This window comes from Streptomyces sp. NPDC047081 (assembly GCF_040643775.1).
GTDB lineage: Bacteria > Actinomycetota > Actinomycetes > Streptomycetales > Streptomycetaceae > Streptomyces.
The window spans coordinates 115,007-172,435 of the sequence record NZ_JBEYUY010000018.1 but is presented as its reverse complement, the minus strand read 5'-3'; the positions used below and the strand labels follow the sequence as shown (position 1 = coordinate 172,435).

Sequence of the window (57,429 nt, the reverse complement as noted above, 5' to 3'; positions counted from 1 at the left end):
GACGATCGCGCTGTTCTCGTTCTACTTCGCCGCCGACGGCCCACGGCTGCGCCGCGCGCTCTGCTCCGTGCTGCCGCCCGCGCGGCAGGTCGAGGTGCTGCGCGCTTGGGAGATCGCCGTCAACAAGACCGGTGGTTACATCTACTCGCGCGGCCTGATGGCGCTCATCTCCGGCATAGCCCACTACATCCTGCTGCAGATCCTGGGCGTGCCCTACGCGCCCGTGCTCGGCGTCTGGGTGGGTCTGGTCTCGCAGTTCATCCCGACCATCGGCACGTATCTCGCGGGCGCGCTGCCCATGCTGATCGCGTTCACCGTCGATCCCTGGTACGCGCTGTGGGTGCTGATCTTCGTCGTGGTCTACCAGCAGTTCGAGAACTACATGCTGCAGCCCAAGCTGACCGCGAAGACCGTCGACATCCACCCTGCCGTCGCCTTCGGCTCGGTCATCGCCGGCACCGCGCTCCTGGGCGCCGTCGGCGCCCTGATCGCCATCCCGGCGGTCGCCACGCTGCAGGCGTTCCTGGGGGCGTACGTGAAGCGGTACGCGGTCACCGACGACCCTCGGGTGCACGGACACCGGGAGCGGAGAGCGGGGCCCGGTCTCGCCACGCGCGCGAGACGGCTGTGGGGGCGGCGGCCCGGGGCGACACAGGGCGATGCGGGACCGGTCGATGCGGGCGAGTCCGGGGAGGGCCCCGCGGACAGGGAAGACCCGTCGGGCGGGGAAGGTCCCTCGGGAGGAGGAGGCTCCTCCTGAGGCCTGGCAGCCGGACCTGTTCAGTACGTCAGTACGTGAGCACCGCCCACACCCCGGCGCCGATGACGGCCACCACGTAACAGATGGTCGCCGCTCCCACGATCCGCCTCCGGACCGGTTCGCTCCAGGACGTGCGGGACAGCAGCCAGGCCAGTGCGGGCAGTACCAGGACCGCGTGCAAGCTGACGCCGTGCAGCGGCTTGAGCGGGGCCGTCGAGTGGTACGCCACCTCCTGGTGGCCGGTGCGGGCGAGTACGACACCGCGCGCGATCATCGCGGCGCCCGAGGCGAGCGCGACGAGCAGGATCGCGAACCCGGAGCGCACCGCGAGCGGCATCCCGGCCGGGCCCGTGGGCCGGTGCCGGAACGAGGCCAGCGCGAACACGGTGAGCAGCACCACCAGGACTCCGCCGCCCACCGCCAGCGTCATCGACACCCCGGTGTCGAAGGGCGTCTCCATGTCGAGGTGCGAGGGCACCCGGCGCCACGCCTGAAGGGTGATTCCGCCGACCTCCACCACACAGTCGGCGGCGAACACGGCGAGCAGCACGGTGCGCAGGCGCGGGCCGACGCGCAGATACGACGTCACCCACGTGACGGCGATCAGCGTCGCCCCGAAGGACAGCCCGAATGTCACGGGCTTGCGCCACGACACGGCCCCGTCCCAGGGGCCGCCGTCGACGGCGAACACCACCAGGTGCGCGAGGCCGGACAGGATCAGGAGGAGGCCGGTGGCGTGGCAGAAGCGCTCCACCGGACGCGTCCCGGCCCACCAGGTAGGCAGGACCGGCGCCCCGCTGGTCTCTCGGCCGCTCTTCTCGGTCTGCATGCCCACCAGGCTCGCGGGAGCGCTCGATCAAGTCGTCGTCCGGGCGAAGACACCCGCCGTACGCCACCGGAAGCAGCCCGGCTGTCGGACCGCCGACATAGTCTCGGAAGTGCCGCGTGGTGCGCTTGACACGAAAATCGAACATCCATTCTTATGGAGGCTCCGGTGAGGTTCTTCGCGGGTGATTCGGCACGGTTTTGACGGAGAAGTACCCGAGTTATCCACAGGCCGGACGGGCGTCGGGGCGCATTGTCAGTGGCAGGCGTTAGCGTCTTTGACGTGAAGCGATCGACTCAAGCAAATCGGGTGGAACCCATGGCAGGAACCGACCGCGAGAAGGCCCTTGATGCCGCTCTCGCACAGATTGAACGGCAATTCGGCAAGGGCGCGGTCATGCGCATGGGCGACCGGTCGATGGAGCCCATCGAGGTCATCCCGACCGGGTCGACCGCGCTGGATGTGGCCCTCGGCGTCGGCGGCCTGCCGCGCGGCCGTGTCGTCGAGGTCTACGGGCCGGAGTCGTCCGGCAAGACGACCCTGACCCTGCACGCGGTGGCGAACGCGCAGAAGGCCGGCGGCCAGGTCGCCTTCGTCGACGCGGAGCACGCCCTCGACCCCGAGTACGCGAAGAAGCTCGGCGTCGACATCGACAACCTGATCCTCTCCCAGCCGGACAACGGCGAGCAGGCCCTGGAGATCGTGGACATGCTGGTCCGCTCCGGCGCCCTCGACCTCATCGTCATCGACTCCGTGGCCGCGCTCGTGCCGCGCGCGGAGATCGAGGGCGAGATGGGCGACAGCCACGTCGGTCTGCAGGCCCGTCTGATGAGCCAGGCGCTGCGGAAGATCACCAGCGCGCTCAACCAGTCCAAGACCACGGCGATCTTCATCAACCAGCTCCGCGAGAAGATCGGCGTGATGTTCGGCTCCCCGGAGACCACGACCGGTGGCCGGGCGCTGAAGTTCTACGCCTCGGTGCGTATCGACATCCGCCGCATCGAGACCCTGAAGGACGGCACGGAGGCGGTCGGCAACCGCACCCGTGTGAAGGTCGTCAAGAACAAGGTCGCGCCGCCCTTCAAGCAGGCCGAGTTCGACATCCTCTACGGCCAGGGCATCAGCCGCGAGGGCGGCCTGATCGACATGGGCGTGGAGCACGGCTTCGTCCGCAAGGCCGGCGCCTGGTACACGTACGAGGGCGACCAGCTCGGCCAGGGCAAGGAGAACGCGCGCAACTTCCTGAAGGACAACCCCGATCTGGCCAACGAGATCGAGAAGAAGATCAAGGAGAAGCTGGGCGTGGGCGTGCGGCCCGAGGAGCCGACCGCGGAGCCCGGTGCCGACGCCGCGGCTGTCACCGCTCCCGCGGACGACGCCGCGAAGGTGCCGGCTCCGGCGGCCGCCAAGGCGGCGAAGGCCAAGGCTCCGGCTGCCAAGAGCTGATCCGTGACACGACGAACCGACTGGGCCGAGTACGTCTACCCGGACGCTCCGCGGGAGCGGGGCGGGGTGGGCGACGGGGGATCTGCCGGGTCGGACGGCGATGCGCACGGGGACGCCGGGCACGGCGCGGACGGGGGATACGACCGCGCCGGGGCGTACGGCACGGGAGGCTCGCGCGGTCGGTCGTCCGAAGACGGGGCGGCCGTCGGCGGGGAGTGGCCTGACGGCGAGGCGGGGGGCGACTCCGGTTCGCCGAGGCGTGGTTCGCGTCGGCGTGCCGACGGGGGGCGTGACGGTGGTGTCCGTGGCGCGGGCGGCTCCCGGCGGGGTCGGCAGCGGCGTCGCGGAGAGGCCGCCGACGAAGACGGGGGCTTCTCCTCCTCGTCGAGGGCCGAGCAGGAGGAGACTCCGGGGGACCCGGTCGAGCGGGCGCGGGCGATCTGTCTGCGTCTGCTCACCGGGACCCCGCGGACGCGCAAGCAACTGGCCGACGCCCTGCGCAAGCGGGAGATCCCGGACGACGCCGCGGAGGAGGTGCTGTCCCGGTTCGAGGAGGTCGGGCTGATCAACGACAGCGCCTTCGCGGACGCCTGGGTGGAGTCCCGGCACCACGGCCGGGGGCTCGCCCGGCGGGCGCTCGCGCAGGAGCTGCGCACCAAGGGGGTGGACTCGACGCTGATCGACGCGGCGGTCTCCCAGCTGGACTCCGAGCAGGAGGAGGAGACGGCGCGCGAACTGGTCGCCCGCAAGCTGCGTGCCACGCGGGGCCTCGACCGCGACAAGCGACTGCGCCGCCTCGCGGGGATGCTCGCGCGCAAGGGCTATCCCGAGGGCATGGCTCTGCGGGTGGTTCGGCGGGCGCTGGAGGAGGAGGAGGGGGAGGATACGGAGTTTCTGGGGGACGAAGGGGGCTGAGGCTGGGGGCTCTGGGCACGCTGTGATGATCCGGCGGGGCGTCAGGGCGAGGGGTTCTCGATCGGAGGGCCCGTGAGACGCCGGGCGACGGCCGCCTGAGGTGGTGGGCGTCGCGAGTGAAGGTTCCGAGCTGGTGGGTCATCGGAGTCGGTGCGCGGCGAGTTGGCGCGCCTTCGGGGCGGCTGGTTCAGGAACCGACGGGTTCGCCGAGTCGCTCCGGTGTGCCGACGCTAGAGCCTTCCCTGTCGGTGGAGCCTTCTTCGGCGCGCAGCCTTACCTTGCGTTCCCGGGAGGGTGAGCTCGCTCGGGGCGTGGGTACTGTCTGCTGCCGTCGCGGAGCCGCCCGGCCCACTGCGGGCCCGCGCCGCGCAGCCACGTACAGGTTGCGTTCGTGCTCGTGCCCCGCCGCCCTTCGCCACTCCTGCCCTCGTCCTTCCGCATGCCGAAAGGCTCCCTGCCGTGTCCGACTCCGCCCAACCTCGAAGAACGGCGGCCCGAAGAGCGCCGTCCCGGAAACCACGGTTCGGGAGACCGGCCAATACCCTGGCCACCGCCACCGCCACCGCCACCGCCACCGCCACCGCCACCGCCATGGCCCTGCTGCTGAGCGGCTGTGGGTTGATGTCCGACGGCGACGACAAGGGAGCGACCGTCCAGGGCACCATCACCATCGGGTTCGTCAACGGCGGTACCACCCAGTTCCACAGGTGTCTGCAGAAAGCCGTCGAAGAGGTGGGGCGGAGCAACTTCGCGCGGATTCGTACGGCCGACTCCCGTCAGGACGCCGCGACCGAGCTGGCCAACATCGAGGACATGATCGCGCGCAAGGTCGACGCGCTGATCGTGCAGACGGTTGACTCGGAGGCGTTGAAGGCGGACATCGCCAAGGCTCGCGGCGCGGGCATCCCGATCTTCTTCACCTCTGTCGCACCGGACGACACCTCCCACATCCTGGGGGCGGTCGTCGTCGACCTGAAGAAGGTGGGGCGGCTCGACGCGGGCTGGATCCAGAAGGACGCGGCGGGCAAGCACGTGGAGGTCGGTGTCGTCGCCGGCGCTCCCGGCGCCGCCTCCGACCTCCTGGTCGGCGGATTCACCGACGCGCTGCCCGGCAACGCCCAGGTCGTGGCGAACCAACCCGGCATGTTCGACCCCGCCAAGGCGCGAACCGTCGCCGAGAAAATGATCGCGGCCCACCCCGACCTGGACTACGCCTTCGTCGCCAACGAGGAGATGGCCTTCTCCGTCCGCAAGGCCTTCGACGCGGCCGGCGCCAAGGACGTGAAGATCGTGACCGTCAACGGCACGGACGAGGGGCTGGCCGCCCTCAAGGACGGCCGTTTCTCGGCCACTGTCTCCAACTCGGCCGCGGACACCGGTGAGTTGGCGGTGACGAACGCCATCGATCTGCTGCGCGGCCGTAAGGCGGAGAAGATCGCGAAGACGCCCGCCGAGCTGATCACCAAGGCCAACGCGGACACCGCCCCGCTGTATTGCCAGGCCGACGGCTACTGAGCGGGTTCCGCCGACAGGAGCGGGAGGCCCGCCGCCTTCCACGCCTGAAAGCCGCCGACCAGGTCCGTGGCCCGGTGCAGTCCCAGCCGGTGGAGCGAGGCCGCCGCGAGGCTAGACGCGTAGCCCTCGTTGCAGATCACCACGATCCGCAGGTCATGGCTCGTGGCCTCGGGCGCGCGGTGGCTGCCCTGCGGATCGAGCCGCCACTCCAGCTCATTGCGCTCGACGACGAGGGCGCCGGGGATCAGGCCGTCCCGCTCGCGCAGGGCCGCGTACCGGATGTCGACCAGCAACGCCTCCCCGGCGAGGGCGGCGTCGTAAGCCTCCTTCGGCTCGATGCGCTCGTACCCCGCACGCACCCGCTCCAGCAACTCGTCGATCCCGACGGGCCGTTCACCCACGGCACTCACTTGCCCTCTCCTCCGGTTCCGTCGCTCACTGCCAGTCCTCCGGCCGCTCCACCTGCTCCAGCCGCAGGATCTGTCCCACCCGGCTGTAGCGGCGGATCTGCGGCAGGGGCGGGTAGTACGCGTGGACCGAGATCGCGTGTTCGTCGGTCGACTCGTTCAGGACCTCGTGGACGTGGTGGCGGCCGAAGGCGCGGCCCTTGCCGGTCGGCAGCCGGCGTTCGCGGTCCACGCCGTCCGTGAGTTCGAGGGTCTTCCAGCCGTCGGCGGGCAGCCGGGCGGCGAGCGAGTTCTCCTTCAGCTCACCGGCGGCCGTGATGAACGCGCCGACCGACTCGGCGTGGTCGTGCCACCCGGTGCCCGTGCCGGGCGGCCAGCCGATCAGCCAGGCCTCGCTGCCGCCGGGGCCTTCCAGGCGGACCCAGGTGCGGCCCTCCGGGTCCAGCGGGAGCGAGGCGATGAGTTCGGCGTCGGCGGCGGAACGTCGTACGAAGTCGAGGAGTTCGGCCTGCGTCGGCGGCGCGGCAACCGTCTTGGGCGTGGGGGCAGGAGCAGAGGCAGAGGGGGAGACAGACACGTGGCACCGTCCTGATGAGCGTTCGCGGGGCGCGCGCGGCAGCGTGGAAGGGCGGCGCGCTTGAAAGGGGGATGCGAATTCAGCAGGACGGACGACACACGCAGCCCGCATAGCGGACGAGGTCCATATGGACCCTCCGCCACAGGCGCACACAGGTGTCGGTCACGATCCGGAGTACACCATGGAGGTCGGAACCGGTCAACTCACCGTCACTATGTGGACCACACAGTGACGGTGCGTACGGCGGCCGTTGGTACGACGACCTCGACGCGTCGTTCAAAAACAGCACACTCCGTCACCGCGCCCCCGCCCCGCTCTCCGCCCTCGCCGCCCCGCCCAACGCCGCCTCCGCCGCCGAGTACAGATCCGCCGGCCGCACACCCCCCAGCGCCGCCACCAGGTGGCCGTCGGGGCGGGCCAGGAGGACCGTGTGGGCCGCCGCGCCCGGGTAGCTCTCGGCGACCAGGAGTTCCGCGGGGTGCGGCAGTGCCGCCACCGCGGCCGCCAGACGGGGCATGACGCCCGCCGTCACCCAGTGCTTGCGGTCCCACACGCCCGTGCCCGGGGCGACCAGGACGACGAGCAGCGCGCCTCGGCCCAGGCGGTCGCGCAGTCGTACGAAGGAGCCGTCCTCCGCTGTCACCCGTACGTCGGCGATCGGCGCGCCCGGCGCGGTGTCGACCGGCACCTCGCCCTCGAGGTGCCGGGGCGCGAGCGGCGAGGCGGCGTACGCCGCCGGCGCACCGAGCGCCCCGCGCCCCAAATGACCGTCCGTGAGCAGCGCGTCGTGGCCCCGGGACGCCCCGGGGACGTACGCGCGCAGCCCTCCGCCGCCGCGCAGCAGCGGCAGCACCTGGTCGGCGGCGCGCAGCCGGGCGGAGACCGCGCCGCGCCGCTCCGCCTGGTAGCTGTCGAGCAGCGCCTCGTGCGGCCCGTGGTGCCAGGCCAGCGCCAGCTTCCAGGCGAGGTTGTCGGCGTCCCGCAGCCCCTCGTCCAGCCCCTGCGTACCGAGCGCGCCGAGCAGGTGCGCCGCGTCCCCGGCGAGGAAGACCCGGCCGGACCGCCACCGGCGGGCGAGACGGTGGTGGACCGTGTGGACTCCGGTGTCGAGGAGTTCGTACGACGGTGTGGAGCCCCCGGTCCAGCCGGACAGGGTCTCCCGGATGCGGGCAAGGAGCAGCTCGGGTGTGACCAGGTCCTTGCCCGGCGGCAGCAGCCAGTCGAGGCGCCACACCCCGTCCGGGAGCGGGCGTCCGGTGACCTCCCCGGCCGAAGGTCCGGACGTCCGCCACGGCGGCATCCGATGGAGCAACGCCTGACCGTCCCACGGAAGTTCCGCGCGCAGCGCCGCCACGGCGTGTCGCTCGACCGCGGTACGGCCGGGGAAGCGAATGTCCTGCAGTTTGCGGACCGTGGAGCGCGGACCGTCGCAGCCGGCCAGGTAACTGCCGCGCCACCACGTGCCCTTGGGGCCGCGGGTGTGGGCGGTGACGCCGGAGGGCTCCTGCTCGATGGTGTCGAGGCGGCTGTCGACGACGACCTTGGCGAGCCGCTCGCCGGCCAGCGCCTCGCGCAGGGCGCCGGTCAGGACATGCTGGGCGATGTGCAGCGGGGCGGGGTCGGTGGCGTCCGCGAAGTCGACCTCGCGCATCACCTGCTTGCGCCGCAGCGACCGCCATCCGGCCCAGCGCGTACCGGCCTGCTCCATGTCCAGACCCGTCAGCCGGGCCATCAGATCGGCGGTGTCCTCGCGCAGCACGACCGTGCGCGCGGGGCGCGGTTCGTCCTTGCCGGGGCCCTCGTCGAGCACGACGGAGGGGACCTCCTGACGCGCCAGCGACAGGGCGAGCGTGAGCCCCACGGGCCCCGCTCCGACGATGATCACCGGGTCCACGGCGCGGCGCCCCCTGCCCGCGACGGTGTCCTGACGGACGTATGTGAACAGGAAGTTGGAGCAGGGTGCACGATCACAGAACGTATGCAACCCATTGCCGGTGCTTGCGTCAAGTGACGGAGGCAGTGGCGATCATGCCACTGCCTCCGGGTGCCGGTCGTCTTTTCTGATCTGCCGTCAGCTCGTCTTCTGCAGGTCCTCGTGGTCGCCCGGAGCGGCCAGTTCGGCGGCCGCGTCGGCGCCCAGCACCGCGCCCGTCGACTTCTTGCCGCGGCGCAGCCTGCCCTCCAGCCAGCTCGCGAAGCTGGTGAGCGAGAAGTTGACGGCGATGAAGATCACGGCGACCACCGTGAAGCTCGCGATGGTGTTGCCGTAGTAGCCGATCATCGTGTTCGCCGACGAGAGCAGCTCGGGGTAGGTGAGGACCGCGCCGCCGAGGGCCGTGTCCTTCACGATGACGACGAGCTGGCTGACGATGGCCGGGAGCATCGCGGTGACCGACTGCGGCAGCAGGATCAGGCGCATGACCTGGTTCTTGCGCAGGCCGATCGCCACCGCGGCCTCGGCCTGTCCCTTGGGCAGGGCCAGGATGCCGGCCCGGACGATCTCCGCGAGCACGGCCGCGTTGTAGAGCACGAGGCCGGTGACGACGGCGTACAGCGGGCGGTCGTCCGAGCTGATGTTCGTGTACTTCGCGTACAGGGCGACGCCGAAGATCATCAGGACCAGCACGGGTATGGCCCGGAAGAACTCGACCACGACCGAGGCCGGGACACGGACCCAGCGGTGGTCGGAGAGCCGTGCGATGCCGAGGACCGCGCCGAGCGGCAGCGCGATGACCATGGCCAGCGCCGCCGCCTTTAGAGTGTTCTGCAGGCCCGGCCAGAGGTACGTGGACCAGGCCTCGGTGCCGGCGAAGAACGGCTTCCAGAGGGTCCACTCCAGCTGGCCCTTGTCGTCGAGGCTGGTGTACACCCACCAGACCACCGCGGCGAGGGCGACCACGAAGACGGCCGTGAAGAGGACATTGCGCCGCTTGGCGCGGGGGCCCTGGGCGTCGTAGAGAAGGGAACTCATCGCTTCACCGCCACCTTCTTGCCCACCCAGCCGAGGATCAGGCCGGTCGGCAGCGTCAGGATCACGAAGCCCAGGGCGAAGACCGCGGAGATGGGGATGAGTTGGGCTTCGTTCTCGACCATCGTCTTCATCAGGGTCGCCGCCTCGGCGACACCGATCGCGGCGGCCACCGTGGTGTTCTTGGTGAGGGCGATCAGGACGTTCGTCAGCGGGCCGATCGACGAACGGAACGCCTGCGGCAGGACCACCAGGCGCAGCACCTGGGAGAAGCTGAGGCCGATCGCGCGCGCCGCCTCCGCCTGCCCTACCGGCACGGTGTTGATGCCGGACCGCAGCGCCTCGCAGACGAACGCCGAGGTGTAGGCGACCAGGCCGAGCACGGCGAGCCGGAAGTTGATCGTGTCGATGACCGACGAGCCGAGGCTGATGCCCAGGGTGTTGTTGAGGCCCAGTGACGTGAACAGGATGATCACGGTCAGCGGAATGTTCCGCACGATGTTCACGTAGACCGTTCCGAAACCGCGCATCAGTGGCACCGGGCCGACCCGCATCGCGGCCAGCAGAGTGCCCCAGACCAAGGAGCCGACGGCGGCGAGCAGCGTCAGCTGCACCGTCGTCCAGAAGGCTCCCAGTACGTCGTAACCTTCAAGAAAGTCGAACACGATCTCCCGCGCTTCCGCGTGTAGGGATGCCCCCGGTGCGCCACCCGGGAGGCGGCGCACCGGTCAGGCGTTGCCTCAGCTCTTGATGTCGCCGATCTTCGGCGCGGGCTCGTTCTTGTAGCCGGCCGGACCGAAGTTCTTGTCCACGGCCTTCTGCCAGGAACCGTCGGAGACCATCGCCTCGAGAGCGGTGTTGATCTTCGCCTTGAGGTCGCTGCCCTTCTTGACGCCGATGCCGTAGTTCTCGTTGGTCATCTTGAAGCCGCCGAGCTTGAACTTGCCCTTGTACTGGGACTGCGAGGCGTAGCCGGCGAGGATCGAGTCGTCCGTGGTCAGCGCGTCGATGGCGCCGTTCTGCACACCGGTCAGACACGCCGAGTACGTCGGGTACTGCTGCAGCTGGGCCTTGGGCGCCAGCTTGTCCTTGACGTTCTGCGCCGAGGTCGAACCGGTCACCGAGCACAGCTTCTTGCTGTTGAGGTCCGACGGAGACTTGATGGAGTTGTCGTCCGAGCGGATCAGCACGTCCTGGTGGGCCAGCAGGTACGGGCCGGCGAAGTCGACCTTCTGCTGACGCTCCGGGGTGATCGAGTAGGAGGCAGCGATGAAGTCGACGTCACCGCGCTGCAGCATGGTCTCGCGGTCGGCGCTCTTCGACTCCTTCCACTCGATCTGGTCCGCGCTGTAGCCGAGCTTCTTGGCGACGTACGTGGCGACGTCGACGTCGAAGCCGGAGTAGCCGCTCGGCGTCTTCTGGCCGATGCCGGGCTGGTCGAACTTGATGCCGACGGTGATCTTCTTGCTGCCGCCGGAGGAGGAACCGCTGTCCTTGTCGTTGTCGCTGGACCCGCACGCCGTGGCGGCCACGGCGAGGGCGAGCACGGCGGCCGAGGCGGCGGTGACCTTGCGGAGCTTCATGTTGGACATCCTTTGGCTGGTGAAGAGACGAGGGCCGTCGGTGGTGGGGGCTGGGCGGGCCGTCAGTGGTGGAGGATCTTCGACAGGAAGTCCTTGGCACGGTCGCTGCGCGGGTTGCTGAAGAACTGGTCCGGCGCGGCCTCCTCGACGATCCGGCCGTCCGCCATGAACACCACGCGGTTCGCGGCCGATCGTGCGAAGCCCATCTCATGAGTGACGACGATCATGGTCATGCCGTCCCGGGCGAGCTGCTGCATGACCTCCAGGACCTCGTTGATCATCTCGGGGTCGAGGGCCGACGTCGGTTCGTCGAAGAGCATGACCTTGGGGTCCATGGCCAGGGCACGCGCGATGGCGACGCGCTGCTGCTGGCCTCCGGACAGCTGTGCGGGGTACTTGTCGGCCTGCGTGGCCACGCCGACCCGGTCGAGCAGGGCGCGGGCCTTCTCCTCGGCCTGCTTCTTGTCGGCCTTGCGGACCTTGATCTGCCCCAGCATCACGTTCTCGAGCACGGTCTTGTGCGCGAAGAGGTTGAAGGACTGGAAGACCATCCCGACGTCCGCCCGCAGCCGCGCAAGCGCCTTGCCCTCCTGGGGCAGGGGCCTGCCGTCGATCGCGATCGTGCCGGTGTCGACGGTCTCCAGGCGGTTGATGGTGCGGCACAGGGTGGACTTGCCGGACCCGGAGGGCCCGATGACCACGACGACCTCGCCGCGGGCGATCGTCAGGTCGATGTCCTGGAGTACGTGCAACGCGCCGAAGTGCTTGTTGACACTCTTCAGGACGACCAGTTCTCCGGCCTCGGGTACTGCGTCTTCCTTGGCCACCGATACTTCGGTCATCGCTATCGGGCTCCGTCCTCCTCGGTTTCGGAGGACAGTAGTGAGCGCCCGCGACCAGCGTCATTACATCTGAGCGAGATCTGAGCATCACGATCCGATAGCGATCGGACACGTGTCGTAGCACTTGCGAGCGGGCCGCGTATCGGCCGGGTAACGGAAGCGACGCGGGGCCGGAACCCACTTGACTGCGTCGTCGTCCATCAGCGTGACTGCCATGATGCACACGCGCGCGTGGACGCCTTTTTTACCGATGCCGATCGTACGGCCGATGAACCGAAGGGGGCCCGGATGAGACTGCTGCTCGTCGAGGACGACAACCACGTCGCCGCCGCTCTTTCGGCTGTTCTGGCACGTCATGGCTTCGACGTCACGCACGCGCGCAGTGGCGAGGAGGCCCTCCAGGCGCTCGTCCCCGAGGGTGACGGCTTCGGTGTCGTGCTGCTCGACCTGGGCCTGCCCGACCAGGACGGCTACGAGGTCTGCGGCAAGATCCGCAAGCGCACCAGCACCCCGGTGATCATGGTCACCGCGCGCTCCGACGTCCGCTCCCGCATCCATGGCCTCAACCTCGGCGCCGACGACTACGTGGTGAAGCCGTACGACACGGGGGAGCTGCTCGCCCGGATCCACGCCGTCAGCCGGCGCACCGCCCACGAGGACGCCGCGCACGGCGAGGAGAGCGCGCTGCGGCTCGGCCCCGTGCTCATCGAACTGCCCACCCGGCAGGTCACCGTGGACGGTTCGGTTATCCAACTGACCCGCAAGGAGTTCGATCTGCTCGCCCTGCTCGCGCAGCGGCCCGGGGTCGTCTTCCGCCGGGAGCAGATCATCAGCGAGGTGTGGCGCACCAGCTGGGAGGGGACCGGGCGCACCCTGGAGGTGCATGTCGCGTCCCTGCGCGCCAAGCTGCGCATGCCGGCCCTGATCGAGACCGTACGAGGCGTCGGCTACCGGCTCGTCGCCCCCGCCTCGTAGCGTGCACGGGTGCGTACCCGACTCCTCCCGCTGCTGATCGTCCTGATGGCGGCCGTGCTGCTCGCCCTCGGCATCCCGCTCGCCGTGAGCGTGGCGGCGGCGCAGCAGCAGAAGGTCGTCGTCGACCGGATCGACGACACGGCACGCTTCGCGGCCCTCGCCCAGTTCGTCACCGACGCCTGCAGCTCGACGGCCACGTCCACCGACGAACGTCTGGAGACCCTGAGCACCGAACTCACCAGCTACTACGGCGTCTACGGCATCCGCGCCGGGGTGTTCTGCCGTACCGACATCCCCATGGCCAAGGCGCCGGCGACCTTCTTCCTGCCGGAGTCGGGCGAGGTGCGCGCGGCGTTCAACGAGGCGAGGCTCAGCCGCCGCAGCCACGACCCCAAGCAGGTGTGGCCCTGGCAGCGCAACCGCCTCGTCGTCGCCTCGCCGGTGATCCGGGACGGTGACGTCGTCGCGGTCGTCGTCACCGACTCGCCCACCGGGCCCATGCGTTCACGGATCCTGCACGGCTGGCTGATCATCGGCCTCGGCGAGATCGCCGCGATGCTGCTCGCCGTCGGCGCCGCGCTCCGGCTCACCGGCTGGGTGCTCAGGCCCGTACGGGTCCTGGACGCGACCACGCACGCGATCGCCAGCGGCCGGCTGAAGTCCCGGGTCGCGGCCGCCGGCGGGCCGCCGGAACTCAGACGCCTGGCCCGCGCGTTCAACGAGATGGCGGACAACGTCGAGGACGTGCTGGAGCAGCAGCGCGCCTTCGTCGCCGACGCCTCGCACCAGCTGCGCAACCCCCTGTCGGCGCTGCTGCTGCGCATCGAACTGCTCGCGCTCGAACTGCCGGAGGACAATGAGGAGATCGCATCGGTCCGCACCGAGGGCAAGCGCCTCGCCGAGGTCCTGGACGACCTGCTCGACCTGGCCCTGGCCGAGCACACCGAGGCCGACCTCAGGATCACCGACATCGGCGCGCTGACCGCCGAGCGCGTCGCCGCCTGGACACCGACCGCCGAGGCCAAGGGCGTACGGCTGCTCGGGGACTGCCCGCCGACCACCGCCTGGGCCGACCCGGTCACCCTCTCCAGCGCCCTGGACGCGGTGATCGACAACGCGGTCAAGTTCACGCCCGAGGACGAGTGCGTGCGGGTCACGGTCGCGGCCGACGGCGCCAACTCGACGGTCGTGGTCAGCGACAACGGTCCGGGCCTCACCGACGAGGAACTCGCCCGCGTCGGCGACCGCTTCTGGCGCAGCGGCCGACACCAGAACATCAAGGGCTCCGGCCTCGGCCTGTCCATCACCCGCACCCTGCTCGCCGCGGGCGGCGGCTTCATCTCGTACGGCCATCACGAGCCGCACGGGCTGACGGTGACGGTGTCGGTGCCGAGGTCGCCGACGTCGTAGAAGCGTCCCTCGCGGGTTGAGGGCTCCTGACGGCTTGACCGTCTCCTACGGCTTGACGGAGCGGTAGTAGCGCCGCGCGCCCTCGTGCAGGGCCAGCGGGTCCGTGTAGATCGCCGTGCGCAGGTCGACGAGCTGGGCGGAGTGCACGTGGGCGCCGATCTCGTCGCGGCTCTTGATCACGGCGCGGGTCACCCACTCGGTGAGCCGGGGATCGATGTCCGTGCGGGTCATCAGCAGGTTGGCCACCGCGATGGTCGGCACGGCGACACCGTTCTGGATGCTGGGGTAGGCCGACTCCGGCATGTTGGTCGCCCGGTAGTAGCGGGTCGCCCCGCCCTGGGCGTGCAGCTTGGCGACGAGGTCGGCGCCGATCGGCACGAACCGGAAGGTGAAGGAGTCCGCGAGGTCCTGGATGCCCTCCGTCGGCAGCCCGCCCGACCAGAAGAAGGCGTCGATCTTGCCCTCCTTCAGATGCCCGGGACCTACGTCGATGCCATCGGCTTTCGGCGTGATGTCCTTCTGCGCGTCGATGCCGGCCGCCTTGAGCACCCGCTCGGCCATCAGCCGCACACCGGAGCGGACCGGCCCTATCGCCACCCGCTTGCCCCGCAGGTCAGCGACCGACTTGATGTCCGAGTCGCGCGGGACGATCAGCTGCAGATAGTCGTCGTAGAGCCGCGCGACACCGCGCAGCCGGTCGGCTCCCGGGTGGTTCGCGGCGAGTTCGTACGTCTCCACCGCGTCCGCGGCGGCGATCGTGAAGTCGGTCCCGTCGGTCGCCAGGCGCTTGACGTTCTCCTGCGAACCGTCGCTGGTCAGCAGCTTGACCGTCAGGTCGGGCATGTCTTTGCGGAACGCCTTGCGCAGCCGCTCGCCGTAGTCCTGGTACACCCCCGCCTTGGTCCCCGTGCTGAACCGGATCGTCCCGCTCGGCGGAGCCTCGCCCAGCGGCAGCAGCCACCACACGAGCAGCCCGAGAACGACGAGGCCGGCGGCCGCGCCCTGCAGGGCCCGGCGCCTGCCGATCCGGGCGAGCACACTGGACATGCGGGCGATCCTGCCAGCCGGGGCGCGGTGCTGACCAGGGCAGGGGTCACAGGGCCACGGCACTCGACGGTCGAGGACGGGCGTCCGGGACCGTCATGGGCGATGGGCTCGGAGATGTCAGGCGACGGACGGGACTGTCAGTGGTGATCGATACAGTCGCCGTATGAGCTCATCGCCCGCCGATCTGGTCCGCCAGTTCCACCTCGCCTTCGGGCTCGACGCCCGCACCACCCCGACCGAGGTCTCGCCCCGGCTGGCCGCACACCGTGGTGAGCTGCTCGCCGAGGAGGCCGCGGAGGTGGCCGAGGTCTCCGTCACCGGCCCCCTCGACCGGCTCGCGCACGAACTGGCCGACGTGGTCTACGTGGCGTACGGCACGGCCCTGGTCCACGGCATAGACCTCGACGCGGTCATCGCGGAGATCCACCGCTCCAACATGACCAAGCTGGGCCCCGACGGCAGCGTCGCCCGCCGTGAGGACGGCAAGGTGCTCAAGGGGGAGCACTACGAGGCGCCGGACGTGTCGGCGGTGCTGCGCCGCCAGGGCTGGATCCCCGGCGGCGCATGAGCCCTACGGCGTGCCGGCCAGCTTCCACTCGCGGTGCAACGCGCCCAGCGGGACGTCCCGTTGGAACACCGGAGTGCCGAAGACCGACAGCTGGATGCGGAGGGTGCCGGTGAGGTCCACGCCGCCGTAGACCGCCCAGGTCGCGGTGGCTGCGGGGAAGCCGGCCGAGGCCTCGCCGCGGATGTACGGGGCGAGGTCGGCGACGACGCCCACCGCGCCGTACAGACCGACGGAGGCCTCCGCGCCCAGGGCCGCCTTGACGTTCCCGGCGGTCGTCAGGGACGTGCGGACCGGGGTGCTCGTCAGGTCCGACGAGCTCACCGGCGTCCAGCCCTGGGCCGGGCCGAAGGTGCCGCCCGCCTTGAAGGCGCCCTTGACGTCCTGCGAGACGTCGACCGTGACGCTGCCGTCGCCGCTGATCTGGAAGTAGCAGGTGAGGTCGAGGTTGACGACGACGGGCACCGGGCCGACCTGGAGCACGGGATCGGCGTGCAGCTTGGCGAAGGGGATGCGGACCGGGGTGCCGGTGGAGGCGGCCGCGCGGCCCTTCAGGGACCAGCCCGAGGTCCAGTCACCCGATACGCCCAGGTAGGCGGAGGCGGGCGAGGCTCCGGCGCCCTCACCGCCGTACTTGAAGTCGACCTGCGGGGCGACCTGCACATAACCGGAGACGGAGGCCTTGGCCGACACGGGCGCGCCCGCCGCCGTGGGCACCTCGGCCTTGACGTCCAGCCGCAGACTGCCGAGCGGCACGGTGGCCCCCTCCGGGTCCACATGGACGTCGCCGGTCTTCGACCAGGAGACGCTCACGTCCGGCAGCAGCTTGTCGACGTCGAAGGCGGCGGGGTCGACCGGCACGGCGCCCTTCGCCGTGCTGTCGCCGAGCACGGAGTCGAGGGTGGCGGGCTCGGTCTGCACCTCCGTGCCCTCGCCGGTCTCGCCCAGCACCTTGGTGACCTTGGCCAGCAGCCCGTGCGGGGCGCCGGGCGCGGGGGCACTGGCGATGACGTCACCGACGGCGGCGCGGTGCGGGGTGGCGCCGGCGGTGGGGGAGGGCGAGGAACTCGCGCCCTCCTTGGGGGAGATGACGGCGCGTCGGGTCTTGCTGTCGTACGAGCGGACGCTGAGCGTCGTCTTGTGGGCCGCCCGGGTGCCGGCACCGCCGCCGGGGTGGGCGGCGGCCGTGGCTGCTCCGGCGGGGGCGGCCGCGACGGCCAGCGAGTGGTCCGCGGCGGCGCTCGTGCCGGTGTCGTGGGCCTTCGCGCTCGGTCGGGCGGTGGTGTGGTCGGTGGCCTGCTGCGGCGGGGAGGAGCAGCCCGCGGCGAGGAGGAGGGCGGCGGTGGCCAGAGCAGGCATGAGGGCATGCGAAAGCCGCTTGCGTCTGCGCAAGGTCAGTCCTGAGGGTGGGGGGTGACAGGAAAGTACCCGCGAGTTCTACCAGCGGGTAACTGCGCATGAGCATGCCAGCAGTCACCCATCGGAACTTCACACTCCGCCCACATTGCGATGTGAGCTGAGCCACTCTCAGGTGTCAGTCCCGGACCGGCGCCCCCGCCTTCGCCGCCTCCGGTGACGCGCTCGCACGCGGCTCCCGCCGCTCCGCGACCCAGCGGGCCAGCGGCTCCGTGTAGCGCGCCGTGAGCGGGCCGAGGACGACCAGGATGAGGACGTACGCCGTGGCCAGCGGCCCGAGCGACGGTTCGATACCGGCGCTCACCGCCAGCCCCGCGATGACGATCGAGAACTCGCCGCGCGCCACCAGCGCCCCGCCCGCGCGCCAGCGGCCCTTCACGGAGATGCCGGCCCGGCGCGCCGCCCAGTACCCCGTGGCGATCTTCGTGGCGGCCGTGACCACCGCCAGCGCGAGCGCGGGCAGCAGCACCGGCGGGATGCTCGCCGGGTCGGTGTGCAGCCCGAAGAAGACGAAGAACACCGCGGCGAACAGGTCGCGCAGCGGGCTCAGCAGAGTGTGCGCGCCCTCCGCGACCTCCCCGGACAGCGCGATGCCGACCAGGAACGCCCCGACCGCCGCCGACACCTGGAGCTGCTGCGCCACACCCGCGACCAGGATCGTCAGGCCCAGCACGACGAGCAGCAGCTTCTCCGGGTCGTCGTTGGAGACGAACCGCGAGATGACGCGCCCGTAGCGCACGGCCACGAACAGGACCAGCCCGGCCGCCCCCAGCGCCACCGCCAGCGTCACGCTCCCCGCCAGCAGCCCGGCCCCGGCCACCAGCGCGGTCACGATCGGCAGGTACACCGCCATCGCCAGGTCCTCCAGGACCAGCACGCTGAGGATCACCGGCGTCTCCCGGTTGCCGACCCGGCCCAGGTCGCCGAGGACCTTCGCGATGACGCCGGACGACGAGATCCAGGTGACGCCCGCCAACACCACGGCCGCCACCGGCCCCCAGCCCAGCAGCAGCGCCGCCGCGGCACCCGGCAGGGCGTTCAGTGCGCAGTCGACCAGGCCGGAGGGGTAGTGCGCCTTGAGGTTGGTGACCAGGTCGCCGGCCGTGTACTCCAGGCCGAGCATCAACAGCAGCAGGATCGCGCCGATCTCGGCGCCGATGGAGACGAACTCCTCGCTCGCCCCGAGCGGCAGCAGCCCGCCTTCGCCGAAGGCCAGCCCGGCGAGCAGGTAGAGCGGGATCGGGGAGAGCCGGAAGCGCCCGGCGAACCGGCCGAGCAGGCCGAGGCCGAGGAGGATGGAGCCGAACTCGATCAACAGGACCGCGGAGTGCACCGGTTCACTCCCGCCCGAGTATCGCCGCGGCGGCGTCGACGCCCTCGCGCGTGCCGACGACGATCAGGATGTCGCCGCCCGCCAGCCGGAAGTCGGGCGCCGGGGACGGGATCGCCTCCGCCCGGCGCAGCACCGCCACCACGGAGGCGCCGGTCTCGGTGCGCATCCGGGTCTCGCCGAGCACCCGGCCGTTGAAGCGCGAGGCCGCGGCCACCTCGATCCGCTCGGCGACCAGCCCCAGGTCGGAGGCGTAGAGCAGGCTCGCGCTGTGGTGGGACGGCTTCAGGGCGTCGATCAGCGCGCCCGCCTCGGAGCCGGTCAGCCGCAGCGACTGGGCGCAGGAGTCGGGGTCGTCGGCCCGGTACACGTTCACCGTGCGGGCACCGTCCCGGTGCGCCACCACGGACAGCTGGCGCCCGTCCCGGGTCGCCAGGTCGTACTGGACTCCGATGCCCGGCAGCGGCGTCGCCCTCAGACGTGGCGCAGACACGTTTCTCCCCTTTGTCCTGTGAGCTTTGTCCAGTGAGCTTTGTCCCGTGAGCGGGCGGTGATCACCCTCGGCCGCAACGCATGCTGCCATCCGCCCGTACGGTGGCGACATGGGTGACAGCACGGATATACGCGGCCGGGAGCGGACGGAGAGGGTGGCCGAAGCGGTGCCGAAAGCGCAGGCCGGGAAGGGGAAGGGAGGGAGAACCGTGTCGCTGTTCTGGCGGATCTTCTCCCTCAACGCCTTCGGTCTGGTGCTGGCCGCCGCCCTGCTGCTCGGCCCGGTCACCGTGTCCACGCCCGTGCTGCCCGCCGAGGCCCTGGTCGTCGTCGCGGGCCTCGCCGCGCTCCTGGCCGGCAACGCGGTCGTGCTGCGCGTCGGACTCGCTCCGCTGCGCCGCCTCGGCAGCGCCATGACCACGGCCGACCTGCTGCGCCCGGGTGCCCGCGCGGTCGTCGCCGGCCCCGCGGAAGCGGCAGAGCTGATCACGACGTACAACACGATGCTCGACCGATTGGAAAGCGAACGCACTGCCGGAGCGGCCCGGGCGCTGTCCGCGCAGGAGCGTGAACGGCGGCGCATCGCGCGGGAGTTGCACGACGAGGTCGGCCAGACCCTGACCGCGGTCCTCCTCCAGCTCAAGCGCGTCGCCGACCGTGCCCCCGACGAGCTGCACGAGGAGGTCACCCAGGCCCAGGAGGCCACCCGCGCGGGTCTCGACGAGATCCGCCGCATCGCCCGCCGGCTGCGCCCCGGCGTGCTGGAGGAGCTCGGTCTGGCCAGTGCGGTGCGTTCGCTGGCGGCCGAGTTCACCACGCGCGGGCTGACGGTACGGCACCATGTGCCGGGCGACCTGCCCCCGCTGACCGAGGAGGCGGAACTCGTGGTCTACCGCGTCGCCCAGGAGGGCCTCACCAACACGGCCCGGCACGCGGGCGCCGACCGCGCGGAGATCAGCCTCGCCAAGGTCGCCGACGGCGTCGAACTCCTCGTACGGGACAACGGAAAAGGCCTCGGTACGGCTCCCGAGGGGGCCGGGATACGGGGGATGCGCGAACGGGCCCTGCTGGTCGGCGCCCAGCTCACCCTGCGGCCGGGCCCCGAGGACGGCACGGACGTACGCCTGCGCATACCGCTCGCCGCGGGGGTACGGCGGTGATCCGCATCCTCCTCGCCGACGACCACGCGCTCGTACGCCGCGGGGTCCGTCTCATCCTGGACGGCGAACCGGACCTCACGGTCGTCGCCGAGGCCGGGGACGGCGCGGAGGCGGTCGAGCTGGCACGCGCGCGTGCAGTCGATCTCGCCGTCCTGGACATCGCCATGCCCCGCCGGACCGGCCTCCAGGCCGCCCGGGAACTCTCCCGTCGGCTGCCCGGGCTGCGCACGCTGGTGCTGACCATGTACGACAACGAGCAGTACTTCTTCGAGGCCCTCAAGGCCGGGGCCAGCGGTTATGTCCTCAAGTCGGTCGCCGACCGCGACCTGGTGGAGGCCTGTCGGGCGGCGATGCGCGACGAGCCCTTCGTGTATCCGGGCGCCGAGCGCGCCCTGGTGCGCTCCTATCTGGAACGGCTGCGCAGGGGCGACGACCTGCCGGCCCGGGCGGTCACCGAGCGCGAGGAGGAGATCCTCAAGCTCGTCGCCGAGGGCCACACCTCCAAGGAGATCGCCGAGCTGCTCTTCATCAGCGCGAAGACGGTCGAACGCCACCGCGCCAACCTCCTCCACAAGCTCGGCATGCGCGACCGCCTGGAGCTCACACGCTACGCGATCCGCGCCGGCCTGATCGAACCCTGAGGCCCTTGTCGCATATTCCTGCACGGTGGTCAATTCCAAGACCGGCATCGGCCCGACGCGCTGGCTAGAAGGGGTCAAGTGATGGCGACGCTCGCAGAGATCCGAGCCTTGCTGGGCGAACCCGGATTCAACTGGACGGATCCGGCGCCATGGAGCGAAATGGAGCGGGAGTTCGGCATCGAATTCCCGGCGGACTTCCGTGAGATCGTAGACGCCTATGGTTCGGTCCAGATCAACAACCAACTGTATCTGGAGCACCCGGCAGGCCATCTTCGGCACAATCCTCGGGAATCCATCAGGGGCGATCTCGAGCTTTTCCGCGAGGAAGACATGGTGGAGTATCTGCCGAGTCCGGCAGGGGCGAATCCCGGTGAGCCGATGCCGGTGGCGTCGGCCACGACCGGGGAATGGATTTTCCTTCGAGTTCCCGACAGTCTCTCCTCGCCTTGGCGCGTCCTGGTCCAGGTACTCGACAGCCCGGCCTCGGTGCTCCACGAGATGACATTCGGCGAGTGGTTTCTGGCTTACCTCAGGGGTGAGGATGTGACGGTGCCTCCCGTGAACGGCGGTGGGTCATTCTCGGCGCGGGTGCCACAGCGCTCTTGGCCGTGGCCGGCGCCGTGGCCCTGCTCCTGCCCTCGGAATCGGGCGATGCCGCGACGCCGCCCGGACCGGTGTCGCACGTCGACACAGCCACCCGAGCCTGCCTTCTGACGTCCACTGACGCGGACACGGCAGGTACCCGGATGGTCCTGCGCTGAGCCGCCGGCGGAAGCCCCGGGCGGGGTGCCTCCGGGAACACCTACCCTTGACGCATGACCAGCAGCAGCGACCGGAGCCCGGCAGTGGACGTTCAGTCACCCAAGACCTACGAAGTGCGCACTTACGGGTGCCAGATGAACGTCCACGACTCCGAGCGATTGTCCGGGCTGCTGGAGGACGCGGGCTACGTGCGTGCCCCCGAGGGCTCCGACGGCGACGCCGACGTCGTGGTCTTCAACACCTGCGCGGTGCGGGAGAACGCCGACAACCGGCTGTACGGCAACCTCGGCCGCCTCGCGCCCCGCAAGGCCTCGCGGCCGGGCATGCAGATCGCGGTCGGCGGCTGCCTCGCGCAGAAGGACCGCGACACCATCGTCAAGAAGGCGCCCTGGGTGGACGTCGTCTTCGGCACGCACAACATCGGCAAGCTCCCGGTGCTGCTGGAACGCGCGCGCGTGCAGGAAGAGGCGCAGGTCGAGATCGCCGAGTCCCTGGAGGCGTTCCCCTCCACTCTGCCGACGCGGCGCGAGAGCGCCTACGCGGCCTGGGTTTCGATCTCCGTCGGCTGCAACAACACCTGCACGTTCTGCATCGTCCCGGCCCTGCGCGGCAAGGAGAAGGACCGCCGCACCGGCGACATCCTGGCCGAGATCGAGGCCCTGGTCGCCGAGGGCGTCTCCGAGATCACCCTGCTCGGACAGAACGTCAACGCGTACGGCTCCGACATCGGCGACCGTGAGGCCTTCAGCAAGCTGCTGCGGGCCTGCGGCAAGATCGAGGGCCTGGAGCGCGTCCGCTTCACCTCCCCGCACCCGCGCGACTTCACGGACGACGTGATCGCGGCGATGGCGGAGACGCCGAACGTGATGCCGCAGCTGCACATGCCCCTGCAGTCCGGATCGGACACGGTCCTGAAGGCGATGCGCCGCTCGTACCGGCAGGAGCGCTACCTCGGGATCATCGAGAAGGTCCGCGCGGCCATCCCGCACGCCGCGATCACCACCGACATCATCGTGGGCTTCCCCGGCGAGACCGAGGAGGACTTCGAGCAGACCATGCACGTGGTCCGCGAGGCCCGCTTCACGCAGGCCTTCACCTTCCAGTACTCCAAGCGCCCCGGCACCCCGGCCGCCACCATGGAGAACCAGATCCCCAAGGAGGTCGTCCAGGCGCGTTACGAGCGTCTCGTCGCCCTTCAGGAGGAGATCTCCTGGGAGGAGAACAAGAGGCAGGTCGGCCGCGTCCTGGAGCTGATGGTCGCCGAGGGCGAGGGCCGCAAGGACGGTGCCACCCACCGCCTCTCCGGCCGCGCTCCCGACAACCGCCTGGTCCACTTCACCAAGCCCGACGAGGAGGTCCGCCCCGGCGACGTCGTCACGGTCGAGATCACCTACGCGGCCCCGCACCACCTCCTCGCGGAGGGCCCCACCCTCTCCGTACGCCGCACCGCCGCCGGCGACGCCTGGGAGAAGCGCAACGCGGCGGAGGCGGCGAAGCCGGCGGGCGTCATGCTGGGCCTCCCGAAGATCGGGGTACCGGAACCGCTGCCGGCGGCGATGGGGAGTGGCTGCGGCTGCGACTGACGGCCTGCCACAATACGGGCGGAAAGGAGCATCACATGTTGCCGTACCGAGTCGCGTTCACAGAAGAAGCCGCCCACGTGCGCGACAGCCTGCCCGCCGACCGGCGTGACGTGCTGGAGCGTGGCCTGGCCATACTGGTGACGGACCCGCGGCACAAGCTTTCCCATGCCGTCCGCGGCGACGAGGCGACCAGGGAGATCGCCCTCTCCCGCAACCTCTTCGTCGAGTACGTGATCAGCGACGGCAAGCTCGTGGTGCTCGTCCTCACGGTGATCGACCTGACCGACGTGCTGATCGAGGACTGACGCCCCCTCGGCGGAGGGCGTTACCCTGCCGATCATGCTTGTCGCCGCCGCGGTCTGCCCCTGCCCGCCCCTGCTCGTGCCCGCCGTCGCCGCAGGCGCCGCCCCCGAGCTGGACGTCGCGCGTGCCGCCTGCACGGACGCGCTCGGCGTGCTCGCCGCCGCCCGCCCCGACCTGCTCGTCGTCCTCGGCCCCGCCGAGCAGAGCGGCCGCGGCACGCATCCGCAGGGCACCCGGGGCTCCTTCCGGGGCTTCGGCGTGGACCTGGACGTACGCCTGGGCACGGGGGAGGGCACGGCGCCCGGGCGCGAGCTTCCGCCCTCCCTCACCGTCGCCGCGTGGCTGCTGGAACGCACCGGCTGGTCCGACGCCCCGATCGAGGGACTCGGCGTGGGGGAACCTCTCGCCGCCGAGCGGTGTATTGAAGTCGGAAGGGAAATCGCCGCCCGGGCCGAGCGGGTGGCGCTGCTGGCGATGGGCGACGCCAGCGCCTGCCGCACGCTCAAGGCCCCCGGCTACCTCGACGAGCGCGCGGCACCCTTCGACGCGGAGGTCGCGCGTGCGCTGGGGACGGCGGACGTGCCGGCCCTCAAGGCGCTGGACACCGAGCTGGCGTACGAGCTGAAGGCCTCGGGCCGGGCCCCCTGGCAGGTCCTCGCGGGCGCGGCCGAGGACGCGGACCTGGCCGGCGCGCTGCTGTACGAGGACGCGCCGTACGGGGTGGGGTACGTGGTCGCCACCTGGTCGTAGCGCCCACGCCCGCGTGCGGGGCCGACGTGCGCTCGCCGACGCCCGCTCGTAGATCCAACGCGCGCGACCCCCTCGTACCACCGAAAGAACCGTCGGCGCGGGCGCGCAGACGGCGGACGGCCGGGAGGCGGAGCTCCTCGGCCGTCCGTCGATGTGCCGTGCCGTTGCCGTTCAGGAAGCGGGTGGCGTCGGAGTGTCCGGCGGTACCGTGCCGCCGCCCGGCTCCGTGCCGCCCTTGTGCGCGAGTCGGTCCATGGCTCCCTTGGCCTTGCCGGTCCCGGTCTGGATCTTGTCGCTGTACTTGCCCTTGGTCTTCTCGTCCACGACCTTCGCGGCCTTGTCCAGACCGTGCGTGATCCTGTCCCCGTGCTGCTGCGCGAGGCCGGAGACCTTGTCCTTGGCCGGGGAGAGCTTGGCCTTCAAGTTGTCCAGGAGACCCATGGTCCACCTTCCCTGTAGCCCGGGCCCGATCAGCTCCCGGGGGTACCCGCGCGCGGCGCGGTCATGTGCGGGCGCCCTCGCCGGCCTCGCTGTCGGCCGCCTCCTCGGCGGACTGCTGCTTGGGGATCTCGACGCCATCGCCGGACACGGTGCCGGCGGCCTCGTCCGCCGCCGGCTCGGCCTCGGTCCGCTGCTCGGCGGTGCCGCCCTCGGCCTCGGCCGACCCCTTCGCCTCTGCCGCCTCCTCCGCCACGGGCTCGGCCGTCGATGTGCCGGCCCGGTCCTCGGCGGTTGACGCCTCCTCCGTAGCCTTCGACCTCCGGAGAAGTCGTGCGAAAACGCCCATATCCACTCCATACGTTACTCGTGCGGGCGAAATCCCGCGTCGTCCGGTGCGCCCATTTGCGTCGACCGGGTCGCCGCCTCCCGAAAACCGGCGGCGCGAACCTCGCAACGGGCAACGACCCCACTCACGCCCCGTCACGTAACTCGTTCGAGGAGAGGCTCCGGGGTTTGCGAGACTGGTGCGGTGAGCAGCGCACCCCCCGCCCCCCGAGTCATCGCCGTCGTCGGACCGACCGCGGCCGGAAAGTCCGATCTGGGCGTCTTCCTCGCCCAGCGGCTGGGCGGCGAGGTCGTCAACGCCGACTCCATGCAGCTCTACCGAGGGATGGACATCGGCACCGCCAAGTTGACGCCCGAGGAGCGCGGCGGCGTCCCGCACCACCTGCTGGACATCTGGGACGTCACGGTCACGGCATCCGTCGCCGAGTACCAGAGGCTCGCCCGCGAGCGGATCGACGCGTTGCTCGCCGAGGGGCGCTGGCCGATCCTCGTCGGCGGCTCCGGACTGTACGTCCGCGGGGCCGTCGACAACCTCGAGTTCCCCGGTACGGACCCCGAGGTCAGGGCCCGCCTGGAGGAGGAGCTCACACTGCGCGGCTCCGGCGCGCTGCACGCCCGTCTGGCCGCCGCGGACCCCGAGGCCGCGGCCGCGATCCTGCCCAGCAATGGCCGCCGTATCGTCCGGGCCCTCGAAGTGATCGAGATCACCGGCAAGCCGTTCACCGCCAACCTCCCCGGCCACGACTCGGTCTACGACACCGTCCAGATCGGCGTCGACGTGGCCCGCCCCGAGCTGGACGAGCGCATCGCGCGCCGGGTCGACCGGATGTGGGACGCGGGGCTCGTGGACGAGGTGCGCGCGCTGGAGGCGCGGGGCCTGCGCGAGGGGGTCACCGCCTCGCGTGCGCTGGGCTATCAGCAGGTGCTCGCGGCGCTCTCCGGGGAGTGCACGCTCGAAGAGGCGCGCGCCGAGACCGTACGCGCCACCAAGCGCTTCGCGCGCCGCCAGGATTCGTGGTTCAGGCGCGATCCCCGGGTGCACTGGCTCAGTGGGGCTGCGGCGGATCTCACAGAACTTCCGCACCTCGCGCTGGCGTTGGTGGAACGACCGGTTACAGCCTGATCACGTCATGGCATCGGGACGCTCAGGCCGTCATCCGGCCCTCCGGCGCCGTGCCATCATCGTGCTTCGATCGACCAAGTGAAGTCCTAGTTGGGAGGGCGCGTGGCGATGGAGGCCGGCCCTCGCGACACCGCACAAGGCACCGAGCCCCTCACTGCCGAGAGCGGTGAATCGGAGCAGGACGAAGATCGTCTGAGCCCCGACGGGCCCGACGACACGCAGGGCGGGGTGACCGAGGACGGTCCCGAGCCCGAGGAGATGTTCGCCAGCGGCCCCGAGGTCGAGGTCGAGCTGCGTCCGCAGCGCCGACTGCGCATCTGGCAGCTCGCGCCCATCGTCGCCCTGGCCGCGGTCGGCTCCCTGATGTTCGCCTTCCCGCTCGCCTTCGACTTCGGCGACAGCGGCGCGGTCATCGCCATGCTGGGCCTCCTGATCTGCTCCTGCGCGGCGGGCTGGGGAATGATGGCCGCGCGCCGCGTGGGTTACACGTGGCCTGGCCTGCCCCAGAGGGGCTCGGGCTGCAGACCGGACTGGCGGGTCGTCCTGGCATACGTCGTCGTAGTCGCCGCGGTGGTCGTGCTGGCGGTGTGGCGCGTGGCCAGGCTGCGCTGAGATCGCTCCTGCTTCTCAGGGGTGTGGGGTCACCTACCATCGAGGAATGACCCGCATCGCCTTCCTCAAGGGCCACGGCACCGAGAACGACTTCGTCATCGTCCCGGACCCCGAGAACGCCATCGACCTGTCCCCCGCCACCGTCGCCACCCTGTGCGACCGCCGGGCAGGCATCGGCGGCGACGGCCTGCTCCACGTCGTGAAGTCGGCCGCCCACCCGGAGGCCGCGCACATAGCGTCCGAGGCGGAGTGGTTCATGGACTACCGCAACGGCGACGGCTCGATCGCGGAGATGTGCGGCAACGGCGTGCGCGTGTTCGCCCGCTATCTCCAGCGCGCCGGCCACGTCACCGAGGGCGACCTCGCCGTGGCCACGCGCGGGGGCGTGAAGACCGTGCACATCGCCAAGGAGGGCGACGTCACCGTCGGCATGGGCAAGGCACGGCTGCCCGAGGGCGACGTCACGGTGAGCGTCGGCGAGCGCAGTTGGCCCGCGCTGAACGTGAACATGGGCAACCCGCACGCCGTCGCCTTCGTGGACGACCTGGCGCACGCGGGCGACCTGTACGCGCCCCCGCCCTTCAGCCCCGCCTCCGCCTACCCCGACGGCGTGAACGTCGAGTTCGTGGTCGACCGGGGCCCCCGGCACGTCGCCCTGCGCGTGCACGAGCGCGGCGCCGGCGAGACCCGCTCGTGCGGCACGGGCGCGTGCGCGGTCGCCGTGGCCACCGCCCGCCGCGACGGCACCGACCCGGCGGTCACCGGAGCGCCGGTGACGTACACCGTCGATCTGCCGGGCGGCACCCTGCTGATCACCGAACACCCCGACGGCGAGATCGAGATGACCGGCCCCGCGGTGATCGTCGCCGAGGGCGAGATCGACGCCGAGTGGCTGGAAAGCGTCGCCCGCTGAGCCGCGCCGCGGCTTGGGATCGGAGGCGTGTGTGCTTGATGGTGCAGGTGTCAACTACCGGGGTCTAGGGCCCGGGTTAGAAACCACGGCCACTGTCATGTCACGTGGCGCGAAACCGTAAACCTCCAAACCTTCGCTCGAATGGGTGATCCGTTTCACGCTCGGCGAGAGGCGGTCGGACGCACGTGATGGGCTCGGTAGCATCAAGCACCGGCCCGGACGGGGGACCGTTGCCGCCCCCTGAGCCGTGTCCGCCCTGGGGCACCCCGTCCGCCGGTCCAGCAGCCGGAGGTGCCCATGAGTGCGGAGGCCACTAATCCCGCGACCCCAGGTCCGGTGACAGGCCCGGCGGCGCGCTGGCGGGCCCGGATCGACCTGCGCCGTCTCGGGCGCGCCGCCCTGCTCGGCCCCGCCACCCGCGACCGGCTGCCCGACGCCATCGGCCATGTCGTCGACGCCCATCGCGCCCACCACCCGCAGGCCGACCTCGAACCCCTGCGCCGCGCCTACGTGCTGGCCGAGTCCTCGCACCGCGGCCAGATGCGCAAGAGCGGTGAGCCGTACATCACACACCCCCTCGCCGTGACCCTGATCCTCGCCGAACTCGGCGCCGAGACAACGACCCTGACGGCCTCTCTGCTCCACGACACCGTCGAGGACACCGATGTGACCCTCGATCAGGTCCGCGACCAGTTCGGCGAGGAGGTGCGCTATCTCGTCGACGGCGTCACCAAGTTGGAGAAGGTCGACTACGGCGCCGCCGCCGAGCCCGAGACCTTCCGCAAGATGCTCAAGGCCACCGGCAGCGACGTACGCGTGATGTCGATCAAACTCGCCGACCGGCTGCACAACATGCGCACCCTCGGCGTCATGCGCCCCGAGAAACAGGCCCGCATCGCCAAGGTCACCCGGGACGTCCTCATCCCGCTCGCCGAACGGCTCGGCGTCCAGGCGCTCAAGACCGAACTGGAGGACCTGGTCTTCGCGATCCTCCACCCCGAGGAGTACGAGCACACACGGGAGTTGATCGTCGACAACGCCTCCCGCGCGGACGACCCGCTCGCCGAGATCGCCGACGAGGTGCGCGGCCATCTGCGGGGGGCCGACATCCAGGCCGAAGTGGTCATCCGGCCACGGCACTTCGTCTCCGTCCACCGCGTGGCCCGCAAGCGCGGCGAACTGCGCGGCGCGGACTTCGGCCGGCTGCTGGTGCTGGTGAACGAGGACGCGGACTGTTACGGCGTCCTCGGCGAACTGCACACCTGTATGACGCCCGTCGTCTCGGAGTTCAAGGACTTCATCGCCGTACCGAAGTTCAACCTGTACCAGTCGCTGCACACCGCCGTCGCCCGCGGGGACGGCCAGGTCGCCGAAGTCCTCATCCGCACCCACCAGATGCACAAGGTCGCCGAGGCCGGCGTCATCGCCCTCGGCAACCCGTACGCCCCCGCGGCCGACGACCCGGCCGACGGCGAGCGCGTCGACCCCACCAAGCCCGGCTGGCTCTCCCGCCTGCTCGACTGGCAGGAGGGCGCGCCCGACCCCGACACCTTCTGGTCCACCCTCCGCGAGGACCTCGCCCAGGACCGCGAGATCACCGTCTTCCGCCCCGACGGCGGCACGCTCGGCCTGCCCGAGGGCGCGACCTGTGTCGACGCCGCGTACGCGCAGTACGGCGAGGACGCGCACGCGTGCATCGGCGCCCGCGTCAACGGCCGCCTGGCGACGCTGAGCACGGTCCTGCGGGACGGCGACACCGTCCAGCTCCTCATGGGCCAGGACCCCGCCTCCGAGCCCTCCAGGGAGTGGCTGGAGCACGCCCACACGGCCGCGGCCCGCATCGCCATCCAGCGGTGGCTGGCGACCCATCCCACGCATGCCGACGCTCAGGACGGCGAGGGGGAGGGGGCGCAGGAGCTGGGGGCGCCCGGGGAGCGCGAGGGCGTGCGTGGGGGCGCGTTGGAGCGCGGGCAGGCCGGGGGCACGTGGGGTCGTGGGTCGTCGGCGGGTGCGCGGGAAGGTGGGCAGTCGGCGGGAGCCCGGGCCGGAGGGCGGACCGCGGGCCTGCAGGACGGTAGGCAGACCGCGGGCGGGCAGGGGCAGGGACGGCTTGCGGGCGGGCGGCTGGGTGCGCAGGGAGCGGAGGGAACGGGGGCGCCCGAAGGGGCCGTCGCCGAGCGCCCCGGCGCCGATGCGTTCTCGCCCGCGTCCGACGAGTCCTCCGCTCCGTTCCGGCCCAGCGCGGACGCTCCGGTCACCACTCCGCGCCCCGCCACCCCCGCCGTCACCGTCGACCAGCCCGGCGCGACCGTACGCCTCGCCGGCTGTTGTACGCCCGTGCCGCCCGACGAGGTGACCGGATTCGCCGTGCGCGGTGGTGTGGTCACCGTGCACCGGGTCGAGTGCGCCGCGGTGGGGCGTATGAAGACTGCGGGGCGTGCGGAGGTCGGCGTGCGCTGGGGGGACACCACCGAGTGCCGGGTCACCCTGCTCGCCGAATCGTTCGTCCGACCCCACCTGCTGGCCGACCTCACGGAGGCCATGGCCGTGGAAGGCGCCGAGATCGTCTCCGCCACGGTCGAGCCCCCGACCCAGCAACGCGTCCGCCACACCTACACGGTCCAACTCCCGGACGCCGCCCACCTGCCCGCCCTCATGCGCGCGATGCGCAATGTGCCGGGCGTGTACGACGTGAGCAGGGCGCAGACGCCGGGGGCGTGAAGCGGCGGGGCGCGCGCCGGGGGATGTGCGGGCTGCGGTGATGGGCGCGCGGGTTGCGGGGGAGGGGTGCGCGAGCCGCGGGGAGGGGCGCTGTGGGTTGTGGGGTGGGGTGTGCGAGCCGTTTAGACGCGCGGGCCGTGTAGAGGGGGCGCGGCGTGGCGTCGCAAGGCGCGTGGGGTGTTGTGGGGCGCCTGAGGTGTTGTGGGACGAGCGGCATGCGGTACGCGCCGGGAGTGCACGACTTGGAGTGCGCCGGCTGGATGTATTGCGCGCCCGCGTGAGCAACGCGGGGTGCGCCGGTGACGTACCGTCGCCGTTCGCGCCCGCGCAAAGCGGCGAGTGCGCGCAGGACGCCCCTCGGTTTGCGCCTGCGTGAAGCCGCAAGCGCACGCCGGTCGCTTTCGTTTCCCGCCCGCGTGAGCAGCTTGGAGTGCGCCGGTGCCATGTGGATCGCGCCCGCGCGAAGTGGCGAACGCGCGCCGGTGCCCCCCGATTCGCGCCCGCGTGAAGCACCAAGCACCCGCCGGTACTTTTCGTTTCCCGCCCGCGCGAGCGTCCTGCCGCACGCCGACTGAATCCGTTTCGCGCCCGCACGAGCCGTTTCGCGCCCGCGCACCCCCTGACCCACGCGCCCCGCGCGACCTACCCGTTCGAGTGGGCCGATCGCGCGTCGTCGTCTCCACGCGCGCGTGCGCTGATAGCCGTGATGCATGCTGCTCACCCCTCGCACCACGCCCGGCGCCGCGGGCTCCCGCATCCAGGCCCAGGCCCAGGCCCCGGCTCCCCGCACCCGCGCCGGACGCCCCCGCCGGCTCAAGGCCACCGCGCTGCTCGCCTCCGCCGTCTCCGTCTGTCTCCTCGCCGCGAGCGCCCCGGCGGCCCCCCTGGGCGTCGGCGACCGCCTCTTCCCGTACCTCGGCAACCCCGGGTACGACGTGGCGTCGTACGACCTCTCCTTCACCTATCCCGGGAGCAACAGCAAGCCGCTCCAGGCGGTCACCACGATCGACGCCTGGACCACGGCCGACCTGGAGCGGATCAACCTCGACTTCGCGCACGGCAAGGTCGAGTCGGTGGAGGTCGACGGGGAGCCGGCCTCGTACACCAGCGCCGGGGAGGACCTGGTGGTGACGCCCGAGGACCCGTTGCCGGAGGGCAGCTGGACGCGGATCACCGTGCGGCACACCAGCGACCCCGTGTCGGCCGAGGGGCAGGACGGCGGCTGGGTGCGCACCGCGGACGGCCTCGCCATGGCCAACCAGGCTGACGCCGCGCACCTGGTCTTCCCTTGCAACGACCACCCGTCCGACAAGGCGATGTTCACGATCAGGATCAAGGCGCCCAACGGCTACACGGCCGTCGCGAACGGCCTGCCCACCGGCGTCGACCGGGTCGGCAGGTCGACGACATGGACGTACCGCACCCAGCACCCCATGGCCACCGAGCTCGCCCAGGTCTCCATCGGCCGCTCCAGCGTCCTGCATCGCGAGGGCCCGCACGGCCTGCCCGTACGCGATGTCGTGCCCACCAAGGACCGCAAGCTGCTCGAACCGTGGCTCGCCAAGACCCCCGACCAGATCGCCTGGATGGAGGGCAAGGTCGGCGCGTACCCCTTCGAGACGTACGGCCTGCTCATGGCGGAGGCCTCCACCGGCTTCGAACTCGAGACCCAGACGCTCTCTCTCTTCGAGAGAGAGCTCTTCACCCAGCCCGCCTACCCCAAGTGGTACGTCGAGTCGATCATGGTGCACGAGCTGTCCCACCAATGGTTCGGCGACAGCGTCAGCCCCCGCACCTGGTCCGACCTGTGGCTCAACGAAGGACACGCCACCTGGTACGAGGAGCTCTACGCGGAGGAGAAGGGCGGCCACCCCATGGAGGCGCGCATGAAGGCCGCGTACGGCGCCTCCGACCGCTGGCGGGCGGCAGGCGGCCCCCCGGCCGCCCCCAAGGCCCCCGCGCCCGGCCAGAAGATCAGCATCTTCCGGCCGAACGTCTACGACGGCGCCGCCCTCGCCCTCTACGCCCTGCGCCAGGAGATCGGCCGCGAGCACTTCGAGCGCCTGGAACGCGCGTGGGTGGACATGCACCGCGACGGCACGGCCACGACCGCCGACTTCGAGCAGCTCGCCTCCGAGATCTCCGGCCGCGACCTCGGCGGCTTCTTCAAGGCCTGGCTGTACGGCGAGAAGACCCCGCCGATGCCCGGCCACCCGGACTGGAAGTCGGCCGATCCGGGCAGGAAGGCCGTGAAATAAGGCGGTGACGAGACGTGCCGTACCGTGCGACCATCTTCAGGTCGGCGCGGCACGGGAAACGGGAATCTCCCGGGGCACTCGTGCGTTGAGCTTCATGACTGCCGTTTCGGAATCCCCATCGACGTAAGGACCCAATGACCTCCTCTTCATCCCCTTCCCAGGACACGCAGCGCTTCGCGCACTCATACGCCGAAGGTCTTCGGGCCGATGCCCTGATGGAAGAGGACGTCGCCTGGAGCCACGAGATCGACGGAGAGCGGGACGGCGAACAGTTCGACCGCTCCGAGCGCGCGGCCCTGCGCCGCGTGGCAGGCCTCTCCACCGAGCTCGAGGACGTCACCGAGGTCGAGTACCGCCAGCTCCGCCTGGAGCGGGTCGTCCTCGTCGGCGTCTGGACCACGGGGACCGTGCAGGACTCGGAGAACTCCCTCGCGGAGCTCGCCGCCCTCGCGGAGACCGCGGGTGCGCTCGTGCTCGACGGCGTGATCCAGCGCCGCGACAAGCCCGACGCGGCCACCTACATCGGCTCCGGCAAGGCGTACGAACTGCGGGACATCGTCCTGGAGACCGGCGCCGACACCGTGATCTGCGACGGTGAGCTCAGCCCGGGCCAGCTCATCCACCTCGAAGACGTCGTCAAGGTCAAGGTCATCGACCGTACGGCCCTGATCCTCGACATCTTCGCCCAGCACGCCAAGTCCCGAGAGGGCAAGGCGCAGGTCGCGCTCGCGCAGATGCAGTACATGCTGCCGAGGCTCCGCGGTTGGGGTCAGTCGCTGTCCCGTCAGATGGGCGGCGGCAAGGGCGGCGGCCTCGCCACCCGTGGTCCCGGTGAGACCAAGATCGAGACCGACCGGCGTCGGATCCGCGAGAAGATGGCGAAGATGCGCCGGGAGATCGCGGAGATGAAGACCGGCCGCGAGATCAAGCGCCAGGAGCGCAAGCGCAACAAGGTGCCGTCCGTCGCCATCGCGGGCTACACCAACGCTGGCAAGTCCTCGCTGCTCAACCGCCTCACGGGAGCCGGTGTCCTGGTCGAGAACGCCCTGTTCGCGACCCTGGACCCGACCGTCCGTAGGGCCGAGACCCCGAGCGGCCGCCTGTACACACTGGCCGACACGGTCGGTTTTGTACGGCACCTGCCGCACCACCTGGTCGAGGCGTTCCGCTCCACCATGGAGGAGGTCGGCGAGTCCGACCTGATCCTGCACGTGGTGGACGGCTCGCACCCCAACCCGGAGGAGCAGCTGGCCGCCGTACGCGAGGTGATCAGGGACGTCGGCGCCATCGACGTACCCGAGATCGTCGTGATCAACAAGGCGGACGCGGCCGACCCGCTGACGCTCCAGCGGCTGATGCGGATCGAGAAGCGTTCGATCGCCGTCTCGGCCCGCACCGGCCAGGGCATCACGGAACTGCTCGCCCTGATCGACAACGAACTGCCGAGGCCGTCCGTCGAGATCGAGGCGCTGGTGCCGTACACCCACGGCAAGCTGGTCGCGCGTGCGCACGACGAGGGCGAGGTGATCTCCGAGGAGCACACCCCGGAGGGAACCCTGCTCAAGGTGCGGGTGCACGAGGAACTGGCGGCGGACCTCGCGCCGTACGTGCCGGCACCGGTGGCCTGACCGCCGTAGAACAGCCAAAAGGCCCGCCCCCGCATCGCCGCGGGGAGCGGGCCTTCGGCATGCCGCCGTCACCTGCCGCCATACGTCCTGCTCATGTTCTGGTAGATCTCCTCGGCCGTGGCGCCGAGTTGCGGGCCCGCGAGCCAGGTGTGGGTCACCGGGCCGATCGACGTGTTCGAGACCAGCGCGGTCCTGCCGTTCACCACGCGGAACCAGCCGCCACCGGACGAGCCGCCGGTCATGGTGCAGCCGATGCGGTACATGGTCGGCAGGGACGCGCTCAGGGAGAGCCGCCCCGGCCGGTCGATGCACTTGAACATCTCCAGACCGTTGTACGGCGGCGCCGCCGGGTAGCCCCAGGCGCCCATCTCGGCGACCCCGGTCGCGGACGGCGCGGAGAAGTCGACGTCCAGGGCGCCGGTGGTCTCCTCAAGTGACTTGCTGCCCTTCTCCGGCTTCACATGCAGCACCGCGTAGTCGTACGTGGCGCCCGCGCCGCCCGTCTCGGAGCCGCCCTGGATCCACTGGTTCGAGGTCGACACCCAGTCCGCCCACCAGGTACCGAAGGGCGCGACCTCCGAGGAACTCGCGTTGCTCAGCTCCGACTCGGACTTGCCGAGGTCGTTGTAGGCCGGCACGAAGGCGATGTTGCGGTACCAGCCGCCGCCCCGACCGGCGTGCACACAGTGGCCGGCCGTCCAGACGAGGTTGGACCTGCCCGGGTGGTTGACATCCTTGACGACCGTGCCCGAGCAGACCATCGAGCCCTCGGGGGAGTCGAAGAACACCTTGCCGACGGGGGCCGCGTACTCGTGGTACGGCGTCTTCTCGGCCGTGGCCCGGACCGGCGCCGGCGCCGGATCGCTCACGCCCAGGTCGGCGGACGCGTCCTGCGTGGTGACGGTCTTGTTGGCCTCCTTCGCGGACTGCATCCGCTCCGGCTTCCACAGGCCCTCGATGACCGGGTTGACGAAGTCCTTGGCCGCGCTCAGCCATTTGTCCCGGTCCCAGTCCTTCCAGCCGCCCTTCGCCCACTTGTCGACATCGATGCCGTGCTCCTTGAGCCGGCTCGCGATGTCGGACGGGATCTTGAAGTCGCCGGAACCGGTGGCCGGCGAGGCAGTGGCGCCCGGCTTGCCGCTCGCGCTGTCGTCCGAGCCGTTGCACGCGGTGGCGGTCAGCGCGAGGGCGGCGACGAGACCGGTGGCGGCGAGTCCGACGCGCCTGACCGGCGTACGGCTCTTGCCGTCCTGAGGGCGGTTCCGCATGGAGCCTCCTCGTCCGCGACACCCACGGTGCCAGGGGAGTTGAGGGCGGACGGGGACGGGGCGGTGAAGACGTCCGTGAGGCGCCCCGCCCCCGCCTGTGATCAGCGACCGGTTACTGACCGGCGAACTTCTTGCTCACCGAGTCGTACACGCCCTTGGCCACGTCGCCAAGCCGCGGACCGGCCAGCCAGCCCGAGGACACCGGACCGATGGAGGTGTTGGACACCAGCGCCGGCTTCCCGTCCGAGCCCGCCGCGACCCAGCCGCCGCCGGACGAGCCGCCGGTCATGGTGCAGCCGATGCGGTACATCGTCGGGTCGGAGGCATTGATCGACAGCCGCCCCGGCCGGTCCGTGCACTGGTAGAGCAGCTGGCCGTCGAACGGCTTGGCGGCCGGGTAGCCGGTCGCGGTGATGCTGGGAACCTTCGGCACGGCAGGCGCGTTGAAATCGACAGGCAGTGCCGAACCGACCGTCTCCTCCAGTGACTTGCCGTTCCCGCCCTTCTCCGGCGTCACATGGATGACGGCGTAGTCGTACGAGGCGCCGTCGCCGCCCGTCTCTCCGCCCTGCTCGATCCACTGCTGGGAGGTCTGCGCCCACTCACCCCACCACACACCGTACGGAGCGACCTCGTCCCGGGAGGCGTTCTGCAACTGCCCCTCGCTCTTACCGGAGTTGTTGTACGACGGCACGAACGCGATGTTGCGGTACCAGCCGCCGTTCTTGCCGGCGTGCACACAGTGCCCCGCTGTCCATACGAGGTTGGACTTGCCCGGATGGGCCGGGTCCTCCACGACCGTCGCCGAGCAGACCATCGTGCCCTCGGGGGAGTCGAAGAACACCTTGCCGGCCGTCGCCGCGTTGGCGTGGTACGTAGCCGCCACGGCCTTCGCGTCCACCGGCGCCGGCTCCGGGTCGGTCACGCCCTGGTCACCGGAGAGGTCGTTGTCGTCGACGCCCTTGTCCGGATCGTTGGCGTCCCGCATCCGGTCCGGATCCCACAGGCCCTTGATGATCGGGTTGATGAACTCGTCGGCCTCGCGCAGCCAGTCGTCCTTGTCCCAGTTCTTCCAGGCGCCGTGCTTCCAATTGTCGATGTCGATCCCGTGCTCTTTGAGCCGCTTCCTGATGTCGTCCGGGATCTTGATCTTGCCGTCACCGCTGCCCGTGTCGGCCGCGGAGGCGGATGCCTGGCCGCCCGCCTCGTCGTCGCCGGAACCGCATGCGGTGGCAGTGAGGGCCAGGACGGAGGCGAGAGCAACGGCGGTCAGTACGGGGGAGATTCTGCGGCGCCCACCCCTGTCTCGCCGGACGTGGAACGACGGCCGTGTGGATCGCATGGTCTGAACTCCCCCTGAGATGAACGAACTGGGCCTTCCCTGGAACGGCATCACACACTATGCGCTCGCTGTGGGGGACTCCCGACGGAACGGCAACGGTTCCGTCACGGCAAGGATCTTGAAGCAACCCGTAACCCGGTCGGCGGAGCGCGGTTGGTAACGGTGGGGGGTCTGCTGTCCGTGGGCGGTCCCCTGTGCGTGTGTGGGCGGAAGGACGGGGAGCGGTGAGCGGGTCTGCGGGTGGGGGGAGTTCGTCTGGGGGAGCCGTGGGCGAGGAGGCCGACGGGGACTGTGGTGCGGGGTCGACCGTCCGGGAGGCGGCGGGCGGCTTGGCTGTCGGCGAGGTGCGGGGAGGCCTGGCCGCTGGTGAGGCGGTGGGTGGCCAGGCGGCTGGTGAGGCGGCCGGGGTGTCACCGGTCGCGCACGAGGGCATTCTGCGGCGGCAGAAGGCGCGCGAGTCGGCGGCGCGTACCTACGCACGTGCCCTGCCGATCGTCCCGGTGCGGGCGCGCGGACTGACCATCGAGGGCGCCGACGGCCGCCGCTACCTCGACTGCCTCTCCGGCGCCGGAACTCTCGCCCTCGGCCACAACCACCCCGTCGTCCTGGAGGCGATCCGCAAGGTCCTGGACTCCGGCGCCCCTCTGCACGTCCTCGACCTGGCGACACCCGTCAAGGACGCCTTCATCACCGAGCTGTTCCACACTCTGCCGCCCGAACTCGCCGACCACGCGCGCGTGCAGTTCTGCGGACCGGCGGGAACCGACGCGGTGGAGGCCGCGTTGAAACTGGTACGGGCCGCGACGGGACGCACCGGCATCCTCGCCTTCACCGGCGCCTACCACGGCATGACGGCCGGAGCGCTCGCCGCGTCCGGCGACGCCGCCGACATACAGGTCGCCCGCCTGCCCTACCCGCAGGACTACCGCTGCCCCTTCGGCGTCGGCGGCCCGCGCGGCGCCGAACTCGCCGCCCGCTGGACCGAGTCCGTCCTCGACGACCCCAAGTCGGGTGTGCCGCACCCCGCCGGGATGATCCTCGAACCCGTACAGGGAGAGGGCGGAGTGATCCCCGCGCCGGACACCTGGATGCGGCGGATGCGGGAGATCACGGCCGCCCGTTCCATTCCCCTCATCGCCGACGAGGTCCAGACGGGCGTCGGCCGCACCGGCGCCTTCTGGGCCGTGGAGCACAGCGGCATCACCCCGGACGTGATGGTCCTCTCCAAGGCCATCGGCGGCAGCCTCCCGCTGGCCGTGGTGGTCTACCGCGACGACCTCGACGTCTGGGAACCCGGCGCCCACGCGGGCACGTTCCGCGGCAACCAACTCGCCATGGCCGCGGGCACGGCCACCCTCGCCCACGTCCGCGAAAACCGCCTCGCCGAACGAGCGGCGACCCTCGGCTCCCGAATGCTGGCCCAACTCAAGCAGCTGGCGGGGGAGTTGCCGTGCATCGGCGATGTACGGGGACGGGGACTGATGATCGGGATGGAGTTGGTCGACACCGACGCGGAGCCGGCCCCCGCGCCCGCACGAATCGTCGGCGCCGGCTCCCCCAACGGCGAACCGAGCCGGTCGGACGCACCGCCCGCCACCTCCGGCGCCCCTCACCCGGCCGCTCCCGAACTGGCCGCCGCGGTCCAGCGGGAGTGCCTGCGCCGCGGCCTGATCATCGAACTGGGCGGCCGAGACACCAGCGTCGTACGCCTCCTCCCTCCTCTGACGATCACCGACGAACAGGCAACGGCAGTACTCGACCGCCTGGCCGACGCGGTGGAAACGGCGGCCCGCGCCCACACCGGCCGACCACCGGGACGGAGCCGACCGCACGGGCCTGATCTCGGCCCTCGCCAGGATCCGCACCGTGCCGAGTACGTGGCTCAGCGTCACGACTGACACGCACGAAGGCGTACGCCGGGTCGTCCCCGGCCCCCGTATCGCCGCCGCCCGACCGAGCCCCCAGGTTCGTCACCGCACGATCCAGAACCACCCCCGAGGACCACCGTGAACACCAACCCCGCATCCGACAACCCTGCGGACGCCGCCGAGCGAGCCCCCTCCGACGCGCCGCGGTCCGGCCGGACGTCTGCGCTGGAGAGGGTCCCGGATCAGCGCAGGGGGCCAGTGCGGGAGCGGAGCGCGGAGCAGCACATCCCCTTCGGCGTCGAGCACCTGCGCCGTACCGCGCCCGACCTCCTGGCGCACCCGGACCCCCACGTCGCCGCCGAGGCCGCCGCCGTCGAGAACATGCTGCGCTGCTGGGTCCGCGAGACCGGCCTCCGCGCCCCGAGCGACGGAACTCTCCGTATCCCCCTCCCCGCCAGCGGTACAACCCTCCTTGTCCCCGTCCACTACTGGTCCCCAACGGGATGGCACCGCTTCGGCCTCCCGCACCTCGCCAACGCCCCCACACAATCCCCACCGGCTGACGCTGTCACCGTCGCCGCACTCCTGGCACGGGAGACGCTGCCCGGCGTGGACACGGCCGACCGCGCGACCACACCCGCCGCGGAAATGTCCCGCGGCGAAGAGACGGTCGACCGCATTGGCCCGCTCGCCCTCCTTGCTTCAGAACCCCGGCCTGCAACCGACACCCCCTTGCCATCCACGGCATCCACCGACCTGGTCGCCCGCGTCGCCGACTCCCTCCGCCGCACCGTCACCTTCATCCGCGACCGTCGTGAGCACCCCGCCGACGGCCCCGACCTGTTCCTCTCCGCTGAACAAGCACTCCTGCTCGGACACCCGCTGCACCCCACCCCGAAGAGCCGAGAAGGTCTCTCCGACGCCGAAGGGCAGCTGTACTCACCGGAGTTGCGAGGCTCCTTCCCCCTGCACTGGCTGGCTGTCGCCCCCTCCGTCCTCGCCACCGACTCCGCCTGGACCGAACGCGGCCGTCCCGTCCCCGCACCCCGGCTCACCGCACTGCTCGCCGAAGCGGACGACGGCCCGCTCCCGCTCCCCGACGGCTACGCAGCCCTCCCCCTCCATCCCTGGCAGATGCGCGAGATCTGCCGGCGCCCCGAGACCGCGCCCCTCTTCGACGCCGGACTGCTCCGTGACCTCGGTCCCCACGGTTCCCCGTGGCACCCCACCTCCTCGGTACGCACCGTCCACCGAACCGGCGCCCCCGCGATGCTCAAGCTGTCCCTGGGCCTGCGCATCACCAACTCCCGGCGCGAGAACCTCCGCAAGGAACTGCACCGGGGCGTCGAAGTTCACCGCCTGCTGCGCACTGGTCTCTCCCAGCAGTGGCAGGCCGCGCACCCGGGGTTCGACATCGTCCGTGACCCTGCCTGGCTCGCCGTCGACACACCGGACGGCGAACCCGTGCCCGGAGTCGACGTGGTGATCCGCCACAACCCCTTCGGCCCCGAGGACGACGTCTCCTGCATCGCCGGACTCGTCTCCCCCCGACCGCAGGCCCATGCCGGCACCGCGTCGATTTCGGACCGCCGTACCGATGCGACTACGTCGGCCTCGGATCGCTGGACGGAGTCGACCCCGACCCCCGCAGCCCTGCGCTCGCGGCTCGCCATGGTCGTCATTCGCCTCGCCGCCCGGACCGGCCGCCCTTGCGGAGCCGTCGCCGCCGAGTGGTTCCTGCGCTACCTGGAGCACGTCGTCCGACCCGTGCTGTGGCTGGACGCGGAAGCGGGTATCGCCCTGGAGGCCCATCAGCAGAACACGCTGCTTCTGCTGGACGCCGACGGCTGGCCCGTGGGCGGCCGGTACCGAGACAACCAGGGCTACTACTTCCGTGAGTCCCGCCGCACGGAACTCGACGCCCGGCTGCCCGGCATCGGCGAGCACAGCGACACCTTCGTCTCCGACCAGGTCACCGACGAGCGCTTCGCGTACTACCTCGCGATCAACAACGTCCTCGGCCTCATCGGCGCGTTCGGCTCCCAGCGGCTGGCCGACGAACGGCTGCTGCTGGCCGCATTCCGCCGCTTTCTCAGCGACGTCGCCTCCGGCCCCGCCCGCCTGCGCACCTCATTGCCGGCCCACCTGCTCGACTCACCCGTCCTGCGCTGCAAGGCCAACCTGCTGACCCGGCTGCACGGCCTCGACGAACTCGTCGGCCCGGTCGACACCCAGTCCGTCTACGTCACCATCGCCAACCCCCTCCAACTCTGACCATCCCGCCGACCATTGCTCGCCTGCCTTATCCCTGAGCACCAACTTCCTTGGCCTTGAGCACTATTTGTCCCGTCCCTGAGTGCCATCTGCCCCGCCTCTGAACACCGCCCGCTTCATCCCCGAGCACCAACTCCCTCCATTCCTGAGGAACATGCCCCACCCCGTCTTCTGAGAGGAGCGTCGTCGTGCCTTCCACCGACGCCGGCGCAGACCCAGCCGCCGCGCCCGCCCCCAGCACCGACATCGGCGCCGAGACAGGCCTCCGTACCGCCGAGAGCGACACCGGCGAGGGCCCGGACAGCGAGGACACGCTGGACCTGCGTCTGCCCGACGAGTTGATCGCCCTCTTCGCTGAGGAGGCCGAGGACGGCGGTGGCGGCGGGGGCCCGAGCCGGCGTGAAGGCGAGGCTTCGACTGACGCCGAGGCTGTCTCCGATGCCCACGCCGTGTCCGGCACTCACGCCGTCTCCAGCGCGCGATGCCTCCGGCGCCGCAGCCGACGACGGCCTCCTCGACCACGTCTCCGACTGGGGACCCGTCATCACGCCCATCGGCGAGTTCCAGCTCCACCCCGTGCACATCGGCCGGGACCTACCCCTGATCACCCGCTGGATGAACGACCCCGCCGTCGCGGAATTCTGGGAGCTGGCCGGTTCCCAGACCGTGACCGAGGATCACCTGCGGACCCAGCTCGCCGGGGACGGGCGCAGCGTTCCGTGCCTCGGGGTGCTGGAGGGCGCGCCGATGAGCTACTGGGAGATCTACCGGGCGGACCTCGACCCGCTGGCCCGCCACTATCCCGCTCGACCTCATGACACCGGAATCCACCTCCTCATCGGATCTGTCGCCGACCGTGGGCGAGGGCTGGGAAGCACGCTGCTCCGGGCTGTCGCCGACCTCGCGCTCGACAAACGTCCTGCCTGCGCACGCGTCATCGCGGAACCTGACCTTCGCAACACCCCCTCCATCGCCGCCTTTCTGAGCGCCGGCTTCCGGTTCTCCGCCGAGGTCGACCTGCCCGCCAAGCGAGCCGCCCTCATGGTCCGAGACCGATCCCTGCGCGATCTGCTGTGACCCCGTGCCACAACATCATCACTTTTGGTACACCGCCCGCGCCGATCCGGTTCCCACCCCCGCCGATCCGATTTCCGACTCCACGCCGCGACCCCGAATCGACTCAGGTGCCCGTCCCTGAACCGCCCGCAACCGAACCCTGTACCGCCCACAACCGAACCCGAACGACCTTGACCAACCCCACTCACCCCCACCCCGACCAAGGAAAACCCGATCTTGATCCCACCCCTCGCCCCCGCCTTGATCGCCCGTTTGTCAGTGCCGGGTCGTAGGGTGGTCGCCCTATGACGAAGCCCTCACTCCCCGAACTCCTGCACGCTGCCGTTACTGCCGTCGGCGGTACGGAGCGCCCCGGCCAGGTGACCATGGCCGAAGCCGTCGCGGAGGCGATCGACGGCGGTTCTCATCTGCTGGTCCAGGCCGGCACCGGCACCGGTAAGTCGCTCGGCTACCTGGTGCCTGCGCTCGCGCACGGGGAGCGTGTGGTCGTGGCGACCGCCACCCTCGCTCTGCAGCGCCAGCTCGTCGAGCGCGACCTGCCGCGCACGGTCGATGCCCTGCATCCGCTGCTGCGCCGCCGCCCGGAGTTCGCGATGCTCAAGGGGAGATCGAACTACCTGTGCCTGCACCGCCTGCATGAGGGTGTTCCGCAGGACGAGGAGGAGGGCCTCTTCGACCAGTTCGAGGCGGCCGCGCCCACCAGCAAACTGGGCCAGGACCTGCTGCGCCTGCGGGACTGGTCGGACGACACCGAGTCGGGCGACCGCGACGACCTGACCCCCGGCGTCTCCGACCGTGCCTGGGCCCAGGTGTCGGTCTCGTCCCGCGAGTGCCTGGGCGCGTCGAAGTGCGCCTACGGCGCCGAGTGCTTCGCCGAGATGGCCCGCGAGCGCGCCAAGCTGGCCGAGGTCGTCGTCACCAACCACGCGCTGCTCGCGATCGACGCCATCGAGGGCGCCCCGGTCCTGCCGCAGCACGAGGTGCTGATCGTCGACGAGGCGCACGAGCTGGTCTCGCGGGTGACGGGCGTCGCCACCGGCGAGCTCACCCCCGGTCAGGTCAACCGAGCCGTGCGCCGTGCAGCGAAGCTGGTCAACGAGAAGGCCGCCGACCAGCTCCAGACCGCCGCCGAGGGCTTCGAACGGCTCATGGAGCTGGCCCTGCCGGGCCGCCTGGAGGAGATCCCGGAGGACCTCGGCTACGCGCTCATGGCGCTGCGCGACGCCTGCCGTACGGTGATCTCCGCGATCGGCACGACCCGTGACAAGTCCGTCCAGGACGAGGACGCGGTGCGCAAGCAGGCGCTGGCGTCGGTGGAGTCGGTGCACGACGTGGCGGAGCGGGTCACCAACGGGTCCGAGTGGGACGTCGTCTGGTACGAGCGGCACGACCGCTTCGGGGCCTCCCTCAGGGTTGCCCCCATGTCCGTGTCGGGCCTCCTGCGGGAGAAGCTCTTCGCCGACCGCTCGGTCGTCCTGACCTCCGCGACTCTGAAGCTGGGCGGCGACTTCAACGGCGTGGGTGCCTCGCTCGGGCTCGCCCCGGAAGGCACGGAGGGCGAGGACCTCCCGCAGTGGAAGGGCGTCGACGTCGGCTCGCCCTTCGACTACCCCAGGCAGGGCATCCTGTACGTCGCCAAGCACCTCTCGCGCCCCGCGCGCGATGGCGACCGCGCGGACATGCTGGACGAGCTGACGGAGCTGATCCAGGCGGCCGGCGGCCGTACGCTCGGCCTCTTCTCGTCCATGCGGGGCGCGCAGCTGGCTGCCGAGGAACTGCGCACCCGTATCCCGGAGTTCCCGATCCTGCTGCAGGGCGAGGAGACCCTCGGCGAGTTGATCAAGAACTTCGCGGCCGACCCGAAGACCTGTCTGTTCGGCACGCTGTCGCTCTGGCAGGGCGTCGACGTCCCCGGCTCCAGCTGCCAGCTGGTGGTCATGGACAAGATCCCGTTCCCGCGTCCGGACGACCCGCTGATGAGTGCGCGGCAGAAGGCGGTCGAGGACGCGGGGGGCAACGGCTTCATGGCGGTCGCCGCCACACACGCCGCGCTGCTCATGGCCCAGGGCGCCGGCCGCCTCGTAAGGGCGTCGGGGGACCGCGGTGTGGTCGCCGTACTGGATCAGCGGCTGGCGACGGCGCGGTACGGCAGCTATCTGAAGGCGTCGCTGCCGGACTTCTGGTACACGACGGACCGTAACCAGGTGCGGAAGTCGCTCGCGGCGATCGACGCGGCGGCGAAGGCCGCGGAAGCGGCGGCCGCGGTGGAGAGCGCGGGAGCGGCGGAAGCGGAGGCGGAGGCCGAATGATCGGGGGGTTAGCCTGTCGCGGCGCCGCGACAGGCTAACCCCCCGATCGCGGACCACCCGTCAGCGGGGTCCGGACAGCACAGGGCCCCGGAACCGGCGCAGGGGTCCCGGGGCCCGGTCATGGGGCGGTACCCACGAGGAACCGCCCGGCCGCAGCCGTCACACGCGGCGCAGCACCGCCACCACCTTGCCGAGGATCGTCGCGTCGTCGCCCGGGATCGGCTCGTACGCCGCGTTGTGCGGGAGGAGCCAGACGTGGCCGTCCTCGCGCTTGAAGCGCTTGACGGTGGCCTCGCCGTCGAGCATCGCGGCGACGATGTCGCCGTTCTCCGCGACGGGCTGGCGGCGGACGGTGACCCAGTCGCCGTCGCAGATCGCGGCCTCGATCATCGAGTCGCCGACGACCTTCAGGACGAACAGCTCGCCGTCACCGACCAGTTGGCGGGGGAGGGGGAAGACGTCCTCGACCGACTCCTCGGCGAGGATCGGGCCACCGGCGGCGATCCGGCCGACCAGCGGGACGTACGACGCGGCGGGCTTGCCGGCGGTGTCGGTGGGCTGCACGGTGGCGCCCTGGTCGGAGCCGCGCACCTCGTACGCGCGCGGGCGGTGCGGATCGCGGCGCAGGAAGCCCTTGCGCTCCAGTGCCATCAGCTGGTGCGCGACCGAGGAGGTGCTGGACAGGCCGACCGCCTGGCCGATCTCCCGCATCGACGGCGGGTAGCCGCGCCGCTGCACCGAGTCCCGGATGACCTCGATCACCCGGCGCTGCCGGTCGGTCAGCCCGGAACTGTCCGCCCGGATGCCTGGAGGTCGGCCCGGCAGGGAGCGCTTGTGCCCCTCGGGATTCACGGCTTCGTTCATCGCATGCACCGGCTCGAGTCGGCCCTGGGAGCGGTCCTGGGCAGTGATGGTGGCACTGTCTGCGGTGGTGGTCACGTCGGCCCCTCTCGATGGTCTCCCTGCTGGACAACGGTAGTTGCTTTCGAAAGGTTGCGCCAAACACACGTTCGAGTGAAAAACCGTGGATCGCCTGACTTGATCATGTGTCTGGGTGTATGGCTAACGCGGCACCTGGCGGACAAAAGGGTCCATTGTTGTACTCTTCACCGCCGGGATGCTGACCTCGTGGGTTGTCGCCCCAGTCTGCCATCCGGCATCCCGTCAACCGGGAACCGGCCTCCATCTGCGCTGGAGTCGCACGCCCCCTCCTTGCGGCACCCACGGTATCTCCGCATGTGCCGTAACGGTACGGCTGTGCGTGTGCGCGTTCCGTGCGCCCTCGCGGTCACGTGGCACATGCCAATACGCGCGCTACGCACGCGTACGGCGTGTCTCTATGGGTCAATCCCTACATGTAGTGCTTGGATTGCAGTAGCAGCCCAGAAGTTGTGGTCCCCCGGGTCTCCGGACCCCTGGCCATCGCCTATGCTTGGGGCTGCTTCGAGGGGCCCGTGGGGCTCAACGAGGCTATTGAGTCTGCTGTGAGGAGGGTTGGGAGTTCATGCACTGCCCCTTCTGCAGGCACCCCGACAGCCGCGTCGTCGACAGTCGTACGACCGACGACGGCACGTCGATCCGCAGGCGCCGCCAGTGTCCGGACTGCTCCCGTCGTTTCACGACCGTGGAGACGTGTTCGCTCATGGTGGTCAAGCGGTCCGGAGTCACCGAGCCTTTCAGTCGTACCAAGGTCATCAACGGCGTGCGCAAGGCATGCCAGGGACGGCCTGTCACCGAGGACGCACTCGCCCAGCTCGGCCAGCGGGTCGAGGAGGCGGTGCGGGCCACCGGAAGCGCCGAGCTGACCACCCACGACGTGGGGCTGGCCATACTCGGCCCGTTGCAGGAGCTCGACCTCGTCGCGTATCTGCGATTCGCCTCCGTCTACCGGGCGTTCGACTCGCTCGAGGACTTCGAGGCCGCGATCGCGGAACTCAGGGAGGAGACGCGACGCGCCGCCGCGGACGACGAAGACCGCCCGGACGCTGTCGTGGGGAGCCAGGAAGACGACGCAGGGCCCGGAGAGGCCGTTCAGGTCCCCGAGCCCGCGCACGCCGCCGACTGATCGGCGGGCCGGAGACCGGGCGGAGACCCCGGATCCGGCCGGACGGCGGCGATCCGAAGACCTGTTGGGGGCAGCGTGAGGGTGCCTCCGACACAAGACAGAACACCGTGCCTCGGGAACATCGTGGCACTTCAGGGCGTTTTAGCCCGTACAGGGAGGCGGCATGACAGAGACGGCGAGCGGTCCGGCACGGAGTTCCCGCGCCAAGGGCACCAAGGCGGCAGCGAACAAGGGCCTGCGTATCGAGCGCATCCACACCACCCCCGGCGTGCACCCGTACGACGAGGTCCAGTGGGAGCGCCGTGACGTCGTCATGACCAACTGGCGCGACGGCTCGGTCAACTTCGAGCAGCGCGGCGTCGAGTTCCCCGACTTCTGGTCGGTGAACGCGGTCAACATCGTCACCAGCAAGTACTTCCGGGGCGCCGTCGGCACCCCGCAGCGCGAGACCGGCCTCAAGCAGCTGATCGACCGCATCGTGAAGACGTACCGGAAGGCCGGTGAGGACTACAAGTACTTCGCCTCGCCCGCCGACGCCGAGATCTTCGAGCACGAGCTGGCGTACGCCCTCCTGCACCAGATCTTCAGCTTCAACAGCCCCGTCTGGTTCAACGTGGGCACCCCGCAGCCCCAGCAGGTCTCCGCCTGCTTCATCCTTGCCGTCGACGACTCCATGGAGTCGATCCTCGACTGGTACAAGGAAGAGGGCATGATCTTCAAGGGCGGCTCGGGTGCCGGCCTGAACCTCTCCCGGATCCGCTCCTCCAAGGAACTGCTGTCCTCCGGTGGCAACGCCTCCGGTCCGGTCTCCTTCATGCGCGGCGCCGACGCCTCCGCCGGAACCATCAAGTCCGGTGGCGCCACCCGCCGCGCCGCCAAGATGGTCATCCTGGACGTCGACCACCCCGACATCGAGGACTTCATCGAGACCAAGGTGAAGGAGGAGGAGAAGATCCGCGCCCTGCGCGACGCGGGCTTCGACATGGACCTCGGCGGCGAGGACATCACCTCCGTCCAGTACCAGAACGCCAACAACTCGGTGCGTGTGAACGACGAGTTCATGAAGGCGGTCGAGCAGGGCGGCAAGTTCGGTCTGCGCGCGCGGATGACCGGCGAGGTCATCGAAGAGGTCGACGCCAAGGCCCTGTTCCGCAAGATGGCCGAGGCCGCCTGGGCCTGTGCCGACCCGGGCATCCAGTACGACGACACCATCAACCACTGGCACACCTGCCCGGAGTCCGGCCGTATCAACGGCTCGAACCCCTGCAGCGAGTACATGCACCTGGACAACACGTCCTGCAACCTCGCCTCGCTGAACCTGATGAAGTTCCTGAAGGACGACGGCAAGGGCAACCAGTCCTTCGAGGTCGAGCGCTTCGCGAAGGTCGTCGAGCTGGTCATCACCGCGATGGACATCTCCATCTGCTTCGCGGACTTCCCGACCCAGAAGATCGGCGAGAACTCGCGCGCGTTCCGCCAGCTCGGCATCGGCTACGCCAACCTCGGCGCCCTGCTGATGGCGACCGGCCACGCCTACGACTCCGACGGCGGCCGCGCCCTCGCCGGCGCCATCACCTCCCTGATGACGGGTACGTCGTACAGGCGCTCCGCCGAACTCGCCGCGGTCGTCGGCCCGTACGACGGCTACGCGCGCAACGCGAGCGCCCACAACCGCGTCATGAAGCAGCACGCGGACGAGAACACCAAGGCCGTTCGCATGGACGACCTGGACACGCCGATCTGGGCCGCCGCCACCGAGGCCTGGCAGGACGTGATCCGCCTCGGTGAGAAGAACGGTTTCCGTAACGCCCAGGCGTCCGTCATCGCCCCGACCGGCACCATCGGTCTCGCGATGTCCTGCGACACCACCGGCCTCGAGCCCGACCTCGCCCTGGTCAAGTTCAAGAAGCTGGTCGGCGGCGGCTCGATGCAGATCGTCAACGGCACGGTCCCGCAGGCCCTGCGCCGTCTGGGCTACCAGGAGGAGCAGATCGAGGCGATCGTCGCCCACATCGCCGAGCACGGCAATGTCGTCGACGCCCCCGGCCTCAAGCACGAGCACTACGAGGTCTTCGACTGCGCCATGGGCGAGCGTTCCATCTCCGCGATGGGCCACGTCCGCATGATGGCCGCGATCCAGCCGTGGATCTCCGGCGCGCTGTCCAAGACGGTCAACATGCCGGAGTCGGCGACCGTCGAGGAGGTCGAGGAGATCTACTTCGAGGCCTGGAAGATGGGCGTCAAGGCGCTCGCCATCTACCGCGACAACTGCAAGGTCGGCCAGCCCCTCTCCGCCAAGACCAAGGAGAAGGAGAAGGTCGAGGTCACGGAGAAGGCCGAGGCGACCATCCGCGAGGCGGTCGAGAAGGTCATCGAGTACCGCCCGGTCCGCAAGCGTCTCCCCAAGGGCCGCCCCGGCATCACGACGTCCTTCACGGTCGGCGGCGCCGAGGGCTACATGACCGCCAACTCCTACCCGGACGACGGTCTCGGCGAGGTCTTCCTGAAGATGTCCAAGCAGGGCTCCACCCTCGCGGGCATGATGGACGCCTTCTCGATCGCGGTCTCGGTCGGCCTCCAGTACGGCGTGCCGCTGGAGACGTACGTCTCGAAGTTCACCAACATGCGCTTCGAGCCGGCCGGCATGACGGACGACCCGGACGTGCGGATGGCGCAGTCGATCGTCGACTACATCTTCCGCCGCCTGGCGCTGGACTTCCTGCCCTTCGAGACGCGCTCCGCGCTCGGCATCCACTCCGCCGAGGAGCGTCAGCGGCACCTTGAGACCGGCTCGTACGAGCCCTCCGAGGACGAGGTGGACGTCGAGGGCCTCGCCCAGTCGGCGCCGCGCGCCCAGGAGCTGAAGGCCGTCGCCACGCCGCGTGCCGAGGTCGAGGCGGCCAAGCCCGCCCCGAAGCAGGCCCACACCAGCGCCGAGCTGGTGGAGATGCAGCTGGGCATCCAGGCCGACGCCCCGCTGTGCTTCTCCTGCGGTACGAAGATGCAGCGGGCCGGTTCCTGCTACATCTGCGAGGGCTGCGGCTCGACCAGCGGCTGCAGCTGATAGTGGGCTTTATTGCATCGAATGCAACACCCGACAGTTCTGTGTGAGCGCATCTCGATGTAGGTGAGCGGTGAGCCCCGGACCGTTATGGGTCCGGGGCTGCCAGCAGACGTTCCAGTACCGAATCTCGGTGACTGAAACGACGAACGCCCGGTCCTGTAGGGGACCGAGCGTTCGTTGCGACTCGGACGGTATGTCCTTTCGCGGGTAGGACTGCCAATGACATCACTTTCCGGGTCGCGGATCAAAACCGCCCGGGAAGGAGGTGGTGCTTATGTCCAGCAAGAGTGGCAAGAGTGCAGGTCAGGCGAGGAACTCCGCGCAGACCGGTCGGCGTGCCGCGTCGGCAGCGGGCCGGACGCTTTCGAGCCCGAAGGCGACCCCGGCTGAGCGGTCAGCGGCGGCCAGTGCGCTCGCTCAGACGCCCCCGCGCAGCGGAGGCAGGAACGCGGACCAGACCGGTCAGCGTGCTGCGTCGGCTGCAGGCCGGACGCTTTCGAGCCCGAAGGCGACCCCGGCTGAGCGGTCGGCGGCGGCGAGCGCTCTTGCTCAGACGCCCCCGCGCAGCGGGGGCCGCGCGAACACGAAGAAGTGATCAACGCCGCCCTGGGCCTACAACCGGGGCGGCTACCTCCCCTGCTTGACCAAAAGCATCAATGTTGTGTTTGATGCAACACATGAGTCGGGTTGGGGACCTCGCTGGTGCTGCTCATCTCGTGCTCGCGGGCAACGTCGCGTACTTGGACCCCGAGCCCACGGTTTTCGATGCCATGCTGGAGGGCTGGACCTGCCAGCAGCGGACCCGGTTCTTGAAGGATTCCACGATCCGATCGAGGACCGACTTGGTGCGCCGCTTCGCCGGATTCACCAACGAGTACCCATGGCAGTGGCAGCCAGCGGAGGTCGAGGCTTTCATCGGGCATCTGCGTTCAGGGGCCAGGCCCATCGTGGTGTCGACGGCCCGCGGCTATCAGCACACCCTGCGCCTGTTCATGGAGTACATCACCGACGTCCGGTACGGCTGGCCCCAGCAGTGCCACGAACGCTTCGGGCAAGCACCAGTACAGATCCTCCACGAATGGAACACCGTCACCCACGTCGCCGAGTACGAAGGTGATCCGCGGCGTCGGCCACTGACCTACGACGAGGTGCAAGAGCTCTTTGACGCAGCCGACTCGTTGGTCGAGCACATCCGGGCCCGAGGCCGCAAAGGGGCGCTGGCCGCTCAACGAGATGCAATCGTTCTGAAGACGATCTATGCGTTTGGCCTGCGGCGCCGGGAGGCGTGGGGGCTGGACTTAGCCGATCTGCGGCACAACCCGAAGGCTCGCCATTTCGGCCACTTCGGCGCGCTATTCGTGCGTTGGGGCAAGTCCGCCAACGGCAGTCCGCCCAAGCGACGTACGGTATTGACGGTGCCAGAGATGGACTGGGTCGTGCCTGTGCTGGAGCAGTGGGTCGACGAGATCCGCCCAGCCTTCGGACCGCGCCAGCATCCAGGGTTGTGGGTGACTGAACGGGCTGGGCGCCTGTCGGTCCGCGCAATCAATGCGGCGTTCGAGGCCGCCCGGAGTGAAGCCGGCCTGTCGGAGGATCTCGACCTGCACTGCTTGCGCCACTCGTACATTACGCACCTGATCGAGTTCGACTACCCGGAGCGGTTCGTGCAGGACCAGGTCGGACATGCATACGCCTCCACGACGGCGATCTACACCGGCGTGTCGGACGAGTACCGCAACCGGCTGCTCCGGCGGTCGCTGGAACGCGACCGGGACTTGTGGGAGAAACAGTCGTGATCAAGAAGATGGGAATCCGCTGGAATCTGCGGAAGCTGATGGCGGACCGTGAACTGTTCCAGACCACTGACCTGGTGCCCCTGCTGGCTGAGCGCGGCGTCCATTTGTCTCGGGAGCAGGTGTTTCGCCTGGTCACCCAGCCACCGCAACGGCTGTCCATGGACACCCTCGCTGCCCTTTGCGACATCCTCGGGTGCACCCCGAACGATCTCATCGACGTCGAGGTCGTCAACGAGCAGGTCCGCAAGACTGCCGGAGGTGAGAAGCCCCCGCCCCCCGCAGTGCGGCGCTCGACGATCCGTCGGCCGGAGGGTCTGTGACCCGGAGGACTGAGGTATCGGCCGACATCCTGCAACTGCTCCGCACCGCATTGCCTGACGCGGATGCCGAAGCACTCGCGGACTGCCTCAGCAACCTTCGCTTGCGTCCAACCGCCGCCAGCGATCTGATTTCCTACCTGCAGGAAAATCCGGATGCGTTGACTTCCGGGCGCTCCGACGGCCCAGCTGCCCGGCTCAAGCTGCTCGATGCTCTGGCATCAGGCCACCCGGGCGTCCAGCGCGCCAAGTGCGCCCATTGTTCTCGCGTTAGACCGTTAAGTCACAAGGTCGAGGACGGGAGAATCTGCGTCACCTGCTACAACCGCCAGCATGCACTCCCTTGCGGTCGTTGCGGCGAATTACGCCAGGTGGCACTCCGCGACGCGGACAACCGTCCTGTGTGTTCGAAATGCAAGCGCCGCGATCAATCTTATTGGGAGGAATGCGGAGTCTGTGGCAAGGCTGCACCAGTAGCCGGTAGGCGCGATGGGAGCGCGCTCTGCCAGAACTGCATGCCCAAGCCGACTCACACATGCTCGTCCTGTGGTCGCGACCGGCCCGCCCACAGCCACACCGACCAGGGTCCTCTCTGCGGCCGGTGTTACCACGCATCCAGAGCCGCCGAATGCGACGCCTGTGGTCGGCTCACCGTGAACCGTCGCCGTGACTGGCCATCAGGAAACTTGGTCTGCGAACGATGCTGGAACCCACCCATTCTCACTTGTGTCGACTGCGGCCAACAGCGGCCATGCAGCCGCGGCCGCACAACGGGCGAACCCCGCTGCAGCAGCTGCCGCTCTCGGCGACGCCCCCGCCGAGAGTGCACCATCTGTGGCAATGTGCGTGTGATCCACTCGCGACTGCCTCTCGGCGATGTCTGCGGAGCTTGCCATACGAAGATCCGCCGCAACCCCGCTCCCTGCGCCCGATGCGGCGAAATCCGTCCGCTTATCGGCATCGATTCCACTGACGGGAGAACCTGCGGCCCGTGTGCTGGCGATGCTCGAAAGTGGAACTGCGCCCTCTGCGGTCGCTTTGATGCCTTGTTCGCCGACGGTCGGTGCCCGCGATGTGTCGCATTCCAGCGCGTCCAAGAGCTACTTTCCGGACCAGGCGGAAACATTCGTTCCCAGTTACGCCCCTTGCTGCAGATGCTGGACTACGAGACAGACCCCTACCAGATCCTCATCTGGCTCTACCGCTCCGACTGGGGAGACCTCCTCGGTCAACTCGCCAAAGAGCATGAGGAGATCACGCATGACCTCCTCGACGGATTTCCTTCTCATCAGCGGCACGTCCAGTATTTGCGCAGAGTCCTGGTCGCTGCCGGCATCCTGCAAGAGCGCGATGAGTACCTCGACGGACTTCCATCGTGGCTTGACACGCTGCTCGCAGCGCAGCCCGCGCACGTCACGAAGATCCTTCGTCCCTACGCGTCATGGTCGGTGCTTCGGCGAGCCCGAGGACGGAGCCGAGGACGCGCCTCTACACCCAGCGTTCGAAAATACGCCCGATCACGCATTCTGATCGCGAGCCGCTTCCTGACGTGGCTGGACGAACAGAGCCTCACTCTCGCGACGGTGACCCAACCCCAGCTTGATGCGTGGCTCGCAGGAGGAACCGCCACCCACTACAGGATCAGAGACTTCCTCCGCTGGGCGCACAGTCGCCAACTTGCCGGAGAACTCACCGTTCCCTGGCTCGGACGCAGGGAAGATCCGAATCACATCCTCGACAACCACGAGCGATGGCGGCTCCTACGGCGTTGCTTTCACGACGAGACCATGCCGCTTCACCTGCGGGTTGCTGGCGCCCTCGTGCTCCTCTACGGCCAGGTTCCCCAGCACATTGTCACGCTTACGCGCTCACACATATCAGTAGCCGATGACCGCACCTATCTCACGCTTGGCCAGCACCCAGTTCTCACGCCACCGCCGCTCGCTGAACTGTTGCAGCAACTCGCCGTTGCGGCTCCCACTGGCCGTCGCCCCATCCTCAAAGACCCCAGACAGTTCGAGGAGCTGCTGTTCCCTGGGTCTCGTCCTCAAGCCGCCATGGAGCACGGCCGGCTCACGCAACAACTCAACGCAGTGGGGATCCAGATCCGCCCTGCACGCAACGGCGCCCTCTGCTCCCTGGCAGCCGACCTCCCGGCCCCGGTGATGGCCGATCTGCTTGGCCTCCACATCAACACGGCCGTCCGATGGTCCAGGCTCGTAAAGCGGGACTGGGCCTCCTACCTCGCAGCTCGGGCGGAGCAGGAATAGCGCACCCCTCGAATACGTGCACTCCACCAGTATCAGGGGCACCCGCTTGAGGTGAACTAGCTGGTCAGGGCGGTGGAGCCGATCTCGCGGCTCCACCGCCCTGACGCGCGTGACGCTTGGCTGTTGCGTTTGATGCAACCCGCCGCCGAGTCAAGGGCTTGTCGCGGCGATTGCTGTCGTGGCATGCTCCGAGCCATGATCAAGAGAATCGAGTCCTCCGTCCGCCGATGAGCGAGACGACCGGGACAGGACTGCCCGGGTCACCGACATCGCTGTTCGATCACGCACTCCTGCTACATCAGTTGGCTCCAGGGGAGCCCCTTCCGCGCGACGGGGAACCATATCCCGACGACGAGTTGCACCGTCGTCGGCGAGGCCCGAAGGCACCTGAGGATCGGCATTCGGCCGGCAAGGACGTTGCCCTCGTCCTGGACACGCATTTTGCCAGGGCTTCTGTCCTGCCCAGCGAATTGGCCGATGCCTTCCACGACGTCTACGTCCCGATTCACCAGAACGAGCACATCGCTGCCGCGGCTGAGCGGGCGGGCAGAGAACGCGTTCGCCAAACGGGCCGCTGGTTGGTCCGATACGGGACCGATCGATGCGCGGTCACCGTTGGACTTGCCCTGCTGGCTGCCATGGGCACAGCCGACGACATCCCGCTGATTCAAACGATCGGGCTGCTTTCCAACCGCTTCGGGCCACTCGCGGCGCACGCATTCGAGCGGCAGGCAGGGGGAGTAGAGGCCTTGCTTTGGCTGGCCGAGCGCGTCACCGGCTGGGGACGCGTCTATGTCGTGAAGCGCTTTGCAGGCTCGACGACCCGACTGCCCGACCTTGGCTGCTTCGCAGAGCCTGTGACGGCGATTTCCTTAATGGATACTTTGCCGGCAACGTCGCCACAGTCGCCAAACTCCATGAGGCACTGGCAGACCTCGACACTGACAGCGAGATGGTCGACCACGTCGGTCGCCTACTCCATCAGATGAGTGACTGTGGGGGGATGGGACTCACCCTTGCTCACTACCCCCATTCGGGAGCGGTCCTGGAAGCTCATGCTCGCCATGTGGGGTCTGCTCGGCCCGACGATCGAGCGCTATTTCACGATCGCGGTGCTCGCCCAGCACCTGATTACAGAGCCTCCCCAGGCTGCGGGATGCACTGCGGCGCAGCAGGAAGCGCTCCGGGCGACCTACCTTGAGGTGCTCGACCGAGAGGAGTGGACCCGGGCCGCACGCGCTGGGCTCGCGACGGATGACAACCGGATGCGATGGCTCGCCGACCACCGGGCGCCCCGGTTGAGGCTGCGTGCGTTCCCCGATCGAGAGCCAGATGCCGAGGAATAGCGCACGCCAGGAATAAGTGGTCTCCGCCAGTATCCGGAGCGCCCGCTGGGCGTGAATCAGCGGTCAGGGCGGTGGAGTTCCCACGGGAGCGCCACCGCCCTCGGCGTCTGTGGACGGCCGCCCGGGGCTTTCTGCATGCACGGGACAATTTCATTTCCTCCGCGAAACGATCACCCATTAGGCTCCCCACGGCACAGCGGACGCACAGCACAACAGGGGGCGGGGGACATGACCGAGGCTGTTCCGGAAGCGGAGAAGGGCTGGAGCCCGGCGTCGCAGGCGGTCGCCGCGGTGGTGGTGGTCGGCGGCCTCGCGGCGCTCGTATGGGCGCTGGGCGGAAGCTTTCTGCAGCAGGCCGAGGACCGTAAGCCGGCCGTGTGCGAGAAGTCGGACACGAAGCAGGGGGCGAAGCACATATCGGGAGCGCAGCTGTGCACCGCGCTGAACCGTCCTGACCTGCCCACGCTGCTCGGTACACCGGACGAGTTCGCGCGGACCGCCTACGGCAGCGACGCCACGATCACCTCGGCCGACGGCAGCAAGACCCCGGCACCCGAGGGCAACGTCGACCTGGACACGTACTCCCTGAAGCTCTCGGTGTCCGACGACGACGTGCCGGTGTCCGAGATGGCGGCCTTCCTGGGCAGCGGCGCGCAGACGCGGACGATCCTGGGGCATCCTGCGGTGCTCTACTCGGACCGGACCATCGCCCTCAGCCTCAACCTGGGTGGCGGCAAGGTCGACACCGGTCCCGGTGGCATCGCACGCAGCCTGATCGTCGCGCGGGACGCCAAGGACGGCGGCGGGTTCTTCGAGGTCTCCATCTGGCGTCAGGACGACGTGACGCCCGACGACACGGCACTGCTCCGCGTCGCCGAGGAGGTGCTGCCGGAGGTCCCGGGCTGGACCACCGGCTGAACGGCCGTCAGGGCTGGTGCGCCCGGCCCATGACCCGCGTGAAGGTCGCCGGATCGTCCTCGAAGCCGTGGATCCCGGCCCGGAAGGTCCACGTACCGGACTCGTCGCGGACGAACTCCCCGACGGTCGCCGCCGCTGCTCCCAGGACGTCCCCGAAGTCGTCCTCGGCGAGCACGGTGTAGCCCTCACGGATGCGCAGACCGGGGTTGATCACGTTGACGAAGGTCCGGTGTGCCTCGCGCTGCTGGATGACGATTCCGACCACCACGCGCGCGTACCGGTCGCTGAGCCGGTCCAGCTCCAGGGTCATGACCTCGTCCCAGCCGAAGCCCTTGCCGTCCTTGCTGTCGCGGTTGAGATAGATGGTGCCGTCAGGCGAGCGGCTGTCGAAGTGCACCACATAGGCGGGATCGCCGTACGCGTCGCCCGTGGCATAGGTGGCGGCGACGATGTCCAGATCGGTGGGTGGCTGTCCCGTCGGACTGGGGTCCCACTTCAGTGCGACCTCCGCTTTCCGGATCCCCTTGCTGAGGGCGTTCACCAGACTTCCCCTTCCCCGTTCCCCGTGTGCCCCTCGTGGCCCGAACTGCTGGACAGACAAGGCCCGTTGTCCATCCTGCCACGCGCGCGGGTGCCCATGCGCCGGTGATGTCCGCCGGAGCGTGACCGGCGCCACGCTCCGTGGCCTTACCATGGCGCGGTGCTGGTCAAGTGGATTCGCTGCACCGTGGTGGACCGCCGCGGCTTCGAGCGGGGGCAGCGAAAGTGGGCGGGGCTTCTGGGGGAGCCGGGGTTTCGGGGACAAGGTGGTGGCTGGAGCAGGGGGCGACCCGGAGTGGCGCACATCTTTGCCTTCTGGGAGAGCCGCGCCTTCTACGACTCCTTCATGGCCCGCTCCCACGACCGGCTCGCCGCGTCCCAGGCGGGCACCTTCAAGGACTCCCAGGTCAAGCTGTTCGACTACCGCTTCGACGTGAAGACCGGCTTCGAACCCCGGTTCACCGACGCAGACCTGCTGCGGGTCGCCCTGTGCCGGGTCCACGAGGAGCGCGCGGAACACTTCACCCTGATGCAGGAGAAGGTCTGGAACCCCGCGATGGCCGGCTCGCCCGGCATGATCCGCGGGCTGTTCGGCGAGGCGCCCGGGCACGAGTTCCTGGTGCTGTCGATGTGGCGATCGGCCGCCGAACACGGCAAGTAC

General features: G+C 70.0%; 51 protein-coding genes (2 of these 51 only partly in view). 32 read left to right on the top strand and 19 right to left on the bottom strand.

The window, feature by feature from the left end; translation table 11 throughout:
• Nucleotides 1-760 carry the 3' portion of an AI-2E family transporter gene (locus ABZ848_RS30765; RefSeq protein WP_360837147.1) on the top strand. The gene continues 578 nt to the left of window position 1, outside the view, so the window shows 760 of its 1,338 coding nt (coding positions 579-1,338); its start codon lies off the left edge, out of view; the stop codon is at nucleotides 758-760.
• Nucleotides 761-788: 28 nt separating this feature from the next.
• On the opposite strand, the gene ABZ848_RS30760 is transcribed toward ABZ848_RS30765, so the two are convergent.
• Complete coding sequence (locus ABZ848_RS30760) at nucleotides 789-1,589, bottom strand: hypothetical protein (RefSeq protein WP_360837146.1); 801 nt, start codon at nucleotides 1,587-1,589, stop codon at nucleotides 789-791.
• A gap of 315 nt (nucleotides 1,590-1,904) precedes the next feature.
• On the opposite strand from ABZ848_RS30760, the gene recA reads away from it, so the two are divergent.
• From recA to ABZ848_RS30745, 3 genes are all read left to right on the top strand, one after another.
• Nucleotides 1,905-3,032 carry a recombinase RecA gene (recA, locus tag ABZ848_RS30755; RefSeq protein ID WP_360837144.1) on the top strand — a complete coding sequence of 376 codons (1,128 nt, stop codon included), beginning with the start codon at nucleotides 1,905-1,907 and terminating at the stop codon, nucleotides 3,030-3,032.
• 3 nt (nucleotides 3,033-3,035) lie between these two features.
• Nucleotides 3,036-3,947, top strand: coding sequence for a recombination regulator RecX (gene recX / locus ABZ848_RS30750; protein WP_360837142.1), 912 nt, complete (start codon nucleotides 3,036-3,038; stop codon nucleotides 3,945-3,947).
• Nucleotides 3,948-4,568: 621 nt separating this feature from the next.
• On the top strand, nucleotides 4,569-5,462 hold the full coding sequence (locus ABZ848_RS30745; protein ID WP_360837193.1) for a sugar ABC transporter substrate-binding protein: 894 nt from the start codon (nucleotides 4,569-4,571) through the stop codon (nucleotides 5,460-5,462).
• Here ABZ848_RS30745 and ABZ848_RS30740 read toward each other — a convergent pair.
• The 8 genes from ABZ848_RS30740 to ABZ848_RS30705 all read right to left on the bottom strand — a co-directional run bounded on the left by ABZ848_RS30740 (nucleotide 5,456) and on the right by ABZ848_RS30705 (nucleotide 11,839).
• A complete protein-coding gene (locus ABZ848_RS30740; RefSeq protein WP_360837141.1) occupies nucleotides 5,456-5,872 on the bottom strand; it encodes a rhodanese-like domain-containing protein in 417 nt (138 codons plus the stop codon). The two genes, ABZ848_RS30745 and ABZ848_RS30740, sit on opposite strands and share 7 nt — an antisense overlap.
• 25 nt (nucleotides 5,873-5,897) lie before the next feature.
• Nucleotides 5,898-6,446: a cysteine dioxygenase gene (locus ABZ848_RS30735; protein WP_360837139.1), complete on the bottom strand. Its 549-nt coding sequence runs from the start codon at nucleotides 6,444-6,446 to the stop codon at nucleotides 5,898-5,900.
• 79 nt (nucleotides 6,447-6,525) lie between these two features.
• Nucleotides 6,526-6,597: a putative leader peptide gene (locus ABZ848_RS30730; protein ID WP_309544753.1), complete on the bottom strand. Its 72-nt coding sequence runs from the start codon at nucleotides 6,595-6,597 to the stop codon at nucleotides 6,526-6,528.
• 144 nt (nucleotides 6,598-6,741) lie between these two features.
• The gene (locus ABZ848_RS30725; protein WP_360837137.1) at nucleotides 6,742-8,340 is read right to left on the bottom strand and encodes an FAD-dependent monooxygenase; all 1,599 of its coding nucleotides are present in this window, start codon (nucleotides 8,338-8,340) and stop codon (nucleotides 6,742-6,744) included.
• A 177-nt stretch (nucleotides 8,341-8,517) separates the two neighbouring features.
• Nucleotides 8,518-9,417: an amino acid ABC transporter permease gene (locus ABZ848_RS30720; protein WP_360837136.1), complete on the bottom strand. Its 900-nt coding sequence runs from the start codon at nucleotides 9,415-9,417 to the stop codon at nucleotides 8,518-8,520.
• Complete coding sequence (locus ABZ848_RS30715; protein ID WP_360837134.1) at nucleotides 9,414-10,079, bottom strand: amino acid ABC transporter permease; 666 nt, start codon at nucleotides 10,077-10,079, stop codon at nucleotides 9,414-9,416. The genes ABZ848_RS30720 and ABZ848_RS30715 overlap by 4 nt, the downstream gene beginning before the upstream one ends.
• Nucleotides 10,080-10,154: 75 nt before the next feature.
• Nucleotides 10,155-10,997, bottom strand: a complete 843-nt coding sequence (locus tag ABZ848_RS30710) for a glutamate ABC transporter substrate-binding protein (protein WP_360837132.1) — start codon at nucleotides 10,995-10,997, stop codon at nucleotides 10,155-10,157.
• 62 nt (nucleotides 10,998-11,059) lie between these two features.
• Nucleotides 11,060-11,839 (bottom strand): amino acid ABC transporter ATP-binding protein, encoded by a 780-nt coding sequence (locus ABZ848_RS30705; RefSeq protein WP_360837130.1) that lies wholly within the window; start codon nucleotides 11,837-11,839, stop codon nucleotides 11,060-11,062.
• A gap of 288 nt (nucleotides 11,840-12,127) precedes the next feature.
• On the opposite strand from ABZ848_RS30705, the gene ABZ848_RS30700 reads away from it, so the two are divergent.
• Both ABZ848_RS30700 and ABZ848_RS30695 read left to right on the top strand, forming a co-directional pair.
• The gene (locus ABZ848_RS30700; protein ID WP_360837129.1) at nucleotides 12,128-12,814 is read left to right on the top strand and encodes a response regulator transcription factor; all 687 of its coding nucleotides are present in this window, start codon (nucleotides 12,128-12,130) and stop codon (nucleotides 12,812-12,814) included.
• 9 nt (nucleotides 12,815-12,823) lie between these two features.
• A complete protein-coding gene (locus ABZ848_RS30695; RefSeq protein ID WP_360837127.1) occupies nucleotides 12,824-14,224 on the top strand; it encodes a HAMP domain-containing sensor histidine kinase in 1,401 nt (466 codons plus the stop codon).
• Between the two features lie 45 nt (nucleotides 14,225-14,269).
• On the opposite strand, the gene ABZ848_RS30690 is transcribed toward ABZ848_RS30695, so the two are convergent.
• Nucleotides 14,270-15,271 carry a TAXI family TRAP transporter solute-binding subunit gene (locus ABZ848_RS30690; protein ID WP_360837125.1) on the bottom strand — a complete coding sequence of 334 codons (1,002 nt, stop codon included), beginning with the start codon at nucleotides 15,269-15,271 and terminating at the stop codon, nucleotides 14,270-14,272.
• A gap of 163 nt (nucleotides 15,272-15,434) precedes the next feature.
• Between ABZ848_RS30690 and ABZ848_RS30685 the strand changes: the two genes are divergently transcribed.
• Entirely contained in the window at nucleotides 15,435-15,839 is a 405-nt protein-coding gene (locus ABZ848_RS30685; RefSeq protein WP_360837123.1) for a MazG nucleotide pyrophosphohydrolase domain-containing protein, read from the top strand.
• 3 nt (nucleotides 15,840-15,842) lie between these two features.
• Here the strand turns inward: ABZ848_RS30685 and ABZ848_RS30680 are convergent, their stop codons facing one another.
• The 3 genes from ABZ848_RS30680 to ABZ848_RS30670 form a co-directional block, all read right to left on the bottom strand.
• Entirely contained in the window at nucleotides 15,843-17,195 is a 1,353-nt protein-coding gene (locus ABZ848_RS30680; RefSeq protein WP_360837122.1) for a hypothetical protein, read from the bottom strand.
• A 175-nt stretch (nucleotides 17,196-17,370) separates the two neighbouring features.
• Nucleotides 17,371-18,585, bottom strand: coding sequence for a cation:proton antiporter (locus ABZ848_RS30675; protein ID WP_360837120.1), 1,215 nt, complete (start codon nucleotides 18,583-18,585; stop codon nucleotides 17,371-17,373).
• Between the two features lie 4 nt (nucleotides 18,586-18,589).
• Nucleotides 18,590-19,075 carry a TrkA C-terminal domain-containing protein gene (locus ABZ848_RS30670; protein WP_360837118.1) on the bottom strand — a complete coding sequence of 162 codons (486 nt, stop codon included), beginning with the start codon at nucleotides 19,073-19,075 and terminating at the stop codon, nucleotides 18,590-18,592.
• A gap of 208 nt (nucleotides 19,076-19,283) precedes the next feature.
• Between ABZ848_RS30670 and ABZ848_RS30665 the strand changes: the two genes are divergently transcribed.
• From ABZ848_RS30665 to ABZ848_RS30640, 6 genes are all read left to right on the top strand, one after another.
• Entirely contained in the window at nucleotides 19,284-20,234 is a 951-nt protein-coding gene (locus tag ABZ848_RS30665) for a sensor histidine kinase (RefSeq protein WP_360837117.1), read from the top strand.
• Nucleotides 20,231-20,875 (top strand): response regulator transcription factor, encoded by a 645-nt coding sequence (locus ABZ848_RS30660; RefSeq protein WP_360837116.1) that lies wholly within the window; start codon nucleotides 20,231-20,233, stop codon nucleotides 20,873-20,875. The genes ABZ848_RS30665 and ABZ848_RS30660 overlap by 4 nt, the downstream gene beginning before the upstream one ends.
• An 81-nt stretch (nucleotides 20,876-20,956) precedes the next feature.
• Nucleotides 20,957-21,589, top strand: a complete 633-nt coding sequence (locus tag ABZ848_RS30655; protein ID WP_360837114.1) for an SMI1/KNR4 family protein — start codon at nucleotides 20,957-20,959, stop codon at nucleotides 21,587-21,589.
• Nucleotides 21,590-21,690: 101 nt separating this feature from the next.
• On the top strand, nucleotides 21,691-23,220 hold the full coding sequence (gene miaB, locus ABZ848_RS30650) for a tRNA (N6-isopentenyl adenosine(37)-C2)-methylthiotransferase MiaB (RefSeq protein WP_360837112.1): 1,530 nt from the start codon (nucleotides 21,691-21,693) through the stop codon (nucleotides 23,218-23,220).
• Between the two features lie 35 nt (nucleotides 23,221-23,255).
• Complete coding sequence (locus tag ABZ848_RS30645) at nucleotides 23,256-23,525, top strand: hypothetical protein (RefSeq protein ID WP_360837110.1); 270 nt, start codon at nucleotides 23,256-23,258, stop codon at nucleotides 23,523-23,525.
• A gap of 34 nt (nucleotides 23,526-23,559) precedes the next feature.
• A complete protein-coding gene (locus ABZ848_RS30640) occupies nucleotides 23,560-24,273 on the top strand; it encodes a class III extradiol dioxygenase subunit B-like domain-containing protein (protein WP_360837109.1) in 714 nt (237 codons plus the stop codon).
• Nucleotides 24,274-24,444: 171 nt separating this feature from the next.
• Here the strand turns inward: ABZ848_RS30640 and ABZ848_RS30635 are convergent, their stop codons facing one another.
• Together ABZ848_RS30635 and ABZ848_RS30630 are read right to left on the bottom strand one after the other, a co-directional pair.
• On the bottom strand, nucleotides 24,445-24,714 hold the full coding sequence (locus ABZ848_RS30635; protein ID WP_360837107.1) for an antitoxin: 270 nt from the start codon (nucleotides 24,712-24,714) through the stop codon (nucleotides 24,445-24,447).
• Between the two features lie 61 nt (nucleotides 24,715-24,775).
• The gene (locus tag ABZ848_RS30630) at nucleotides 24,776-25,060 is read right to left on the bottom strand and encodes a hypothetical protein (protein ID WP_360837106.1); all 285 of its coding nucleotides are present in this window, start codon (nucleotides 25,058-25,060) and stop codon (nucleotides 24,776-24,778) included.
• Between the two features lie 183 nt (nucleotides 25,061-25,243).
• Here ABZ848_RS30630 and miaA point away from each other — a divergent pair, with 183 nt between their 5' ends.
• The 6 genes from miaA (at nucleotide 25,244) to hflX (ending at nucleotide 34,314) form a co-directional block, all read left to right on the top strand.
• A complete protein-coding gene (gene miaA / locus ABZ848_RS30625) occupies nucleotides 25,244-26,182 on the top strand; it encodes a tRNA (adenosine(37)-N6)-dimethylallyltransferase MiaA (RefSeq protein WP_360837105.1) in 939 nt (312 codons plus the stop codon).
• A 108-nt stretch (nucleotides 26,183-26,290) separates the two neighbouring features.
• Entirely contained in the window at nucleotides 26,291-26,794 is a 504-nt protein-coding gene (locus tag ABZ848_RS30620) for a hypothetical protein (RefSeq protein WP_360837191.1), read from the top strand.
• 46 nt (nucleotides 26,795-26,840) lie between these two features.
• The gene (gene dapF, locus ABZ848_RS30615; protein ID WP_360837104.1) at nucleotides 26,841-27,707 is read left to right on the top strand and encodes a diaminopimelate epimerase; all 867 of its coding nucleotides are present in this window, start codon (nucleotides 26,841-26,843) and stop codon (nucleotides 27,705-27,707) included.
• Nucleotides 27,708-28,004: 297 nt separating this feature from the next.
• Nucleotides 28,005-30,428, top strand: coding sequence for an HD domain-containing protein (locus tag ABZ848_RS30610; RefSeq protein ID WP_360837103.1), 2,424 nt, complete (start codon nucleotides 28,005-28,007; stop codon nucleotides 30,426-30,428).
• A gap of 710 nt (nucleotides 30,429-31,138) precedes the next feature.
• A complete protein-coding gene (locus ABZ848_RS30605; RefSeq protein ID WP_360837102.1) occupies nucleotides 31,139-32,686 on the top strand; it encodes a M1 family metallopeptidase in 1,548 nt (515 codons plus the stop codon).
• Between the two features lie 134 nt (nucleotides 32,687-32,820).
• Nucleotides 32,821-34,314: a GTPase HflX gene (hflX, locus tag ABZ848_RS30600; protein ID WP_360837100.1), complete on the top strand. Its 1,494-nt coding sequence runs from the start codon at nucleotides 32,821-32,823 to the stop codon at nucleotides 34,312-34,314.
• Nucleotides 34,315-34,382: 68 nt separating this feature from the next.
• Here hflX and ABZ848_RS30595 read toward each other — a convergent pair whose 3' ends face one another.
• Together ABZ848_RS30595 and ABZ848_RS30590 are read right to left on the bottom strand one after the other, a co-directional pair.
• A complete protein-coding gene (locus ABZ848_RS30595) occupies nucleotides 34,383-35,582 on the bottom strand; it encodes a hypothetical protein (protein ID WP_360837098.1) in 1,200 nt (399 codons plus the stop codon).
• Between the two features lie 112 nt (nucleotides 35,583-35,694).
• Complete coding sequence (locus tag ABZ848_RS30590) at nucleotides 35,695-36,924, bottom strand: hypothetical protein (RefSeq protein ID WP_360837097.1); 1,230 nt, start codon at nucleotides 36,922-36,924, stop codon at nucleotides 35,695-35,697.
• Between the two features lie 374 nt (nucleotides 36,925-37,298).
• Here ABZ848_RS30590 and ABZ848_RS30585 point away from each other — a divergent pair, with 374 nt between their 5' ends.
• The 4 genes from ABZ848_RS30585 to ABZ848_RS30570 all read left to right on the top strand — a co-directional run bounded on the left by ABZ848_RS30585 (nucleotide 37,299) and on the right by ABZ848_RS30570 (nucleotide 44,452).
• A complete protein-coding gene (locus ABZ848_RS30585; RefSeq protein ID WP_360837190.1) occupies nucleotides 37,299-38,822 on the top strand; it encodes a diaminobutyrate--2-oxoglutarate transaminase family protein in 1,524 nt (507 codons plus the stop codon).
• A 255-nt stretch (nucleotides 38,823-39,077) separates the two neighbouring features.
• Entirely contained in the window at nucleotides 39,078-41,066 is a 1,989-nt protein-coding gene (locus ABZ848_RS30580) for an IucA/IucC family protein (protein ID WP_360837189.1), read from the top strand.
• Nucleotides 41,067-41,504: 438 nt separating this feature from the next.
• Nucleotides 41,505-42,143 (top strand): GNAT family N-acetyltransferase, encoded by a 639-nt coding sequence (locus ABZ848_RS30575; protein WP_360837095.1) that lies wholly within the window; start codon nucleotides 41,505-41,507, stop codon nucleotides 42,141-42,143.
• A 284-nt stretch (nucleotides 42,144-42,427) separates the two neighbouring features.
• Entirely contained in the window at nucleotides 42,428-44,452 is a 2,025-nt protein-coding gene (locus tag ABZ848_RS30570) for an ATP-dependent DNA helicase (RefSeq protein ID WP_360837093.1), read from the top strand.
• Nucleotides 44,453-44,611: 159 nt separating this feature from the next.
• On the opposite strand, the gene lexA is transcribed toward ABZ848_RS30570, so the two are convergent.
• Nucleotides 44,612-45,391, bottom strand: coding sequence for a transcriptional repressor LexA (gene lexA / locus ABZ848_RS30565; protein ID WP_242764938.1), 780 nt, complete (start codon nucleotides 45,389-45,391; stop codon nucleotides 44,612-44,614).
• 565 nt (nucleotides 45,392-45,956) lie between these two features.
• Between lexA and nrdR the strand changes: the two genes are divergently transcribed.
• The 8 genes from nrdR (at nucleotide 45,957) to ABZ848_RS30525 (ending at nucleotide 56,228) form a co-directional block, all read left to right on the top strand.
• Nucleotides 45,957-46,517: a transcriptional regulator NrdR gene (gene nrdR / locus ABZ848_RS30560; RefSeq protein ID WP_360837091.1), complete on the top strand. Its 561-nt coding sequence runs from the start codon at nucleotides 45,957-45,959 to the stop codon at nucleotides 46,515-46,517.
• A 163-nt stretch (nucleotides 46,518-46,680) separates the two neighbouring features.
• The gene (locus ABZ848_RS30555; RefSeq protein ID WP_360837089.1) at nucleotides 46,681-49,581 is read left to right on the top strand and encodes a vitamin B12-dependent ribonucleotide reductase; all 2,901 of its coding nucleotides are present in this window, start codon (nucleotides 46,681-46,683) and stop codon (nucleotides 49,579-49,581) included.
• A 677-nt stretch (nucleotides 49,582-50,258) separates the two neighbouring features.
• Nucleotides 50,259-51,377, top strand: a complete 1,119-nt coding sequence (locus ABZ848_RS30550; RefSeq protein ID WP_360837188.1) for a tyrosine-type recombinase/integrase — start codon at nucleotides 50,259-50,261, stop codon at nucleotides 51,375-51,377.
• Nucleotides 51,374-51,697, top strand: a complete 324-nt coding sequence (locus tag ABZ848_RS30545; RefSeq protein WP_360837087.1) for a helix-turn-helix transcriptional regulator — start codon at nucleotides 51,374-51,376, stop codon at nucleotides 51,695-51,697. Before ABZ848_RS30550 ends, ABZ848_RS30545 begins: the two co-directional genes overlap by 4 nt.
• A 1,151-nt stretch (nucleotides 51,698-52,848) precedes the next feature.
• Entirely contained in the window at nucleotides 52,849-53,964 is a 1,116-nt protein-coding gene (locus tag ABZ848_RS30540; RefSeq protein ID WP_360837086.1) for a hypothetical protein, read from the top strand.
• A gap of 227 nt (nucleotides 53,965-54,191) precedes the next feature.
• Nucleotides 54,192-54,953 carry a hypothetical protein gene (locus ABZ848_RS30535; protein WP_360837085.1) on the top strand — a complete coding sequence of 254 codons (762 nt, stop codon included), beginning with the start codon at nucleotides 54,192-54,194 and terminating at the stop codon, nucleotides 54,951-54,953.
• A gap of 66 nt (nucleotides 54,954-55,019) precedes the next feature.
• The gene (locus tag ABZ848_RS30530; RefSeq protein WP_360837084.1) at nucleotides 55,020-55,310 is read left to right on the top strand and encodes a hypothetical protein; all 291 of its coding nucleotides are present in this window, start codon (nucleotides 55,020-55,022) and stop codon (nucleotides 55,308-55,310) included.
• A 228-nt stretch (nucleotides 55,311-55,538) separates the two neighbouring features.
• Nucleotides 55,539-56,228, top strand: coding sequence for a DUF6215 domain-containing protein (locus ABZ848_RS30525; protein WP_360837083.1), 690 nt, complete (start codon nucleotides 55,539-55,541; stop codon nucleotides 56,226-56,228).
• Nucleotides 56,229-56,235: 7 nt separating this feature from the next.
• On the opposite strand, the gene ABZ848_RS30520 is transcribed toward ABZ848_RS30525, so the two are convergent.
• A complete protein-coding gene (locus tag ABZ848_RS30520) occupies nucleotides 56,236-56,769 on the bottom strand; it encodes a TerD family protein (protein WP_360837081.1) in 534 nt (177 codons plus the stop codon).
• A gap of 159 nt (nucleotides 56,770-56,928) precedes the next feature.
• Between ABZ848_RS30520 and ABZ848_RS30515 the strand changes: the two genes are divergently transcribed.
• A protein-coding gene (locus ABZ848_RS30515; protein WP_360837079.1) for a YdbC family protein crosses the window boundary here: on the top strand, nucleotides 56,929-57,429 show its 5' portion. Its footprint extends 105 nt past the window's final position; only the first 501 of its 606 coding nucleotides appear in the window; the start codon lies at nucleotides 56,929-56,931; its stop codon lies beyond the right edge, outside the window.

Coding starts and splice junctions, on each gene's coding strand:
- ABZ848_RS30760 (WP_360837146.1), bottom strand. CDS start 1,589: ATGCAGACCGAGAAGAGCGGCCGAGAGACCAGCGGGGCGCCGGTCCTG.
- recA (WP_360837144.1), top strand. CDS start 1,905: ATGGCAGGAACCGACCGCGAGAAGGCCCTTGATGCCGCTCTCGCACAG.
- ABZ848_RS30745 (WP_360837193.1), top strand. CDS start 4,569: ATGTCCGACGGCGACGACAAGGGAGCGACCGTCCAGGGCACCATCACC.
- ABZ848_RS30720 (WP_360837136.1), bottom strand. CDS start 9,417: ATGAGTTCCCTTCTCTACGACGCCCAGGGCCCCCGCGCCAAGCGGCGC.
- ABZ848_RS30710 (WP_360837132.1), bottom strand. CDS start 10,997: ATGAAGCTCCGCAAGGTCACCGCCGCCTCGGCCGCCGTGCTCGCCCTC.
- ABZ848_RS30705 (WP_360837130.1), bottom strand. CDS start 11,839: ATGACCGAAGTATCGGTGGCCAAGGAAGACGCAGTACCCGAGGCCGGA.
- ABZ848_RS30700 (WP_360837129.1), top strand. CDS start 12,128: ATGAGACTGCTGCTCGTCGAGGACGACAACCACGTCGCCGCCGCTCTT.
- ABZ848_RS30690 (WP_360837125.1), bottom strand. CDS start 15,271: ATGTCCAGTGTGCTCGCCCGGATCGGCAGGCGCCGGGCCCTGCAGGGC.
- ABZ848_RS30685 (WP_360837123.1), top strand. CDS start 15,435: ATGAGCTCATCGCCCGCCGATCTGGTCCGCCAGTTCCACCTCGCCTTC.
- ABZ848_RS30680 (WP_360837122.1), bottom strand. CDS start 17,195: ATGCCTGCTCTGGCCACCGCCGCCCTCCTCCTCGCCGCGGGCTGCTCC.
- ABZ848_RS30655 (WP_360837114.1), top strand. CDS start 20,957: ATGGCGACGCTCGCAGAGATCCGAGCCTTGCTGGGCGAACCCGGATTC.
- miaB (WP_360837112.1), top strand. CDS start 21,691: ATGACCAGCAGCAGCGACCGGAGCCCGGCAGTGGACGTTCAGTCACCC.
- ABZ848_RS30645 (WP_360837110.1), top strand. CDS start 23,256: ATGTTGCCGTACCGAGTCGCGTTCACAGAAGAAGCCGCCCACGTGCGC.
- ABZ848_RS30640 (WP_360837109.1), top strand. CDS start 23,560: ATGCTTGTCGCCGCCGCGGTCTGCCCCTGCCCGCCCCTGCTCGTGCCC.
- ABZ848_RS30635 (WP_360837107.1), bottom strand. CDS start 24,714: ATGGGTCTCCTGGACAACTTGAAGGCCAAGCTCTCCCCGGCCAAGGAC.
- ABZ848_RS30630 (WP_360837106.1), bottom strand. CDS start 25,060: ATGGGCGTTTTCGCACGACTTCTCCGGAGGTCGAAGGCTACGGAGGAG.
- ABZ848_RS30620 (WP_360837191.1), top strand. CDS start 26,291: ATGGAGGCCGGCCCTCGCGACACCGCACAAGGCACCGAGCCCCTCACT.
- dapF (WP_360837104.1), top strand. CDS start 26,841: ATGACCCGCATCGCCTTCCTCAAGGGCCACGGCACCGAGAACGACTTC.
- ABZ848_RS30610 (WP_360837103.1), top strand. CDS start 28,005: ATGAGTGCGGAGGCCACTAATCCCGCGACCCCAGGTCCGGTGACAGGC.
- ABZ848_RS30605 (WP_360837102.1), top strand. CDS start 31,139: ATGCTGCTCACCCCTCGCACCACGCCCGGCGCCGCGGGCTCCCGCATC.
- hflX (WP_360837100.1), top strand. CDS start 32,821: ATGACCTCCTCTTCATCCCCTTCCCAGGACACGCAGCGCTTCGCGCAC.
- ABZ848_RS30595 (WP_360837098.1), bottom strand. CDS start 35,582: ATGCGGAACCGCCCTCAGGACGGCAAGAGCCGTACGCCGGTCAGGCGC.
- ABZ848_RS30590 (WP_360837097.1), bottom strand. CDS start 36,924: ATGCGATCCACACGGCCGTCGTTCCACGTCCGGCGAGACAGGGGTGGG.
- ABZ848_RS30575 (WP_360837095.1), top strand. CDS start 41,505: ATGCCCACGCCGTGTCCGGCACTCACGCCGTCTCCAGCGCGCGATGCC.
- ABZ848_RS30570 (WP_360837093.1), top strand. CDS start 42,428: ATGACGAAGCCCTCACTCCCCGAACTCCTGCACGCTGCCGTTACTGCC.
- nrdR (WP_360837091.1), top strand. CDS start 45,957: ATGCACTGCCCCTTCTGCAGGCACCCCGACAGCCGCGTCGTCGACAGT.
- ABZ848_RS30555 (WP_360837089.1), top strand. CDS start 46,681: ATGACAGAGACGGCGAGCGGTCCGGCACGGAGTTCCCGCGCCAAGGGC.
- ABZ848_RS30550 (WP_360837188.1), top strand. CDS start 50,259: ATGAGTCGGGTTGGGGACCTCGCTGGTGCTGCTCATCTCGTGCTCGCG.
- ABZ848_RS30540 (WP_360837086.1), top strand. CDS start 52,849: ATGCTGGACTACGAGACAGACCCCTACCAGATCCTCATCTGGCTCTAC.
- ABZ848_RS30535 (WP_360837085.1), top strand. CDS start 54,192: ATGAGCGAGACGACCGGGACAGGACTGCCCGGGTCACCGACATCGCTG.
- ABZ848_RS30530 (WP_360837084.1), top strand. CDS start 55,020: ATGCTCGCCATGTGGGGTCTGCTCGGCCCGACGATCGAGCGCTATTTC.
- ABZ848_RS30525 (WP_360837083.1), top strand. CDS start 55,539: ATGACCGAGGCTGTTCCGGAAGCGGAGAAGGGCTGGAGCCCGGCGTCG.